Raw genomic sequence first — 57671 nt, forward strand, 5'->3', positions numbered from 1 at the left:
CCGGCCGCAAGTTCTTCGCCGCCACCGACGCCGGCCGCGACCACCTGCAGCGCCGGGCAGCCGCCTGGCACACGTTCACCGAGCGGGCCGCCGGCCTGTTCCCGAGCCCGAGGAGCACCCGATGAGCAACGACCCCACGCCCACCGTCACCGACTACGGCCAGTCCCTGGTGCTGCACCTGCGCCTGCAGGAGGTCCCGCCGGACCGGATCGGGGAGATCGTCGCCGAGGTCGAGAGCCACGTCGCCGACACCGGGGAGGACCCCGTCGAGGCCTTCGGCACGCCGCGGGAGTACGCGGCCAGCCTCACCGACGAGCACCGCAAGCCGCCGTGGTGGTGGACGACGACCACCCTGGTGCTGGCCGCCGCGGCCGGCTGGCTGATCGGCCAGGGGGCCTTCGCCGTCCTGCTCGACGAGCCGTACCTGGGCCGTTCGGGCTGGCTGTGGCTGGCGACCGGTCTCGTCGTCGGCATCCCGCCGGCCTACATGGTCAGCCGCCGGGCCCGCGAGGTGCGCGACCCGCGCACCGGCCGACCCCTGGTGCGGACCCCCCGCTGGGCCACCCTGGTCTTCTATGCGATCCCGCTCCTCATCGTGCTGATCGGCTGGGTGGCCATCGAGCTCGCCACCTGACCCCCCGCCCCCGCTTCCTGCCCCCGCTCTTCGATCAGGTGGGACGACCACCGTGCGTCCTCCTCCACCGACGCCGGTGGAGGAGGACGCACGTCCCTCGTCGGAGCTGATCGACGCCGCGGGCGGGGCGGGTCAGCCGACGAGCAGGGTGCGGGCGCTGACCTGCGGGGCGGCGGTGCGGACGCCGAGGGACACCAGCACGACGGCGGCGGCACCGAGCGCGGCGACGGTGACCGGCAGCGGCCCCCCGGCGGCGGCGATCGCCACGGTGCCCCAGACCACGGCGGCGGCGAACGGGCCGGCGGCGACCCGGGAGGCCAGCACGACGAAGGCCCCGATGGCGGCGACGGCGACCATCGCGATCACGGCCCACACCTGGGACGACGTGGTGTCGGGGTCGATGCCCAGCGCGACGCCGGTGTTGCCCACGTTGGCGACCGGGGCGACGGTCACCCAGCCCAGGAGGAGGCCGGCCGTCGCCGCGGGCAGCACCCGGGCCAGACCGGCGACCTCGCCGCGGGCGTCGAGGTCCTGCAGTCGGGCGAACCCGACGGCGGCCGCGGCGGTGATCCCGAAGATCACCACCTGGGCGACGTACTGCCACGCCCCGCCGAGCGGGTAGACGGTCTCCCAGACCGCGTTGCCGGCGAACGCCGCAGCCAGCGGCCACCCGGTGCGGCGGTGGACCGACCGGGTGCGCTGGGCGGGCAGGGCCTGGTACACCGCCCAGGCCAGCGAGCCCAGGAAGATCAGCCCCCAGATCGAGAACGCCCAGCCGGCCGGGGTGACCAGCGAGCGGGCCCCGTCGCTGACGTCCCCGACGCTCCGGCCGGAGATCGCCGTCCCCAACGGGCTGCCGACGATCTGGGCCACGGCGGCCACGACCACCGCGACGACCCTGGTGCTGTCCTTCATGCTGCTCCTCGGACGTTCCTTCGACGACGAGATGTCTCTACCGTGGAAGTACCTGACCCAAACCGAGGGGTGACGATGGACGCACGCCGGCGCGAGGTGGTCCTGCTGCTCCGCTCGGTGTCGGTGGAGAGCAACCGCACCGCCGCGGTCTTCGGCGAGACCCACGATCTGCACCGCACCGACCTCGACGCCCTCGCCGTCGTCGTGGGCGCCTCGATGGCCGGGCGGGAGATGACCCCCGGTCTGCTGGCGACCGAGCTGCGCCTGTCCTCCCCGGCCACCACGGCCCTGGTCGACCGGCTCGCCCGGTCGGGCCACCTCGTGCGCGAGCGGAGCACCACCGACCGGCGCAAGGTCGTGCTCCGGGTGCAGGACCGGGCCCGTGACCTGGCCCGGGAGTTCTTCACCCCGATGGCCGCCGGGGTGGGCGCGGTGCTCGACGGGATGAGCGCGGACGACGTCGAGGTGGTCGCCCGCTTCCTCACCGCCGCCGTGGACGCCCTGCGAGACGCGTCACAGGAGTAGTTGCGCGTTACACGATCTCGCCCCGGGGGCATCCGGACCTCGTGGACGACGTGCTCGGAGCTCTCGCAGCGACCCCCCGCGGGGTCGGACTGGCCCTGATCGCCGTCGTCCTCGTCGCCGAGTCCGGGTTCCTCGCCGGGATGCTGCTGCCCGGGAGCACTGCCGTGCTCGCCGCCGGCTGGCTGGCCGTGAACCGCGGGTTGCCGCTCCCGGTGGTCATCGGCGTCGTGACCGCCGCGACCGTGCTGGGTGCCCACCTGTCGTGGTGGCGGGGTCGGGACGGCGACCTCGTCGCGAAGGCCCCCGGCCGCGCCCGCGCACTGGTGAGCAGGGTCTTCGCCGGGCTGCGGCGGCACCCGCTCGTCGTCGTCGCCGTCGCCCAGTGCGTCGCCGGCACCCGCACGCTCACCCCGCGGGCCGCCGCGGCGGCCGGGGTCTCCTACCGCCGCTTCACCGTGGCCCAGTTCGTCGGTGCCCTGGCCTGGGCGACCACCCTGGTGGTCAGCGGGACGACGGCGGCGAACCTGATGCCGCCGCTGGACGCGGACGTCTACGTGCTCGTGCCGCTGGCGGTCACGGTCCTGGTCGCGGTCCTGGTGGCCCGCCGGGTGCTGCGGCGCCGTCGGGAGCACGCTGCGGTGCCGGTCCCCGCCTGACCGTCAGCACGGGGGGCTCGACCCGACCGGTCACGTCAGCGGACCGGGCCCAGCGGGCGAGCTCCACGCCGTCCACCCCCAGCCGGGCCGCGGTGCCGGCAGCCGCCTGCACGTGCCCGGCACCCCGGTCGAGCAGGGTGCGCGCTCCGGTCGCGTTGCCGCGGGCGGCGTGGGTGAGCCCGACCGCCAGCTGGGCCAGCCCGCGCCAGAGCTCGCGTTCGTCGTCCGGACCGGTCTTCCACGCGTCCTCGAGCACCTCGTGGGCGTGGAAGGGCCGGCCTGCGTCGAGCAGGCGCTGGGCCTCGACGAGCGTGTCCCCGGCGGTGCGGACGACGCCCTCCGGGGCCCGCTCCACCCCCGGCGACCCGTGCGGCAGTGGCCGCCCCAGGCCGTCCCGGGGTCGGGCGTTGCGGGCCCGTCCCTCGGCGTCCCGGTCCCGGGCCACCGTCAGTCCAGGCTGGTGGTCAGCCGGATGGAGACACCGTCGCCCTCGGGGGTGATGTCCACGTGGTCGCAGAGCTGGCGGGCCAGCCACAGCCCCATCCCGCCGCGCGAGAGGTCCTCGCCGTGCGCGGGTCCGTAGCCGATGAACGGGTCGTCCAGGCCGCTGCCGTGGTCGGTGACCCGGCAGACCAGCCGGTCGGCGGTCGCCCACAGCCGCAGGTCGACCGGGGGCCGGCCGTGCCGCAGCGCGTTGGTGGTCATCTCGTCGACGGCCAGCAAGAAGTCCTCGACGGTGGTCTCGTGGCCTGCCAGCAGCCCGTTCTCCGAGGTGCGCACCGACAGGTCGTGACGCAGCCCGCGCAGGTCGCGCACCGAGTCCGCGGAGACCAGCGGCGCCTCGCCCTCCAGCGGCTCGGCGGGCACCGGGAGGGCGGTGAGGAAGGCAGCCGGGTCCTGGTGGTCGGCGTTGGCGACCTCGCCCTCGGCCTGCAGCAGCACCGGGTGGGTGGCCCGGGCGGTGTCGACCAGCTGGGCGGGCTGCCGACGGGTGTCGTGCACGCAGGCCACGCACAGCGGCTCGCTGCCGGCGACGTGGTCGAGCACGGCCTCGAAGCGCTGCCACTCCCGCCACGCGTCGGGGTCGGTGCCGGCCCAGGGCTCGATGAGCAGCCGGACGACGCCGTCCTCCCCCACGCGGTGCCGGGCGGCGAGCCGGCGCAGCGCGGTCACCGCGGCGGGAGCGCCCCCGGCGAACACCTCGGACCAGTCGGCCCAGACCACGGTGCCGTCGGTGGTGCCCGGCGCGAGCGCGGCGGCGACGTCCGGGGTGAGCACGGCGACGACGGGCTGGCCGAGCTCGTGGCCGGCCCGCACCCAGCTCGCCCCGGCGGCCGTGAGGTCGGCGTCGGCGGAGACCAGCAACGCGCTGTGTCGCGCGCAGTCCCGGTCGGCACCCACGTCGTCCCACCGCCCCTCGTTCGTCGACGCCGGACGGCGCTCACCCGCGGACTACCCGGGTGGGGACGAGGCTAGGCGTCCGCGCCTGCCCGATTCTCCCCGGTCGAGGCAGTGGCAGCGGCGTGGCACCCTGGTGGACGAGGACGGCCCGCCACGGCAGGCCGCCCCCGCACCGACCCGCGGTCGTACGTGACCGGTCCGGACCTGGAGGGGGTGGCTGTGGCCACGGCGTTTCCCAGCACAGACAGCACGCTCACCGACGCCCGTCCGTTGGACGGCGTTCCGAGTGCCCACGAGCACGTCGTGGCCGCGGCGCTGCACCCGGGCGCGCCCGGCCCGGTGGGGCTCGAGCTCGAGGCGCACCTGGTCGACCTGCGCGATCCCGCGGTCCGGGTGCCCTGGGCCCGGATCACCGGGCTGGTCGACCGGCTGGGCCCACTGCCCGGACGCAGCGCGGTCACCCTGGAGCCCGGTGGCCAGGTCGAGCTGTCCGGCCCGCCGCACCCCGACGTGACCGCCGCCGTGGCAGCCCTCCGGTCCGACGCGGCCGTGCTCCGCAGCGCGCTTGCCGGGGACGGACTGGGGCTGGCCCCGCTGGGCGCCGACCCGCTCCGCCCGGCGGCCCGGGTGAGCCCCGGGCCCCGCTACCGGGCGATGGAGGACCACTTCGCCGCCGTCGGCTGCACCCGGGCCGGCGCGGCGATGATGACGTCGACGGCGTCCCTGCAGGTCAACCTGGAGGCCGGGGCGCCGGCACAGTGGCGCGAGCGGGTCGCGCTGGCCCACGCGCTGGGCCCGGTGCTGGTGGCCGTCTCGGCGTCGTCCCCGCTGCTGGTGGGGCAGGAGACGGACTGGGTGTCGACCCGGCAGCAGGTGTGGGGTGATCTGGACCAGGCCCGCTGCGGGCCGCTGCTCGGGCGGGGCGACCCGGCCGACGAGTGGGCCGACTACGCGTTGGCCGCGCCGGTGATGCTGGTGCGGCTGACCGACGCCGGCGGCGCCGAGCCGGTCACCGGCCGGGTCCCGTTCGCCGACTGGGCGTCCGGGGAGACCCTGCTGGGCGGACGACGACCCACGCCGGCCGACCTCGACTACCACCTGACCACGCTGTTCCCCCCGGTCCGGCTGCGCGGGTTCCTCGAGGTCCGCTACCTCGACGCCGCCCCCGACCCCTGGTGGCCGGCCCTGGCCGCGGTCACCACCACGCTGCTCGACGACCCGGTGGCCGCCGATGCCGCGGCCGCCGCCTGCGAGCCGGTCGCCGGCCGGTGGTCCGATGCCGCCCGGCTCGGGCTGGCCGATCCCGCGCTGCACGCCGCCGCCCGGGGATGCCTGGCCGCGGCACTGGACCGGTCGCCGACCGGGCTGCGGGCCGAGGTCGAGGCCCTCGCCGCGCTCGTCGACGCCGGTCGGAGCCCGGCCGACGACGTGCTGGACACCGCCCGCAGCTCGGGTCCTGCCGCCGCCCTGCTCGCCGCCTGTGCCGACCCGACCCCGATGGAGGAGACCTCGTGACCACCGCCCCCCAGCAGCCGACCGCCGAGACCGTCGTCCGGGACCTCACCGCGGCCCGGGACCGCACGCTGCACCTGACCGACCTCGACGAGCCCGAGCTGCTCCGCCAGCACGACCCGCTGATGAGCCCGATGGTCTGGGACCTCGCGCACATCGGGCAGCAGGAGGACCTCTGGCTGCTGCGCGGCGGCGAGGCCGGGCGCCCCGGGGTGCTGCCGGTGGACGTCGAGGCGCTCTACGACGCCTTCACCCACCCCCGCGCCGTGCGCGCCGGGCTGCCGTTGCTGCCGCCGGTGGAGGCACGCGGGTTCGTCGCCGACGTCCGGGCCCGGGTGCTGGACGGCATCGAGGCCGCCGGCCGGTCCGACGACCCGGGCACCGCGCTGTTCCCGGCCGCGATGGTGGTCAGCCACGAGCAGCAGCACGGGGAGACCATGCTGCAGACCCTGCAGCTGCGCTCGGGCCCCGCGGTGCTCGGTGCCGGCACGGCGCTGCCCCCCGGGCGGCCCGGGGTGGCCGGCACCTCGGTGCTGGTGCCCGCGGGCCCGTGCCAGCTCGGGGTGGACGGCGTCGAGGAGCCCTTCAGCCTGGACAACGAGCGCCCGGCACACACCGTGGACGTCCCGGCCTTCCGGATCGGCCGGGTGCCGGTCACCAACGCCGAGTACGCCCGGTTCGTCGCCGACGAGGGCTACCGCACCCCGCGGTGGTGGTCCGAGCGCGGCTGGGCGCACGTGGCCGAGGCCGGGCTGGAGCGGCCGATGACCTGGCACGCCGACGGCACCCGGACCCGCTTCGGGACCGTCGAGGAGGTGCCCGGTGACGAACCGGTCCAGCACGTCACCTTCTTCGAGGCCGAGGCCTACGCGGCCTGGGCCGGCGCCCGGCTGCCCACCGAGGTCGAGTGGGAGAAGGCGGCGAGCTGGGACCCGGCCACCGGCACGCGGCGCCGCTTCCCGTGGGGGGCGTCCGAGCCGAGCGCGCAGCTGGCCAACCTGGACGGCGTCGCCCTGCGGCCCGCCCCGGTCGGCGCCTACCCGGCCGGGGCCTCGGCGTACGGCGTGGAACAGCTGCTCGGCGACGTGTGGGAGTGGACCAGCTCGGCGTTCACCGCCTGGCCCGGGTTCACCCCGATGCTCTACGCCCAGTACTCCGAGCCCTTCTTCGGCGGGGACTACCGGGTGCTCCGCGGGGGCTCCTGGGCGGTCGGTGCCTCCACGCTGCGGCCCAGCTTCCGCAACTGGGACCACCCGCAGCGCCGCCAGGTGTTCAGCGGGATCCGGCTGGCCTGGGATGTGTAGGCACCTCGCGTGGCTGGGGCGGCCCCGCACGCTCGCCTCACTGGTGCTCGACCCGCCGTCGGCGCTCGTCGTGCAGTCCTACGCACCCCGTCGGCAGGCGCACGGCACGGTGAACGCCGACGGCTGGGGCGTCGGCTGGTGGGCCGAGGGACGCGCCGAACCCGCCCGGTGGCGTGCGGCGACCCCGCTGTGGGGCTCGGCGTCCTTCGCCTCGGTCGCCCCCGCGGTCGCCGCCTCCTGCGTGGTCGCCGCGGTGCGCTCGGCCACCGTCGGCATGCCGATCGACGAGTCCGCGGCCGCCCCGTTCACCGACGGCCGGTGGCTGCTGTCGCACAACGGCCGGGTCGACCGCGCGGTGCTGCCGGCGTCCCCGGGCGCCGAGTCGGTCTGTGACAGCGCGCAGCTGGCCGCGCTGGTGTTCCACCGCGGCGTCGACCACCTCGGCGACGTCGTCCGGGAGGTGGGGGCCGCGGACCGCGCCGCCCGGCTGAACCTGCTGGCCGCCGACGGCACCCGGCTGCTGGCCACCACCTGGGGCGACACGCTCTCGGTGCTCACCACCGACGCCGGCACGGTGCTGGCGAGCGAGCCCTTCGACGACGACCCGCGCTGGGTCGACGTCCCCGACCGGCACCTGGTGTCGGTCACCCCCGACGGCATCTCCCTGGAGGACCTGCAGTGACGTTCACCCTCACCGACCACCTCGGCCCGGTCGACGCCGGCGCCGCGCTGCGCGCCGACGTCGCCGCCGGTCTCACCGCGACCCCGAAGACGCTGCCGCCGACCTGGTTCTACGACGAGCGGGGCAGCGACCTGTTCGACCAGATCACCCGGCTGCCGGAGTACTACCCGTTCCGCGCCGAGCGGTCGATCCTGGTCGAGCACGCCGACGAGATCGCCGTCCTCTCCGGCGCCGACACCCTGGTGGAGCTGGGCAGCGGGACGTCGGAGAAGACCCGCCTGCTGCTCACCGCCCTGCAGACCGCCGGCACGCTGACCCGGTTCGTGCCCTTCGACGTCGACCCGTCGGTGCTGCGGCTGGCCGGCGCCCAGCTGGCCGCGGAGTTCCCCGACCTCGCCGTGGACGCCGCGGTCGGCGACTTCACCGCGCACCTGGGCGAGCTCCCCCGCGAGGGACGCCGGCTCGTCGCCTTCCTGGGCTCGACCATCGGCAACCTGGAGCCCGGCCCGCGCGCGGCGTTCCTGGCCGCCGTCGGCGCGATGCTCGACCCGGACGACTGGTTCCTGCTGGGCACCGACCTGGTGAAGGACACCGGCCGGCTGGTCGCCGCCTACGACGACACCGCCGGGGTGACCGCGGCGTTCAACAAGAACGTGCTGGCCGTGGTCGACCGGGAGCTCAAGGCCGACTTCGACCTCGACGCCTTCGACCACGTGGCCCGCTGGAACGCCCCGGACTCCCGGATCGAGATGGTGCTGCGCTCGACCCGCGACCAGGTCGTGCGGATCAACGGCCTGGACCTGGAGGTGCCCTTCGCGGCCGGGGAGGACCTGCGGACCGAGGTGTCCACCAAGTTCACCGTCGAGGCCGTCGCCGAGGAGCTGGCCGCCGCCGGGCTGCGGGTCGCCGAGTGCTGGACCGACGACGACGGGGACTTCGCGCTCACCCTGGCCACCCCCGTCTAGCCTCGGCCCGGTGAGCGCCCTGCCCCACCCCGAGCTCGGCGCCTCCTGGCGCGCCGCCCGCCCACGCCCGGCCGCGGTGCACCTGGACTCCGCGGCCTGCAGCCGGCAGTCGGTGAAGGTGCTCGACGCGGTCGCCCACCACGCGCGGCACGAGGCCGAGGTCGGTGGCTACCAGGCCGAGGAGTCCGCGGCCCCGCTGCTGCAGCAGGGCCGGTCGGTGCTCGCCGGGCTGGTCGGGCTGGCCGCGGCCGACGTCGCGTTCTGCGAGAGCGCGTCCTCGGCGGTGCGCATCCTCTTCTCGTCCTGGCAGCTGCCCGCGGGCTCCCGGGTGGCCGTGCTGCCCGGGGAGTACCACGGCAACCTCGCCGCGATCCGGTACGCCGGCCTGCAGCCGCAGGTGCTCGCGGCCGACGACCTGGGCCGGGTGGACCTGGAGGCGCTGGCCCGGTCGCTGCGCGCCGACCCCCCGGCCGCGGTGCACCTGACCGTGGTGGCCAGCCACCGGGCCGTCGTCCAGCCGCTGGTCGAGGTGTCCCGGATCTGCCGGGCGACCGGGGTGCCGCTGGTCGTCGACGTCGCGCAGGCGCTGGGCCAGGTGGACTGCGACGTCCCCGCCGACGCCGTCTACGGCACCTCGCGCAAGTGGCTCGCCGGTCCGCGCGGGGTCGGCTTCCTGGTGCTGCGGCCCTCGTTCCGGGCCCGGCTCACCCCGGTGCAGGGCGACCCGGCCGAGGCCACGTCCTTCGAGACCCACGACGCGCACGTGGCCGGCCGGGTGGGCCTGACCCTGGCGATCGGCGAGCACCTCGCCGCCGGCCCCGTCGCCGTCCGACAGCGGCTGGCCGGGATCGGCCGGGCGACCCGTGAACGGCTGGAGGGCGTGGCCGGCTGGCGGGTCGTCGAGCCGGTCGACGAGCCGACGCCGGCGACCACGCTCGCCGCTCCGGACGGGGTCGACGTCACCGAGACCCACACCCGGCTGCGGGTCGAGCACGGCATCGTCACCACGCTGTGCCTGCCCTCCCGGGCGCCGGGTGAGCTGGCCGCCCCGGTGCTGCGGGTGTCCCCGCACCTGGACGTCACCGAGGCGGAGCTGGACCAGCTGGCATCGGTGCTCTGAGGGTCGGGCCGCAGCTGCCCCTCGACCCACTCGCTCAGCGCGCCGGCGAACCGGCTCCCGGAGGCGCCCGACCCCTCGCACGGGACGCCCCCGTGATCCACGTGGAACACGGGCGACCGGACCGGGGACCCTGCTTCCGGCCCGGTCGCCGACGTGCCTCAGCGCGGGGTGTCGGCCACCTGGGCGTCGAACATCGCGGTGTCGCCGTCGACCGAGGTCGTGGTGACGGTGACGTCGTACACGCCGTCCTCGCCGTCGACCTCCAGGGCGCAGGTGATCGTCGCGTCGACCTCGGCGGGGAGGTCCTCCTCGCACTCGACGTCCGGGCGGACGCCGACCTGCTGCTCGAGCTGGTCCTCGACCTGCGACTCGACGCTGTCGGAGTCGACCGAGCCGGCGCCGCAGGCGCTCAGCGACAGGGCGAGGACGGGGGCGGCGGCGACCCCCAGGGCGGCGCGGCGGAAGGCTGAGCGGGTGATGGCTGTCTCCTCGGTCGGGCGCACCTGGGTGTTCCCTGTGCGTTCCCCGGCAAGGTAGCGACCCTGGCGGGTGTCGGCTCGGTGAGCGTCACCCACGCGGGTGGCGGTCGGCGCGAGGCGTCGGCGCCCACGACCTCGCCGTCGGTGTCGGTCCGCACGTCGGAGCCGGTGCAGCAAGGCGGTCCGTCGGCCGGGGAGCTCCGCCCGCTGTACGGCCCGGTCAGCCCGCCCCGAACCGGCGGTCCAGCTCGGCCCGGCCACCCGCGGTCGGCCGCCCCCAGAGCCGCAACCGGGCCATCCCGCCGTCGGGGAAGACGTCCAGCCGGACGTCGGTGACCCCGGGCGCGTCGGTCAGCAGGAACCGGTGCCGGGTGTCCGGCTGCAGCGGGGTGCGGGCCAGCAGCTCGACCTCGGTGCCGTCGGCGGTGATGCCGGTGAGGGAGGCCGCACCGGGGGCGTTGCCCAGGAAGTACGACGTGTCCAGCTCGGCCAGGGTGACCGTGCCCTCGCAGGCCAGCCGGACGGCCAGCCAGTCGTTGCCGTCGTCCCGGCGGCGGGCGTTCTCCCAGCCCTCGCCCATCGAGCGGGCGTCGCCCCGGCCGAGCACCTGGTGCGGGCTGCCGTAGAAGTCGTTGCTGACCGCGGTCACCCGCCCGCCGTTCTCCAGCGCGGCCAGGTCGCACGGGCCGGCGTCCAGGAACCGCGGGTCGGGCACGACGGTGCCGTGCACCCGGAAGCGGGCCACGCCGCCGTCGGGGTGGATGGTCAGCCGCACGTGGGTCACCCGCCGGTCGCTGACCACGGCGAACGCGTTGGCGGTGTCCCCGGCCAGGTCCACCCGGCCCAGCAGCGGCTGCCAGTCGGCGCCGGCCAGCTCATCGACCGAGGGGTGGCCCTCGACCGCGACCCCGTCGACGGAGGCCTGCGGCGGGTAGTTGCCGGTGAAGAACGCGGTGTCGACGACGACCCCGGACACCACGCCGGGCGCCCCGAGCCGGACGACGGCCCAGTCCTCGCCCGGGGTGCGGCGGCGGCGGGTCTCCCAGCCGTCGTACTCCTTGCCCTTGTGACCGAAGTCGTCCCGCCGCACGGCCGGCCAGGGCAGCACCAGGTTCTCCCGGGCGGCGAAGAACTCGTCGTTGGCCGCGACCACGGCACCGCCCAGGGTGCGGCTGGCGAGGTCGGGCAGCTGGGTCCAGGGGGCGCGGACGTCGGTCATCGTTCTCCTGACTCGGGGTGACGTCCCACCCTCTCAGGCCACCGATCAGCGCCGGAGGGTGCACAGTGGGTGGTTCCGGTCCCACCAACAGGAGGAGCACCCATGAGCACCCCGACCCCCAAGGACCTGGCAGAACGCGCGAAGAAGGCGATGCAGGAGCTGCCCGCCGAGACCGCGCTGGGCAACGCCGACCCCGCCGGTGGCGTGGCCACCGACCCGAAGCCGATCGACGAGGCGGCTGCCGCCAAGCCGCAGCAGTAGCCCCGGTTCACCGGTCCCCGCGGCGCAGCAACCTGCCCGCGGGGGCCCCGCCGGTGCGCTCCCCGCGCAGCCACACCGCCCGCACGACTCCGGTCAGCTCCCGCCCCGCGTAGGGGGTCACCGGGTTCTTGTGCTCGAGGCGGCCCACCACCGCGGTGGCGTCGGGGGCGAAGGCGACCAGGTCGGCGTCCTTCCCGACCTCGATGCCGCCCTTGCCGGGCAGCCCGGCCAGCGCCGCCGGCGCCGCCGACATCAGCTCCACCACCCGGGCCAGGGGCACCCCTCGCGCCCGGGCGCCGGTCCACACCGCGGGCAGCGCCACCTGCAGGCCGGCGATGCCACCCCAGGCCAGCCCGAAGTCGCCCACGTCGAGCCGCTTGAGCTCCGGGGTGCACGGGGAGTGGTCGCTGACCACCAGGTCGATCTCGCCGTCGACCAGCGCCTGCCACAGCGCCTCCCGGTGGGAGGCCTCCCGGATCGGCGGGCAGCACTTGAAGGCGGTGTCCCCGTCGGGCACCTCGTCCGCGGCGAAGGTGAGGTAGTGCGGGCAGGTCTCCACCGTCACCCGGACACCGTCCGCCCGGGCCCGTCGCAGCAGCGGCAGGGCGTGCGCATCGGCCAGGTGCACCACGTGCACCCGTGCCCCCGTCTCGGCGGCCACGGCCAACAGGGTGCCGATCGCGGTCTCCTCGGCAGCACCGGGCCGGGAGGCGAGGAACGCGGTGTAGCTGGTGCCGTCGGGGTCGGGGGCGGCGTCGATGGTCGGGCCGTCCTCGCAGTGCGCGATGAGCAGACCGTCGACGGCCGCCAGCTCGGTGAGCGCGGCCCGCAGGCCGTCGGTGGAGAGCGGCGGGAACTCGGGGACGCCGCTGTCGAGCAGGAAGCACTTGAAGCCCACCACCCCCTCGGCCAGCATCGGGGCGAACTCGTCGGCGTTGTCCGGCACGGCGCCGCCCCAGAACGCCACGTCCACGCTGACCTGGCCCGCAGCCACCGCCCGCTTGACCTCCAGCGCACCCACCGAGGTCGTGGGCGGGATCGAGTTCAGCGGCATGTCCACCACCGTGGTGACCCCACCGGCTGCCGCGGCCCGGGCCGCGCTGGCGAACCCCTCCCAGGCCGTGCGGCCGGGTTCGTTGACGTGCACGTGGCTGTCCACCAGGCCGGGGATCAGCACCTCGTCCTCCGCCAGCGTCGTGGCACCGGCGGGGGCGTCCTCGAACGCCGTGACGGCTGCGATGCGACCGTCACGCACGTGCACGGCCGCAGGACGCTCGCCGTCAGGCAATACGACCCGACGGGCCCGGACCACCAGGTCCGCCGGCAGGTCCTCGGTCATCGGGCCTCGCTCCTCGTCGTGGGGGTGTCCTCCAGCGCGCCCAGCCGGGCCAGGGTGGGGGTCAGCCGGTCACCCCAGGCCGTGGCCACCCACCCGCCGGGCAACGGCAGCCGCACTGCGTTGTCGCCCACGGCACGGCCGCCCTGCGTGCCCAGGTGAGTGGTGCTCGCGTACGCCCGGGGGGCGACCGGGGGCAGCCACGCCGCTGCGCCCGGGCCGAGGCCGACGGTGGTGTGCAGCACCGGCACACCCGACCGCTCGACACGGGTGGTGCCCGTCCAGTGCCCGGGCTCCTCCCCGGTGCGGCCCAGCTGGACCTGTTCGATGGCGGTCAGCCGGGCCCCGTCGTCCAGCACGGCGTGCAGCAGCGCGTGGTGGTGGGCCCGGGCGGTCACCACGGTGGGTTCGGGCTGCAGGTCCAGCTCTCCGGCGACCTCGGCCAGCACCCGCTGGACCGAGGGCGGGGACCCCGATCCGTCGCTGGACCGCGCCGGCAGCACCACCGCGGCGGCCACCGTGCAGACCGAGAGGCGGGCGCCGGCCTCGACGACCAGCCTGATCTGCGCGTCGTCCCCGCCCAGCGGGCCGAAGGCGGTGGCCACCAGGTGCACCGTGGTCGGCCCGGTGCGTCGGACGGCGAGTTGGCCGCTGGCCCGCACCACGGGCAGCACGGTGCGCCCGCCCGGACCCGCCCGCGCGACCACCTCCACCACCGTCCGCACCGGTGCCTCAGGCGTGCTGCACGGCGCGGGCGCGCACCTGCTCGCGCACCCACTCGGCGACCTGGGTGGCCGCCGGGTCCTCGCGCAGCGAGATGAGGAAGGTGGGCTTGCCGTCGCGCACGGCGTCGGAGTCCCGGCGCATCACACCGAGGTCGGCACCCACCATCGGCGCGAGGTCGGTCTTGTTGACCACCAGCAGGTCGGCGCTGGTCACCCCCGGCCCGCCCTTGCGCGGCACCTTGTCCCCGCCCGCCACGTCGACGACGAAGACCTGCACGTCGACCAGGCCGTAGCTGAACGAGGCGGTCAGGTTGTCCCCACCGGACTCCACGAACACCAGCTCCAACCCCGGGTGCCGGGACTCCAGCAGTTCGACGGCGTCCAGGTTGGCGGTGATGTCGTCGCGGATCGCGGTGTGCGGGCAGCACCCGGTCTGCACCGCCTCGATCCGGTCGTCGGGCAGCACGGCGTTGCGGCGCAGGAAGTCGGCGTCCTCGGTCGTGTAGATGTCGTTGGTGACGACGGCCAGGTCGTACTCGGCGCCGAGCGTGCGGCACAGCGCAGCCGCCAGCGCCGTCTTGCCCGATCCGACCGGACCGCCCAGGCCCACCCGGAGCGGGCCGTGCCGGTGGCCCCGGTTCGCGGGATCGGCGTAGGGGTCCACGTAGTCGTCGAGGTTGTGGTCAGGAGGCAAAGAACCGGTCCTTCCGGGAGGCGTGCACCTCGGCCAGCAGGTCGAGGAGGGGATCGGTGTCGGCGGGCAGCCACGGGTCCGGCTGGGCCGTGCTGGCCACCACGTCCACGTCGGGGCTCAGCCGGGCCGTGACCGTGGCGACGGTGATCGGGTCCATGGCCAGCAGTCGCTGGGCAGCGGTGGCCGGACCCGTGATGGACAGGTAGGCGGCCGCTGCCGCTGCATCCCGTGCGGTGAGGCCGCCGGCGGCGGCCGCGACCCCGAGCACCACGGGGTGGTGCGGCCGGTCCGGGAGCGCGTCCCACGCCGGGTGCGGCCAGGCGCGACGCCCGACCCGCACCAGCCCGCGGCCCTGCTGGCGGGAGGCCTGCTGCAGCGCCGGGGACGGTGTGCGCGCCTCCGCTTCGGCGTCCCACGTCGTCAGGGTCGACTCGTCCCCGGTCAGCACCGCGCGGCAGGACGCTGCCGCGAGACCGGCGGCCACCCGGCCCGCCGTGGAGAGCCGTCGTCGCAGGAACGTCTCGAGCGTGCGCGGGTCGTGCACCACCTCGGCGGTGATCGCCTGTTCCACCCCACCGGAATGGGTGTGGCCGCCGGCCGGGAGGCGGGAGTCGGCGAGCGCGAGCAGGGCAGCGGTCACGTCAGAACAGGAAGTAGCGCTGGGCCATGGGCAGCTCGGCGACCGGCTCGGGGTCCCAGACCTCCCCGTCGACGGACACGGTGAAGGTGTCCGGGTCGACGCGGATGTCGGGGAGGGCGGTGTTCTCCGGCATGTCCGCCTTGCCCAGCCGGCTGGTGTCGGAGACAGCGACCAGTCGCCGGTCCACCGCCAACCGGTCGGCCAGACCGTCGTCGAGGGCGGCCTGGGCGACGAAGTGCATCGACGTCATCGCCGGCACCTTGCCGTAGGCGCCGAACATCGGGCGCGGGTAGACCGGCTGCGGCGTGGGGATCGAGGCGTTCGCGTCCCCCATCTGGCCCCAGGCGATCATGCCGCCCTTGAGCACCACGTGCGGCCGGACGCCGAAGGTCTTCGGGTCCCACAGCACCAGGTCGGCCAGCTTGCCCGGCTCCACCGAGCCGACCTCGCCGTCGATGCCGTGCGCCACGGCGGGGCAGATCGTGTACTTGGCGACGTACCGGCGGGCGCGGGCGTTGTCGGCGGCACCGTCCCCGGCCAGCGAGCCGCGGCGGCGCTTCATCACGTGCGCGGTCTGCCAGGTGCGCATGACGACCTCACCGACCCGACCCATGGCCTGGGCGTCCGAGCCGATCATCGAGATGGCCCCCAGGTCGTGCAGCAGGTCCTCGGCGGCGATGGTGGTGGGTCGGATCCGACTCTCGGCGAAGGCGAGGTCCTCGGGCACGGAGCTGTCCAGGTGGTGGCAGACCATGAGCATGTCGAGGTGCTCGTCGAGGGTGTTGACGGTGTGCGGCCGGGTCGGGTTCGTGCTGCTGGGCAGCACGTTCGGGTGCCCGGCGACGGTGATGATGTCCGGCGCGTGACCTCCTCCGGCCCCCTCGGTGTGGTACGCGTGGATGCTCCGGCCACCGATGGCCGCCAGGGTGTCCTCCACGAAACCGGCTTCGTTCAGGGTGTCCGAGTGCAGGGCGACCGGGACCCCGTGCCGTCCCGCGACGGTGAGGGCGGCGTCGATGGCTGCGGGCGTGGACCCCCAGTCCTCGTGCAGCTTGAAGCCGCTCGCCCCGGCCCGGAGCTGCTCCTCCAGCGAGGCGTGCGAGACGGTGTTGCCCTTGCCCAGCAGGGCCACGTTGACCGGCCAGACGTCCATCGACTCGAGCATCCGGGCCAGGTACCAGTCGCCGGGTGTGATCGTGGTGGCCTTGGAGCCCTCCGCCGGTCCGGTACCGCCACCGATGAGCGTGGTGACCCCGGAACCCAGCGCGGTCGGCACGATCTGCGGGCAGATGAAGTGCACGTGGCAGTCGATGCCGCCGGCGGTGAGGATCTTCCCGTTCCCGGACAACACCTCGGTCGCCGGTCCGATCACCAGGTCCGGGTGGACCCCGTCCATGGTGTCGGGGTTGCCGGCCTTGCCCAACGCCACGATGCGCCCGTCCCGGATGCCGACGTCGGCCTTGACCACGCCCCAGTGGTCCAGCACGACCGCCCCGGTGATCACCAGGTCGGGGGCACCCTCGGCGCGGGTGGCGCGGCCCTGCCCCATGGACTCCCGGATCACCTTGCCGCCGCCGAACACGGCCTCCTCGCCGGCCAGCCCGGGCCCGCCCGACCGGTCCTCGGTCACCTCGATGAGGAGGTCGGTGTCGGCCAGCCGGATGCGGTCACCCGTGGTGGGGCCGTACAGCTGGGCGTAACGCTCACGGGACAGCCGGACCATCAGCCCAGACCCCCTTCTGCGGTGAGCCCCGGCACGACGCGAGCGCCGGCCAGGGGGACGAGGACGACGGTCTTCTCGATGCCCGGCTCGAAGCGGACGGCGGTACCCGCGGCGATGTCGAGCCGGTGCCCGCGCGCAGCACCCCGGTCGAAGACCAGCGCGGCATTGGCCTGGGCGAAGTGGAAGTGCGATCCCACCTGGACGGGTCGATCGCCGCTGTTGTGCACCTCGAGCTCCACCCGCGGCACCCCCGGGAGCGTCTCGATGGACCCCTCTGCCGGGATGACCTCGCCCGGGATCACGGGATGGGGTGGTGGACGGTCACCAGCTTCGTCCCGTCCGGGAAGGTCGCCTCCACCTGCACCTCCTCCAGCATCTCGGGCACGCCGTCCATGACGTCGTCCCGGGTGAGGACGGTGCGGCCGGTCTGCATCAACTCCGTGACCAGGACGCCGTCGCGGGCTCCCTCGAGGACGTGGTCGCTGACCAGGGCCGTGGCCTCGGGGAGGTTCAGCTTCAGCCCGCGGGCCTGCCGGCGGCGGGCCAGCTCGGCGGCGTAGCTGAGCAGCAGCCGTTCCTGCTCGTGCGGGGACAGGTGCACCGGTCGACCTCCTCGTCGGGTTCGGTGGACGCTAACCCGGGGGTGTGACAGTCCTGTTGCGCAGACCCCAGGACCAGCCACCATAACCGTCACACCACAAGCCCCCAGACGACGAGAAGCGCCTTTCTCGCCAGGAGTCCTGACGAGAAAGGCGCTTCTTGCACTACAGGGGGTGTCACCAGAACGCCGAAACGGGGCCACAGCCGTAGCTGTGACCCCGTTTCGGGAATGATGGTACCATCGGCGCTGAGAGGCTTAGCTTCCGGGTTCGGAATGAGACCGGGCGTTTCCCTCTCGCCATGACCGCCGTAACGCTGTGAAAGTCTCCACCCACACCCATCCGGTCAAGACAGGGGGGTRGTGGAACGATGGGTTCCGCACTTTCAGAACCGCACAGTGGACGCGAGACAGYAGATCAATCAATGCAAGGTGTGTTGGTCAAGCCCTCGGCCTATTAGTACCGGTCAGCTCCACACATTGCTGTGCTTCCACTTCCGGCCTATCAACCCGCTGGTCTGNTCAATGCAAGGTGTGTTGGTCAAGCCCTCGGCCTATTAGTACCGGTCAGCTCCACACATTGCTGTGCTTCCACTTCCGGCCTATCAACCCGCTGGTCTGGGCGGGGGCCTTACCCGGTTGACCCGGTGAGAGACCTCATCTCGAAGCGAGCTTCCCGCTTAGATGCTTTCAGCGGTTATCCCTGCCGAACGTAGCCAACCAGCAGTGCTCCTGGCGGAACAACTGGCACACCAGAGGTTCGTCCGTCCCGGTCCTCTCGTACTAGGGACAGCTCTTCTCAAGTCTCTTACGCGCACGGCGGATAGGGACCGAACTGTCTCACGACGTTCTAAACCCAGCTCGCGTGCCGCTTTAATGGGCGAACAGCCCAACCCTTGGGACCTACTCCAGCCCCAGGATGCGACGAGCCGACATCGAGGTGCCAAACCATCCCGTCGATATGGACTCTTGGGGAAGATCAGCCTGTTATCCCCGGGGTACCTTTTATCCGTTGAGCGACACCGCTTCCACATGCCGGTGCCGGGTCACTAGTCCCAGCTTTCGCTCCTGCTCGACCCGTCGGTCTCACAGTCAAGCTCCCTTGTGCACTTGCACTCAACACCTGATTGCCAACCAGGCTGAGGGAACCTTTGGGCGCCTCCGTTACATTTTGGGAGGCAACCGCCCCAGTTAAACTACCCACCTGACACTGTCCCTGATCCGGATCACGGACCGAGGTTAGACATCCAATTCGACCAGAGTGGTATTTCAACGACGACTCCACGAACACTGGCGTGCCCGCTTCACAGTCTCCCACCTATCCTACACAAACCGAACCGAACACCAATATCAAGCTGTAGTGAAGGTCCCGGGGTCTTTCCGTCCTGCCGCGCGTAACGAGCATCTTTACTCGTAGTGCAATTTCGCCGAGCCTGTGGTTGAGACAGCTGAGAAGTCGTTACGCCATTCGTGCAGGTCGGAACTTACCCGACAAGGAATTTCGCTACCTTAGGATGGTTATAGTTACCACCGCCGTTTACTGGCGCTTGAGTTCTGAGCTTCGCCGTAAAGCTAACCCGTCCCCTTAACGTTCCAGCACCGGGCAGGCGTCAGTCCGTATACATCGTCTTTCGACTTCGCACGGACCTGTGTTTTTAGTAAACAGTCGCTTCTCACTGGTCTCTGCGGCCACCATCTGCTGCCCCGAGCTAGTCGGTTCACAGACAATGGCCCCCCTTCTCCCGAAGTTACGGGGGCATTTTGCCGAGTTCCTTAACCACAGTTCGCTCGATCGCCTTGGTATTCTCTACCTGACCACCTGAGTTGGTTTGGGGTACGGGCCGCTCAGAGCTCGCTAGAGGCTTTTCTCGGCAGCATAGGATCATCCAATTCGCCTCATTCGGCTATGCGTCAGGTCTCACCCTGTGTGTTCGACGGATTTGCCTATCGAACGGGCCACACCCTTGCACCGGTACTACCACTCACCGGTAGGACTACCTTCCTGCGTCACCCCATCGCTTGCCTACTACCAGTCCGGGTCCCACGTTCCACCCACACGCGACTCCCCCGAAGGGAAGCCATCACGGGGCTTCAGGTGGTTAGCATCGCTGAGCTCAGCATGGACGCTCTTTCGCGGGTACGGGAATATCAACCCGTTGTCCATCGACTACGCCTGTCGGCCTCGCCTTAGGTCCCGACTCACCCTGGGCGGATTAGCCTGGCCCAGGAACCCTTGGTCATCCGGCGGGGGAGTTTCTCACTCCCCTTTCGCTACTCATGCCTGCATTCTCACTCGTGTGGCGTCCACGGCTGGATCACTCCGCCGCTTCCACCGCCACACGACGCTCCCCTACCCATCCACACACCTGGCCCAACGACCTTGATCGAAAGGCAGGCTATTGCATGAATGCCAAAGCTTCGGCGGTGTGCTTGAGCCCCGCTACATTGTCGGCGCGGAATCACTTGACCAGTGAGCTATTACGCACTCTTTCAAGGGTGGCTGCTTCTAAGCCAACCTCCTGGTTGTCTCTGCGACTCCACATCCTTTTCCACTTAGCACACGCTTAGGGGCCTTAGCTGTTGATCTGGGCTGTTTCCCTCTCGACTACGAACCTTATCGCCCGCAGTCTCACTGCCACGCTCTCACTTACCGGCATTCGGAGTTTGGTTGATTTCAGTAACCTTGTGGGGCCCCTAGACCATCCAGTGCTCTACCTCCGGCAAGAAACACGTGACGCTGCACCTAAATGCATTTCGGGGAGAACCAGCTATCACCGAGTTTGATTGGCCTTTCACCCCTACCCACAGCTCATCCCCTCCATTTTCAACTGAAGTGGGTTCGGTCCTCCACGCGGTCTTACCCGCGCTTCAACCTGGCCATGGGTAGATCACTCGGCTTCGGGTCTAGAGCACGCGACTCAMACGCCCTGTTCGGACTCGCTTTCGCTACGGCTACCCCACACGGGTTAACCTCGCCACGTACCGCTAACTCGCAGGCTCATTCTTCAAAAGGCACGCAGTCACCCCCACGTCCGAAAACGCATAAGGCTCCCACGGCTTGTAGGCACACGGTTTCAGGTACTATTTCACTCCCCTCCCGGGGTACTTTTCACCTTTCCCTCACGGTACTTGTCCGCTATCGGTCACCAGGGAGTATTTAGGCTTAGCGGGTGGTCCCGCCAGATTCACACCGGATTTCACGGGCCCGGTGCTACTTGGGATGAGCTCAAGAGAGAGTGCGCGTTTTCGTGTACGGGGCTCTCACCCTCTATGGCGACCCCTTCCAGAGGCCTTCCACTAACAACACACTTTTCTGACTCTCCAGACCTTCGGCAGAAGATCTAAGAACGTCCCACGACCCCAACCACACAACGCCTGCCGGCTGTCACATGTGACTGGTTTAGCCTCATCCGCTTTCGCTCGCCACTACTCACGGAATCACGGTTGTTTTCTCTTCCTGTGGGTACTGAGATGTTTCACTTCCCCACGTTCCCTCCACTCGCCCTATGTGTTCAGGCGAGGGTCACACCACATGACTGGTGCGGGGTTCCCCCATTCGGAAATCCTCGGATCAACGCTCGGTTGACAGCTCCCCGAGGCTTATCGCAGCCTCCTACGTCCTTCATCGGCTCCTGGTGCCAAGGCATCCACCGTGTGCCCTTACTAACTTGAACACACACAAACCCACACCCCRGCCATCCACACSAACCCACCCCTAGAGGCGAACGAGTGCTTCACGGTCACGGTGCAGGAGTCATTRTTTCCTACAAGATGCTCGCGTCCACTGTGCAGTTCTCAAAGTACGGAGAGTCGACCAACCCCATGCCGCCACCAGACCCGCATTAMTGCGGCGGTGTGACGGACGGYTGGTCCCCCACGAGATCGCCTCCCCCGCGCCTACCGGCGCAGGGTCCGCTCCCTCAGGACCCAACAGCGTGCCTACGGCCTCCGACCGCCACCATCCCCGTTCCCACCACCCGAAGGCAGCTGTACTAGGGGCCGATGACCATCATCAACCGAACTGGTCAGTGTTCCACCCTTGAGCTCCGTCACGAACACCAGGACCCCCACAGRATGYGGRGACCTCACGGCCCGTGCACGGCTCTGGACCACCACAACGAGTGTGGCGGCCAGTGCTCCTTAGAAAGGAGGTGATCCAGCCGCACCTTCCGGTACGGCTACCTTGTTACGACTTCGTCCCAATCGCCGATCCCGCCTTCGACGGCTCCCTCCCACAAGGGGTTGGGCCACCGGCTTCGGGCGTTACCGACTTTCGTGACGTGACGGGCGGTGTGTACAAGGCCCGGGAACGTATTCACCGCAGCGTTGCTGATCTGCGATTACTAGCGACTCCAACTTCATGGGGTCGAGTTGCAGACCCCAATCCGAACTGAGACCGGCTTTTTGGGATTCGCTCCACCTCGCGGTATCGCAGCCCTTTGTACCGGCCATTGTAGCATGTTTGCAGCCCTAGACATAAGGGGCATGATGATTTGACGTCATCCCCACCTTCCTCCGAGTTGACCCCGGCAGTCTCCCATGAGTCCCCGGCATTATCCGCTGGCAACATGGAACGAGGGTTGCGCTCGTTGCGGGACTTAACCCAACATCTCACGACACGAGCTGACGACAACCATGCACCACCTGTGTGCGACCCTTACGGACCCACCATCTCTGGAGRATTTCCGCACATGTCAAGCCTAGGTAAGGTTCTTCGCGTTGCATCGAATTAAGCAACATGCTCCGCCGCTTGTGCGGGCCCCCGTCAATTCCTTTGAGTTTTAGCCTTGCGGCCGTACTCCCCAGGCGGGGCGCTTAATGCGTTAGCTGCGGCACGGAGACCGTGGAATGGCCCCCACACCTAGCGCCCAACGTTTACGGCGTGGACTACCAGGGTATCTAATCCTGTTCGCTCCCCACGCTTTCGCTCCTCAGCGTCAGTTGTTGCCCAGAGACCCGCCTTCGCCACCGGTGTTCCTCCTGATATCTGCGCATTTCACCGCTACACCAGGAATTCCAGTCTCCCCTGCAACACTCAAGTCTGCCCGTATCGACTGCAGACCCGGAGTTGAGCTCCGGGCTTTCACAGCCGACGCGACAAACCGCCTACGAGCTCTTTACGCCCAATAATTCCGGACAACGCTTGCACCCTACGTATTACCGCGGCTGCTGGCACGTAGTTGGCCGGTGCTTCTTCTGCAGGTACCGTCACTTTCGCTTCGTCCCTGCTGAAAGAGGTTTACAACCCGAAGGCCGTCATCCCTCACGCGGCGTCGCTGCGTCAGGCTTCCGCCCATTGCGCAATATTCCCCACTGCTGCCTCCCGTAGGAGTCTGGGCCGTGTCTCAGTCCCAGTGTGGCCGGTCACCCTCTCAGGCCGGCTACCCGTCGTCGCCTTGGTGGGCCATCACCCCACCAACAAGCTGATAGGCCGCGGGCCCATCCTCAGCCGATAAATCTTTCCACCACCAGACCATGCGGCCAGTAGTCATATCCGGTATTAGCACCAATTTCTTGGAGTTATCCCAGAGCTGAGGGCAGGTTGCCCACGTGTTACTCACCCGTTCGCCGCTAGGGCACCACCCCGAAAGATGGGCCTCGCTCGACTTGCATGTGTTAAGCACGCCGCCAGGTTCGTCCTGAGCCAGGATCAAACTCTCCGTAGATGATTTGATCACGGCTGAGAACCAAGAGTTGGCACTCTCGATGTCAATCAACCAAAGGAACCCACCCCGACAAACCCAAAGGCCTCGAGGCTGGGGTAAAACATATGGCACTGACTTTCAGCACGCTGTTGAGTTCTCAAGGAGCGGACACTCAGGAACGCCAGCCCTTGCGGGCTTCGTCTTCCTGGTGGCTGCTACACGCTACTCCACGCTCCGAGCTCGTCAACCCCGGGGGGCTGGCTCGGGGGCTGGACTCTCGTCCCGCCCCGGTGTTTCGCGGTGCATGGAGAACCATACACGCCTTCTGAGGGCCCTCGCAGGGGGGTCCCCAGAGGGGGGTCCAGGGCCCTCCGACACCACCCCTCACATCGGCCCTGAGCAGGCAGGACGGCCCGTGTCAGGCGACGCCGCGGGGGCGGAACTGGACGCTGACCCGCGGTCCGACGGGTGCCGCGGTCTTGGGGACCGCGTGCTCCCAGGTGCGTTGGCAGGAACCACCCATCACCACCAGGTCCCCGTGGCCGAGGGGGAACCGCAGCGACTCCCCGCCGCCGACGGGGCGCAGCGCCAGGACGCGAGGCGACCCGAAGGACACGATCGCGACCATCGTGTCGGTCGAGCGACCCCGGCCGATCGTGTCGCCGTGCCAGGCGACGGAGTCCCGACCGTCCCGGTACAGACACAGGCCGGCGGAGACGAAGGGCTCGCCGAGTTCGGCCGCGTAGTGCTGGTCGAGTGCGCCGCGGGCAGCGTCGAGCAGCGGGTGGGGCAGCTCCTCGCCGCCGGCGTACCAGCGGAGGAGCCGGGGCACAGCCACCTCGCGGTCGTACATCTGCCGCCGGTCGGAACGCCAGCCGATGTCCCCGAGCAGGACCTCGAGCACCTCGTCGGAACCGAGCACCCAACCGGGCAGGTGGTCGAGCCACGCCCCACGACTCAGGTGGTGCCGGGTGACCCGGTCCCCGAGCGGGCCCAGCGAGGCGGACTCGGCGACGTCCCACATGGACAGCTGGTGAGCCACAGGCATGTCCACAGGCTAACGGAGTTTCGAACAGGTGTGCGAAACCCTGTGGACGGAGGGGTCAGGCGGAGAGGGCGAGCACGAACGGGAGCACCCCACTGGCCCCGGCCCGGCGCAGCTCGCGGCCGGCGACGGTCGTCGTCCAGCGCGAGTCGGCGAGGTCGTCGACCAGCAGCACGGGTCCGGACAGCTCGGCCAGGCGGCCGCGGAGCTCGTCACCGACCACGATCCGCTGCCACACCCCGGCCAGCCGGAAGGCGGAGTTGCCCCCGGGTCCGCCGGTCGGCCCGCCGTGGGCGAGCTCGAGCTCCCCCAGGTAGGGGAGCCGACCCAGCCGGGACAGCCCCAGGGCCACCCCGGACACCAGAGCCGGGCGCCGCCGGGACGGGATCGAGACGACCGCGACCGGACGGTCGGCCCAGTCCCAGGCGCCGAGGACCCGGGCGCAGGCGCTCATCAGCTGGTCGGTGGGCGGCGCGTCGGAGGCGACCCCGGGTCGGATCACCCGGTGCGCGACGTCGAGGGCGGCATCCGGGTCCTCCTCCAGGGGAGGCGCCTCGAGGTCCTCGGCCAGGGTGGCGACCCCGCCCACGCCGTCGTCCCCCAAGAGGGTGCGCAGCCGCTGACCCCAGCCCAGGTCGGTGAGCCGGGCGACGGCGCGGCCGGGCAGCACCTGGTCGCCGGGCGCGATCTTGCCCTTGACCTCGACGCCGAGTCGGTCGGCACCGGTCGGCCACTGGGCCCGTGGCGGCAGCTCGACACCGGGCCGGTCGAGCCGCGCGGTGGCCGCCTCGGACGCCCCGGCCGGGATGTCGGTGGCGTACCAGGGGCCGGCGCAGACGTCGCACCGTCCACAGGGGGCGGCCGTCGGGTCGTCCAGGGCGGTCTGCAGGAACGCCATCCGGCACTCCGCCTCCCCGACCGGTCGGGCGTAGGCGATCATCGACCGCTGCTCGGCCTCCCGGGTGCGGGTGACCCGGGCGTACCGGTCGGCGTCGTAGACCCACGGGACCCCGGTCGAGCGCCAGCCGCCCTGGACCCGCTCCACGGCCCCGTCGACGGAGAGCACCTTCAGGAGCAGTTCCAGCCGGGACCGGCGGACGTCGGCGACGGTCTCCAGACGGGCCACCGACCAGGCCTTCCCGTCGGCCATGGCCGAGAGCACGGAGGCGGCGTGGTCCTCCCGGGGCATGGAGGACGTGGCGAACCACTGCCAGATCGCGATGTCCTCGGGCCCGGGGAGCAGCAGCACGTCGGCGTGCTCCACGGCACGGCCGGCACGACCGACCTGCTGGTAGTAACTGACCGGGGACGACGGCGCCCCCAGGTGGACCACGAAGCCCAGGTCCGGCTTGTCGAAGCCCATGCCCAGCGCGGAGGTGGCCACCAGCGCCTTCACCCGGTTCTCCCGCAGGGCCTCCTCGGCGTCCTTGCGGTCGGCGTCGTCGAGCCGCCCGGTGTAGGAGCGCACCTCGTGGCCGGCGTCGCGGAGCAGCGCGGCGGTCTCCTCGGCCGCGGCCACGGTGAGGGTGTAGACGATGCCACTGCCCGGGAGGTCCTCCAGGTGGGCGGACAGCCAGGCCAGCCGGGCCCGGTCGGTGTCCAGCCGGAGCACGCCCAGCCGCAGGGAGTCCCGGGCCAGGGGCCCCCGGACGGTGGTCACGTCGACGCCGCCGGAACCCAGCTGCTCGGCGACGTCGGCGACCACGCGCTCGTTGGCCGTCGCCGTCGTGGCCAGCACCGGGGTGCCGGCGGGCAGTCGGCCCAGCAGCTCGCGGATGCGCCGGTAGTCCGGCCGGAAGTCGTGGCCCCAGTCGGACACGCAGTGCGCCTCGTCCACCACCAGCAGGCCGCACCGGTCGACCAGGTCGGGCAGCTGTTCGTCGCGGAACCGCGGGTTGGTCAACCGCTCCGGGGAGACCAGCAGGACGTCGACGTCGTCGGCGGCCAGCCGCGCGGCGACGTCGTCCCACTCGGTGGCGTTGGCGCTGGAGATCTCCACCGCCTTGATCCCGGCCCGCGCGGCGGCGGCCACCTGGTCGCGCATCAGGGCCAGCAGGGGCGACACCAGCAGCGTGGGGCCGGCGCCGCGACGGCGGAGCAGCGCGGTGGACACGAAGTAGACCGCCGACTTGCCCCAGCCCGTGCGCTGCACGACCAGGGCGCGCTGGTGCCGCTCCACCAGGGCGGAGACCGCGGCGTCCTGGCCCTCGCGGAAGACCGCGTCGGCCCGCCCGGTGAGCTCACGGAGGACCGCGAGGGCCTCGTCGGCGATCTCGGTGGGTGCCACGGCGGTGCTCATGGGTCCGACACTAGGCACCCGGTGTGACAGTCCCCGCCCGACGAGGCGGACCTGTGGACGACGGGGGAGGATGCACCTCGATGCTTCCTCCCGACAACCACGTGCACACCGAGTTCTCGTGGGACACCGGGCCCTGGGCCTCGATGGTGGAGACCTGCGAGCAGGCCGTCCGGATCGGACTGCCCGCGGTCGCGTTCACCGAGCACCTGGACTTCACCGTCTGGGCCGCCGAGGACCGGGCCAGCCGGGACGGCCTGGTGGACCGGCACCCGGCCAACCAGCGCCCCATCGACGTCGAGGCCTACGCCGCGTCCATCGCCGAGTGCCGGGACCGGTTCCCCGAGCTGCGGGTGGTCTCCGGGGTCGAGGCAGGCGAGCCGCACCTGTTCGCGGCCAGCGTCGCGAAGCACCTGGCCGCGGCGCCGGTGGACCGGGTCCTGGGCTCCCTGCACTCCCTCACCCAGGGCGAACGGCTGATCGGGGTCAACCGGATGCTCACCCGCTCCGGTGCCGACGCCACGATGCGCCGCTACCTCACCGAGATGGCCGCGATGGTGCGGGCCAGCGACGTGTTCCAGGTGCTCGCCCACGTGGACTACCCGCGCCGCTACTGGCCCGGCGGCCGCGACAGGTACGCCGAGCTCCCCTTCGAGGCCGAGTACCGCGAGGTGTTCCGGGCGCTGGCCGAGACCGGGCGGGCGCTGGAGGTCAACACGACCAGCCCGCTCGCCTCGGTGGAGCTGGTGCGCTGGTTCCGGGACGAGGGCGGCGAGGCAGTCAGCTTCGGCAGCGACGCGCACACCCCCACCGCCGTCGGCCAGCGGTTCGACCTCGCCGTCGACGTGGTCGAGGCGGCCGGGTTCTCCCCCGGCCGCGACCGGTTCGACTTCTGGCGGCGCTGACCCCGCCCGAACCCCCGAGGGTGAACTACTTCACCGCTAAGAGAAATCCCGCTAGGGTCCGTCCATGACCTCACCCCGCACCGTCGTGATCGCCCTGGGCGGCAACGCGATGACCGGGGCGGACGGGTCGGCGACACCCGGCGCCCAGCGAGCGGCCATCGCCGTCGCCTCCGGGCACGTGGCCGACGTCGTCGCCACCGGGGTCCAGGTCGTGCTGACCCACGGCAACGGCCCCCAGGTGGGGAACCTGCTGGTCAAGAACGAACTGGCCGCGCACGAGGTCCCCCCGGTCCCGCTGGACTGGAACGTCGCCCAGACCCAGGCCACGATCGGCTTCACCGTCGTCGACGAGCTGGACGCCGCCCTCGCCGCCCGGGGACTGACCCAGCGCACCGCCGCCCTGGTCACCCGCACGCTCGTGGACGCCGGAGACCCCGGATTCACCGAGCCCACCAAGCCCGTCGGCCGCTTCCTGCCCCGCGACCAGGCGCAGCGGTTCATCGACCTGGGCCAGACCTGGGAGGACCGCGGGGCCAAGGGCTGGCGCCGCGTCGTCGCCTCGCCGGCTCCGCTGTCGGTGCTCGACTCCCCCGCCGTCCGCACCCTGGCCGGTGCCGGGTACGTCGTCGTCTGCGCCGGCGGCGGCGGGATCCCGGTCGTCGACGACGGCCGGGACGGCGCCGCGCTGCGCGGGGTCGAAGCCGTCATCGACAAGGACCTGACCGCGGCGTTGATGGCCGCCGAGCTCGGCGCCGACACCCTGGTCATCGCCACCGACGTCGACAACGTCATGGTCGACTTCGGCACCCCGGACGCCCGGCCGCTGGGTCGGGTCACCGTCGCCGAGCTGCGCGAGCACGCCGCGGCCGGCCAGTTCGCGCGCGGCAGCATGGGCCCGAAGGTCGACGCCGCGCTGCGGTTCGTCGCCGGCGGGACCGGCCGTCGCGCCGTCATCACCTCTCTCGAACACATCGCAGAAGCCGTCGCCGACGACGCCGTCGGCACCGTCATCAACCAGGAGGAGTCCTGATGCCCGCACCGATCGAGGTCCGCAAGGTCCCGCTGCACAACGTGAGTGACGCCTCGGAGCTCGCCAAGCTCATCGACGAGGGCGTCATGGACGCCGACCGCGTCGTCGCCGTCATCGGCAAGACCGAGGGCAACGGCGGGGTCAACGACTACACCCGGATCATCGCCGACCGGGCCTTCCGCGAGGTGCTGATGGCCAAGGGCACCCGCAGCGAGGCCGAGGTCAAGCAGATCCCGATCGTGTGGTCCGGTGGCACCGACGGCGTCATCAGCCCGCACGCCACGATCTTCGCCACGCTGCCCGAGGACTCGGTCGAGAAGACCGACGAGCCCCGGCTGACCGTCGGCTTCGCGATGAGCGAGGTGCTGCTGCCCGAGGACATCGGCCGGATCACCATGGTCGAGAAGGTCGCCGAGGGCGTCCGCCGGGCGATGGCCGAGGCCGGGATCACCGACCCCGCCGACGTGCACTACGTGCAGACCAAGACCCCGCTGCTGACGATCGAGACGATCCGCGAGGCCAAGTCGCGCGGCCAGGAGACCTACTACGACGAGCCGCACGGCTCGATGGACCTCTCCAACGGCACCACGGCGCTGGGCATCGCGCTGGCCCTCGGCGAGATCGAGCTGCCCGAGCAGAAGCAGGTCATGCGGGACTTCTCGCTGTTCTCGTCCGTCGCGTCCTGCTCCTCGGGCGTGGAGCTCGACCAGGCGCAGATCGTCGTCGTCGGCAACGCCCGCGGGCACGGCGGGGCCTACCGCATCGGCCACTCGGTCATGAAGGACGCCCTGGACACCGACGGCATCTGGGACGCCATCCGCGAGGCCGGTCTCGAGCTGCCCGAGCGCCCCCGCACCTCCGACCTGGGCGACGACCTGGTCAACGTCTTCCTCAAGTGCGAGGCCGACCCGACCGGCTACGTCCGTGGCCGTCGCAACGCGATGCTCGACGACTCCGACGTGTTCTGGCACCGCCAGATCAAGGCCACCGTGGGCGGCGTCGCCGCCTCGGTGACCGGCGACCCGGCGGTCTTCGTCTCCGTCGCCGCCGTGCACCAGGGCCCCTCGGGCGGCGGCCCCGTCGCCGCCATCGTCAAGGCCTGACGACGACGCGAGCGGCCCGCACCCACCGGGGTGCGGGCCGCTCGTGCGTTCAGGCCTCGAACTGGACGCGGGCGATCTCGGCGCACAACGGCCCGAACAGCTCCGCCCGGATCCGGTTGTGCTCGGCGTCCAGGTCGTAGACCCGGTAGGCCTCGGCGTCCACCCAGTCGCTGGTGATCGCGAAGCCCCAGGCGCCGTCCCGGAGCCCGGCGTCGCGCCCCACCCGGACGTCCAGACAGCCCTGCACGGGCAACGCGACGATCGCGTCGAGCGCGGTCTGGACGGCGGCCGGGTCGGCCCCGGTCAGCAGCCGTCCGACGACGACGTTGCGGATCACGCGACCGTGGTCTCGAGGGTGACCGGGATGTTGCCGCGGGTCGCGTTGGAGTACGGGCACACCTGGTGCGCGGCCTCGACGAGCGCCTCGGCGGCGGCCTGGTCCAGCCCGCCGCCCAGTTCCACGTGCAACACGACCTCCAGGCCGAAGCCGCCGGCGTCGTTCGGGCCGATGCCGACCTCGGCGGTGACCGCGGAGTCGGCCAGGGTGGTGCCCTCGCGCTTGGCGACGACCTTGAGCGCGGAGTGGAAGCAGGCCGCGTAGCCGGCGGCGAACAGCTGCTCGGGGTTGGTCGCCCCGCCGGCGCCGCCCATCTCGGCCGGCGTCGCGAGGTCGACGTCGATGAGCCCGTCGGAGGACCGGGCGTGGCCGTTGCGGCCCTCCCCGGTCGCGGTGGCGATGGCGGTGTAGACGACGGGCACGGTGGTCCTCCAGGTGGTCGGGGTGGTCACCTGGGCCAAGACACGGTGCCGCCCGGGGATTCCCTCAGCTGCGGGCGGCGAGCACCCGGGCGGCCTCCCGCTCGGCGGCGGTGTTGACCACGCCCGCCCGCGAGCCGCGGAGCTTGGCCGCGACGTGCTCCCCGACCGTCACCGGCAGGTAGCGCGGCACCTCCCCCGGGTCCAGGCAGCTGGGCAGGGTGGAGATGACGGCGTCGACGTCCCCGTCGTGGAAGAACGCGGCCGACCGGCGCCGGCGGATGGCGCCGTCCACGATCGGCGGCTTGACCCGGTGCAGGGTCGAGGACCAGCGCTCGTTGGTCAGCCGCGCGGTCACGTCCCCCAGGTTGACCAGCAGCGCGCCGTCGACCGGGGAGACGTCGTGCCAGCTGCCGTCGGCGGCGAGCACCTGCAGGCCCGGCACCTGGTCGGCCCAGAGCACGGTGACGATCCCGTAGTCGGTGTGCTCGCCCATGCCGGTCAGCTCGCCGTCGAGGTCCACGGTGCCCGGGGGCAGCGCGTAGTTGTTCATCCGCAGCACGTCCAGGGAGTGCCCGGTGATGCGGTCGAAGAAGTCCGCGGGCAGGTCGAGGGCGTCGGCGAAGACCCGGGTGAGGGTGCGGGCGACCCGGGCCGCCTCGGCGAACCACACGTCCACCGCGGCCTGGAAGCCCGCGACGTCCGGCCAGGTGTTGGGCGCGTAGTCCGGCACCGGCAGGTCGGGCACCGCCGGGTAGGTGTCCTGGGAGGCGCCGACGTTGAAGGCCTCGAAGAAGTCGTTCATCCGGGCCGCGGACTCCACGCCCAGCGACAGCGACAGCGACTCGCTCCTCGGCGGGCTGTAGCCGCGGTTGACCTCCGGCGGGGTCCGGACGGCGAGCTTCGCCTCGGTCGGCTGCCCGAAGAAGGCGTCCATCGCGGCGGCGAGCCCGTCGGCCGCGGCCGACGGGACACCGTGCCCGACCACCTGGACGAAGCCGACGGAACGGCAGGCGGCGTCCATGGCCGCGGCGGTCGCAGCCCGGTCACCGACCCCGGTGACGTAGGGGGAGATGTCGACGACGGGGACCTCGAAGCTCACCGGCCCAGGCTGGCGCAGCCGTGTTGCGCCGGTGTCACGGCGGTGTCGCCTCCGGGTCGGGCCAGGCCGGCGCCGAGGACGTCGAAGCCGCGGGCGACCAGCTCGACGAACACGGCCGGGTCGTCGTCGGGGTCCCAGGTGGTGAACGCGGTGATGAGCACGGCGGCGACGGCCTCGGCGACCAGGGCGGCCCGGTGCGGGTCGCCGGGCAGCCGGTCCCGCGTCCACGTCTCGACGGCGTGACCGACGTGCCGGTGGGCGGTGCGGTGGTAGACGTCCAGCTCGGCGTCCTCGGCCACCAACCGGCGCCGGACCGGGAGCACGGCCGCGAAGCCACCGACGAACTCCACGAGGACCGAACGCAGCGCGGCCCACAGCCCTCCGGTGGTGTCGACGTCGGCCAGGAGGCGGGCCAGACGGTCGGCGTCGTCGGGGTGCGGGTCGAAGAGCGCGGCGGCCTTGGTGGGAAAGTGGTTGAAGAAGGTCCGGCGGGAGACCCCGGCGGCCGTGGCGACGTCGTCCACCGTGACGGCGGTGAACCCCTGCCGGGCCACCAGGTCCAGGGCCGCGGCCTGCAGGGCCGACCAGCTGTCCCGGCGCTGCTGCTCGCGCACCGGGAGGGACACGGTTCCCACGCTAGCCCGGGCGCGCTACGGTGACCGCGCTCACGTTGCACTGAGTGCAACCAAACTCGTGTGGAGGTCAGCTGTGGCAGGTCGGATGACGGGCAAGGTCGCGTTCGTGACGGGGGCCGCCCGCGGTCAGGGCCGAAGCCACGCCCTGCGGCTGGCCCAGGAGGGCGCCGACGTCATCGCCGTCGACGTCTGCGCCGACATCGCGACCAACCACTACCCGCTGGCGACCGAGGCCGATCTGGCCGAGACCGCCCGCCAGATCGAGGCGCTGGACCGCCGGGTGGTCACGAGGGTCGCCGACGTGCGCGACCGCGCCCAGCTGGCCGCGGCCGTCGAGGCCGGCATCGCCGAGCTCGGGCGCCTGGACGTCGTCGTGGCCAACGCCGGCATCTGCCCGCTGGGCGCCGACGTCCCGGTCCAGGGCTGGTTCGACGTCGTCGCGGTGAACCTGACCGGCGTGCTGAACGCCGTCGAGGTCGCCCTGCCGCACCTGGGCGCCGGTGCCTCGATCGTCTGCACCGGCTCTGTCGCCGGGCTGCTGTCCGGCGGCACGGACAACCCGCAGAACGGCCCCGGCGGGTCCGGTTACAGCTTCGCCAAGCAGAACGTCGCCCGCTTCGTGCACGAGCTGGCCAAGCAGCTGGCCCCGCAGTCGATCCGGGTCAACGCGGTGCACCCGACCAACGTCGACACCCCGATGTTGCAGAGCGAGCCCATGTACAAGGTCTTCCGGCCCGACCTGGAGAACCCGACCCGGGAGGACGCCATGCTCGCCTTCCCGGCCATGCAGCCGATGCCCATCCCCTTCGTCGACCCCGTCGACATCAGCAACGCCGTGCTGTTCCTGGCCTCCGACGAGGCCCGGTACGTCACCGGCCTGCAGCTCAAGGTGGACGCCGGCGCCCTGCTGGCGACCACGACCTCCGGCGCCCCCGCCTGACCCCGAGGAGATCCCCATGACCACCGCCACCCGCCGCTTCGAGGGCAAGGTCGCCTTCGTCACCGGTGCCGCCCGCGGCCAGGGCCGCGCGCACGCCGTCCGACTGGCCAGCGAGGGCGCCGACGTCATCGCCATCGACGTCTGCGCGCAGCCCGCCACCACGCACTACGCCGGGGCCACCCCGGAGGACCTCGCCGAGACCGTCCGCCAGGTGGAGGCGCTGGACCGCCGCATCGTGGCCCGGCAGGCCGACGTCCGGGACTTCACCGCCGTGCAGGCCGCGGTGACCGAGGGCGTCGCCGAGCTCGGGCGCCTGGACGTCGTCGTCGCCAACGCCGGGATCTGCTCGGCCGGCAACAGCTGGGAGATCACCCTCGAGCAGTGGAACGAGACCGTCGCGGTCAACCTCACCGGGGTCTTCCACACCGCCAAGGCGACCATCCCGACGCTGCTCGAGCAGGGCACCGGCGGCTCGATCGTCATCACCAGCTCGGTGGCCGGGCTGCGCGGGCTGCCGTTCCTGTCGGCCTACGCGGCGACCAAGCACGGGGTCGTGGGCTACGCGAAGTCGCTGGCCAACGAGCTGGCCCAGCACTCGATCCGGGTCAACACCGTGCACCCGCACGGCGTGGCGACCGGGATGACCGTGGACGACCTGGGCCCGCTGATCGCCGCCAACGCGCAGACCCTGGCGCCGATCTTCATGCAGGCGCTGCCCGACCAGTTCTCCCAGCCCGAGGACATCGCGAACGCCGTCGCGTTCCTGGCCAGCGACGAGGCCCGACACGTCACCGGGATCCAGCTGCCGGTGGACCTGGGGACGCTGATCCGCTGACATCGGCCCCAGGCAGGGGAAGCCCTGCACACACCGTCGGGGCTCCCGGGTGTGTGCAGGGCTTCCCCTGCCGAGGGTGGGGCGCGGGGGTCAGGCGAGGGCGGTGCGGGACTCCTCGGCCAGCGCAGCGACGGCCTGCTCGAAGCAGGCGGCGGGGGGCTGGACCAGGCCGGCGCCGACCTGCCCGGTGCCAGCGACCCGGCCCGCCATCCCGGTGTTGATCTGCGGCAGCCAACCGGTGCGGGCGACCGAGACGACGTCGATGCCGGTCGGGGCACCGCGGAAGCCGAGCACCGGCACCTGCATCGCCGGGTTCTCGGTCATCGTGATCTGGTACATCCGCTCGGTGGTGGCCAGCGCGTCGGGCACCGTGCCACCGACGAAGCGGACGATCGCCGGGGCGGCGGCCATGCAGAAGCCGCCGACGCCGTAGGTCTCCATGATCGCGGAGTCGCCGATGTCGGGGTTGGCGTCCTCCGGGCCGTAGTCGCCGAGGAACAGCCCGACCGGGGTGTTGGCCGGCGCGGTGAACCAGCGGTCGCCGGTGCCGGCGGTCTGCACGCCGAACTCGGTGCCGTTGCGGGCGAGCACGGTCACCAGCGTGGAGCCGGGGACGTCGCGGGCGGCGTCCATCGCGAGCTTGGCCGTCGGCATGCCCAGGTTGAGGAAGAAGTGCTCGTTGCCGCCGATGAACCTGAGGACGGCGGCGATGTCGGAGGACGGGGCGTCCACCTCGACGATCGCCGGGGACAGGTCGCGCAGGGTCATCAGCGAGCCGGCCCGGTTGCGGTTGTGCCCCTCGTCGCCCATCTGCAGCATCTGGGCGAGCACGGCCTTGACGTCCAGCGGGTCCGCGGACCGGCTGCGGACGGCGGCCTGGAGCACCGGGCCCAGCGTGCGGGTCATCCAGTGCAGCCGCTCGACCACCTCGGGGCCGTAGGCGCCCATCCGGAGGACCTTGCCCAGGCCCTCGTTGAGGTTGGAGAACGCCTGCCGACCGTCGGTGGGGTCGGTGAGGCACCACATCCACATCGACGGGCTGGTCACCCCGGCCATCGGGCCGACGGCGCGGTGGTGGTGGCAGGGGTCCAGCGCGATGCCGCCCGAGGCCAGCAGCGCCTCGGCGTCCTCGGGGGTCTCGGCCCAGCCCTCGTAGAGGCACGCACCCATGAGCGCGCCGCGCATCGGGCCCGACGCCGTCTCCCAGGTCAGCGGCGGTCCGCTGTGCAGGAGGGTGCGGTCGGGCAGACCCAGCACGTCGCGGGCGGGCAGGACGTCGGTGAGCACCGAGCCCGCGGCCAGCACACGCTCGACGGCGGCCCGGTTGGCGGCGGCCCGGCGCGGGTCCAGCGCGAGCTGGGTGAGGTCCTCGGCCGAGCCGATCGTCGGCGGACGCCACTCGACGTCGGTCACCGCGGCGCCCTGGGCGCGCAGCGCGTCGGAGAAGACGTCGACCCCGGCGGCGACGACGGCGGGCGGGCCGGACAGCAGGCTGGTCACTTCGATGCCCCGATCAGGTCGAGTGCGTGCCGGGTGGCCGCGGAGTTGGAGGCGAAGACGGCGGCGCCGGCAGCGGCGAGGGCGTCGGCCTGGGCCGACCAGCCCTGCGGGTCGCCCTCGGTGCCGACGAGTGCGACCACGACCGGGACCTGCAGGTCGCGCAGGGCCGGGGCGAGCGCACCCGCCGGGTCGGGGTCGGCACCGTGGCCGAGGACGACGTCCAGCAGCAGGACGGCCGGCTCACCGCTGGCGGCCAGCGTCGCGATCGCCTCCAGCCGCAGCGTGGGGTCGATCATCGGGTGCGCTCGGCCGACCGTGAGCGCGTCGTCCCCGAAGTCGACGACCACGTGCCCGCGGGCGGCGAAGTCCGCGCCCAGGTCGAGCTCGGGGCGCAGCGGGGTGTTCGAGCGGACGTCGCCGAGGGCCGGGGCGGCCACCAGCATCGCCTCGTCGGCGAGCGTGCCGCCGGAGTAGAAGCCCTTGAGCACGGCACCGGCGGGCACGGCCCGGTCGGCCCCGGGCCGGGTCGGCCAGGTGGGGACGGCGACGCCCATGTCGCGCAGCAGCGCCTCGACCGCGGCGGTCAGGTCGGGGCTGTCGGCCGAGAGCGCGGCGCTGGACACCGGGGTGGACAGCCCCGCCGACGCGGCGGAGACGCGCTCGGCGACCTCGGGGGCCGGGGGCTTGGAGACCAGCAGCACCCGCTCGGTGGCGGGGTCCTCCTCGAGCATCCGGAGCGCGTCGAGGGTGGCCAGGCCGCCGACGGCGGCGGAGAGGTCGCGGCCGCCGACACCCAGGACGTGGCTGACGCCGACGCCGGCGGTGTCGAGCAGGCAGCTGACCTGCTGGGCGCCGGTGCCGGAGGCGGCGACCAGGCCGACGGGCCCGGGCCGGACGACGTTGGCGAAGCCCAGGAAGACCCCGGCGACGATCGCGGTCCCGCAGTCGGGGCCCATCACCAGCACGCCGGCGTCGTGTGCGGCCTGCTTGAGGGCGATCTCGTGCTCCACCGGGACGCCGTCGCTGAACACCAGCACGCTGCGGCCGGCGGCGATCGCGTCCATCGCCTCGGCGACGGCGTACGGACCGGGCACGCTGACGATCGCCAGCGGGGTCTCGGGCTCCTCGTCCAGGGCCGCGCCGACCGTGCGGGAGGGGATCGCCTGCGCCGAGCCGCGGTCCTCGCGGGCGGTCAGCGCGGCCTCGACCGCGGCGACCGCGGAGGTGAGCTCGGCGTCGTCGGTCGCGGTCAACGCGATGAGGAGCTGGTCGGGCTTGGCCCCGGGGTCGGGCGAGAGGCCCATTCCGGCGGCCAGCTCGAGGTTGAGCGGCGTGGCCATCGCGACCAGCACGGCGGTGACGCCCTCGCGGGCGCCGATCGCCTTGCTGACCTGCATCAACTTGACCGAGTCGGCGTAGACGCCGCTGCGCAGGGAGACGTGCCGGGGCACCTGCTGGAGGTCGCCGGCCGCTGCTGTGGGGGCACTCACCGTCCGGACGCTACAGGCGGAAGTGTCTCAGCGGTGAGGGAAATCCGGATGCAATGATCCCGGCACGAAGATTTAGCGCTGAGGTACTTCCGGACTGTCGGTGGTCGGTGTCACAGTGACCGCTCCCGGTGGGATCGAGCCCGCCGGCTGCGGCGAGTTGCCGTCACGAGCAGGAGGAACCATGGCGTTCGGGTGGAAGCTGTACGGCGACGGGAAGACCCCGCCGCCCGGTCAGGCCGTGGCCCCCGACGAGCGGCTGTCGTGGCCGCTGACGGTCGGGATCGGCGCGCAGCACGTCGTCGCCATGTTCGGTGCGACCTTCGTCTTCCCGCTGATCATGGGCCTGGACGCCAACCTCGCGATCATGATGAGCGGGATCGCGACGATCGTCTTCCTGCTGATCGTGCAGGGGAAGGTGCCCTCGTACCTGGGCACCTCGGCGGCGTTCGTCGGCGGCGTGGCCGCGGTACGGGCCGGCGGCGGTGACAGCGGCGACGTGGTCGGCGCGATCCTGGTCTCCGGCGTCGTCCTGATGATCGTCGGCCTGGTGATCCAGCAGGCCGGTCCGGTCGTGGTCAACAAGGTGCTCCCCCCCGCCGTCACCGGCGCCGTGGTGCTCCTGATCGGCTTCAACCTGGCCCCGGTCGCGGCCCAGACGTACTGGCCCCAGGACCAGTGGGTCGCCTTCGCCACCATGGCCTTCGTCGTCGTGGTGTCCCTGGCGCTGCGCGGCTTCTGGTCGCGCATCTCCATCCTGCTCGGCCTGGTCTTCGGCTACGTGCTCTCCCTGGTGCTCGACGCGAGCATCGGCCAGATCACCGCCCCCGACGGCGCCGGCGTGGTCAGCGCGCACGACCGGGTCAACCTCGACGGGATCGGCCAGGCCGACTGGTTCGGGCTGCCCACCTTCACCGCCCCCAGCTTCTCGGTGAACTTCTCCCTGCTGGTGCTGCCCGCGGTCATCGCGCTCGTCGCCGAGAACGCCGGGCACGTCAAGGCCGTCGGTGAGATGACCAAGCGCAACCTCGACCCGGTCATGGGCCGCGCGGTCTTCGCCGACGGCGTCGGCACCGTGCTCGCCAGCTCCGTCGGTGGCTCCCCCACGACCACCTACGCCGAGAACATCGGCGTCATGGCCGCCACCCGGGTCTACTCCACGGCCGCCTACTACGTGGCCGCGATCGTGGCCATCGTGCTCGGCCTGGTACCCAAGTTCGGCGCCGTGGTCAACGCGACCCCGGGTGCCGTGCTCGGCGGCATCACCGTCGTCCTCTACGGGATGATCGGTCTGCTGGGCGCCAAGATCTGGAAGGAGAACCGGGTCGACTTCGCCAACCCGATCAACCTCGTGCCGCTCGCGGCCGGGATCATCATCGGCATCGGCAACGTCAACCTCCAGGTCACCGACAACTTCTCGCTGTCGGGCATCTCGCTGGGCACCATCGTCGCCGTCGGCGGCTGGCACCTGGCCCGGGCCCTCGCGCCCCGGGAGATGAAGGACTCGCTGGACGCCGAGGACGGCTTCCGGCACGGCACCGGCCCCGCCCTGGGCGCGACCGGTGCGCACACGACCGACGGCGCCGCCGACCCCTCGTCGCTGGATGCACAGACAGGCACCGTGAAGGAGACCCGCACGCAGTGAAGCCCGCACCCTTCGGCTACGCCGACCCCACCTCGCTCGGCGAGGCGCTGTCCGTCCTCCAGAGCGAGGGCGAGGGCGCCAAGGTGATGGCCGGAGGGCAGTCACTGCTCCCCCTGTTGTCCATGCGGTTGGCCTCGCCGACCACGCTCGTGGACATCAACCGGGTGCCCGACCTGGACGCCGTCGTCGTGAGCGACGACGGCGTCCGGGTCGGGGCCCTGGTGCGGCACGTGGACCTGCTGCACCACGCCGGTGCCGCCGCGGTCCAGCCGTTGCTGGCCCGCGCCACCGCGAACGTCGCCCACCCGGCGATCCGCAACCGCGGCACCACCGTCGGCTCGATCGCGCACGCCGACCCCTCCGGGGAGATGACCTCGGTGCTGGCGCTGACCGGTGGCTCGGTCACCGTCGCCACGCCGGCCGGGTCCTCCGTCGTGGACTGGGCGGACTTCTTCGTCGGCCCGCTGGAGACCTCGGTGCACGGCCCGGCCGTCGTCACCGACGCCTTCTTCCCCGCCCTGCCCGCCCGCACCGGCACCGCGTTCGAGGAGATCTCCCGCCGCAAGGGCGACTACGCCGTCTGCGGCGCCGGCGTGACGGTCACCCTCGACCACGACTCGAGGGTCACCTCCGCCCGGGCGTCCTACATCTCCGTCGGGCTGGTGCCCGAGGTGCACGACCTCACCGAGGCCGTCGCCGGCCAGTCCGCCGACACCGCCGACTGGGCCGCCGCCGGCGCCCTGGCCCGCACCCTCGTCGACCCCGACGGCGACCTGCACGCCAGCGCGGACTACCGCCGGCTGCTGGTCGGCGTCCTCACCGAACGCACCCTCGCCCGCGCCGCCCAGGAGGCACAGAACCGATGAGCGTCTCCACCGAGCGCACCATCTCCGTCACCGTCAACGGTGTGCCACGTGAAACGACGGTCCCGGTCCGCCGGCTGCTGTCCGACGCGCTGCGCCACGACCTCGAGCTGACCGGCACCCACGTGGGTTGCGAGCACGGCGTCTGCGGCGCGTGCACGGTGCTGGTCGACGGGCAGCCGATGCGCTCCTGCCTGGTGCTCGCCGTGCAGGTGGACGGCAAGGCCGTCACCACCGTCGAGGGCCTGGCCCGGGACGACGGCCGGGGCGGCGAGGTGCTGCACCCGGTGCAGACCGCCTTCCGCGAGTGCCACGCCCTGCAGTGCGGGTTCTGCACCCCCGGCTTCCTGATGACCATGGCCGCCGGGCTCGAGGCCCGCGACCAGAGCACCGACATCACCGAGGACGAGGTCGACGAGATCGTCGGCGGCAACCTCTGCCGGTGCACCGGCTACGCCAACATCAAGAAGGCCTGCCGGCACGCCGCAGGCCTCATGAAGGAGGCCGCGCAGTGACCACGAAGCTGATGGGCGAGCCGGTCCGCCGGCGGGAGGACCTGCGGCTGATCACCGGCCGCGGGCGCTACACCGACGACATCGGGCACGGCGCGCTCGCCGCCGCCTTCGTGCGCAGCCCCTACGCGCACGCCCGGATCACCGGCATCGAGGTCGACGGCGCCCTGGACGTCGAGGGCGTCGTCGCGGTCTACACCTACGAGGACCTGTTCGGCCCGATGGCCGAGCCGCTCCCCGTGCTCATCCCGCACCCCCAGCTCACCGCCCCGCGCACCGGCTTCCCGCTGGCCCGCGATGTCGTCCAGCACGTGGGTGAGGCCGTCGTGATGGTGGTGGCCACCGACCGGTACGTCGCCGAGGACGTCTGCGACCGGATCGTCGTCACCTACGAGGAGCTGCCGGTCGTCGTGGGCGTCGACGCCTCCCGGGCCGCCGTGCACGCGGTGCACGAGGACGTCCCGGACAACGTGGCCGCGCGGCACCACCAGGAGACCGGCGACGTGGAGGCCGCGCTGGCCGCCTCGACGCACACGCTGTCCTTCACCCAGTACATCGAGCGCAGCGCCTGCATGCCGATGGAGGGCAAGGGCGTGCACGCGGTGTGGAACCACGACGACTCCTCGCTGCGGGTGCACACCTCGACCCAGGCCTCCACCTCGGTGCGGGCCGCGATCGCCGCCAAGCTGCAGCTGTCGTTGGAGAAGGTCGAGGTCGTCGCGCCCGACGTCGGCGGCGGGTTCGGCGTCAAGATCGTGCACCCGTGGCCCGAGGAACTGCTGGTCCCGATGGCCGCCATCGCGCTCGGCCAGCCCGTGCACTGGGCCGAGGACCGTCGCGAGCACTTCATCTCCTCCGCGCACGAGCGCGAACAGCGCCAGGAGATCACCGTCGGCTACGACGACGAGGGCCGGGTGACCGCGCTGGACGTCCGCGCCTGGCACGACAACGGCGCGTACACGCCCTACGGGATCATCGTGCCGATCGTGACGGCCACCCAGCTGGTGGGCCCGTACGCCGTCCCGGTCTACCGGGTGCGGATCGACAGCGTCTACACCAACACCGTCATCGTCACGCCCTACCGAGGCGCCGGTCGCCCCCAGGGCTGCTACGCGATGGAACGCACGATGGACCGGATCGCCCAGCACCTCGGGCTCGACCGGGCCGAGGTGCGCCGCCGCAACCTGATCGGCAAGGACCAGTTCCCCTACGACCACCACCTGACGTTCCAGGACGGTCGCCCGGTCATCTACGACTCCGGTGACTACGAGGGCCTGCTGGACAAGCTGGTCGCCCTGGTCGGCTGGGACCGCGCCGAGGAGCGCCGGGCCGAGGCCGCCTCCCGCGGCAAGCAGCTGGGCATCGGGATGGCCATGTACGTCGAGGGCACCGGCCCCGGCCCCTACGAGGGCGGCCACGTGCAGGTGCTGGGCTCGGGCAAGGTGCTGGTCTCCACCGGGCTGACCAGCCAGGGCCAGGGTCACGAGACGGCGTTCGCGCAGATCGTGGCGCACGAGCTGGGCGTCCCGATCGAGGACGTCGAGGTCACCACCGGCGACACCCGGCGCTTCGGTTACGCCGTGGGCACCTTCGCCTCCCGCGCGGCGGTGATGAGCGGCAACGCCATCGCCCTGGCCGCCCGCGGGGTGCGCGCCAAGGCGCTGCGGATCGCCGCGGAGATCCTCGAGGCCGACGTCGACGACCTCGAGATCGACGAGGGCGTGGTGCAGGTCAAGGGCACGCCCGGGACGGCGATCCCGCTGCGCACCGTGGCCGTGCTGTCGAACCCGCTGCGGTACGCCTTCGACGAGGCCGCCCGGCAGGCCACCCAGTTCGCCGGCCCCGGCGACGACAGCAAGCCCCCGGTCGCCGTCGGCGACGCCCCCGGCCTGGAGCACGTCGACTACTACTCCCCGATCCGGTCGACCTTCGCCTCGGGCGCGCACGCCGCGGTGGTGGAGATCGACCCGACCACCTGGGAGATCGACGTCGTCGACTACGCCGTCGTGCACGACTGCGGGAACATCGTGAACCCGATGATCGTCGAGGGCCAGGTGCACGGCGGGGTCGCCCAGGGCGTGGGCGGGGCGCTCTACGAGCGGATGGCCTACGACAGCGACGGCCAGCTGCAGAACGCCTCGTTCATGGACTTCCTGATGCCCTACGCCAGCGAGGTCCCCGACGTGGTCATCGACCACCAGGAGACCCCGTCCCCGCTGAACCCGCTGGGCCTCAAGGGCGCCGGTGAGGCCGGCGTCATCCCGGGCACCGCCTGCATCGCCTCGGCCATCGAGGACGCGGTCGGTCTCCGGATCGCCGCGATGCCGATCAGCCCCACCGAGCTCTACGACCTCGTCCGCTCCCCCGACGCCGAGCGCGTCCCCGCCGCCATCCCTGGAGTCCCCGCGTGAAGCTCGACGGCACCGCCACCCTGTCCGCTCCCCCCGCCGCCGTCTGGGCCGCGATCACCGACCCCGCGGTGCTGGCCCGCACCATCCCCGGCTGCCAGGGCCTGGAGCGCACCGGCGAGGACGAGTACGCGATGACCGTCTCGGTCGGCGTCGGCGCGATCCGCGGCGTCTACGCCGGTGAGGTGAAGCTGACCGACAAGACCGAGCCCACCCGCTACGTCATGCACGCCTCGGGCTCCGGCGGGCCCGGTTCGGTGCGGGCCACCGTGCCGATCACCCTGGAGGAGGTCGAGGGCGGCACCAGGCTGACCTACGACGCGGACGCCGTGGTCGGTGGCGCCGTGGCCGGGGTCGGCCAGCGGATGATCACCGGGGTGGCCAAGCGGCTGGCCGGGCAGTTCTTCTCCGCCATCGACGCCGAGCTCACCGGCACCGCCCCGGCGCCGGCGGCCCCGGCGAACGCGAACGTGACGCCCTCGGCCGCCGCGGTCAGCGACACCGCCGCACAGACCGGATCGGCCGCACCTGCCGCTGCGGCTGCCCCGGCCACCCGGTTCGCCGCCCCCGCAGCCACCGCCGCCGGCGGGTCGGCCCCGGCCGAGCTGGCCCTGGCCGCCGTCGGTGGCGGGGTGCTCACGCTGCTCGGTGTCCTCGTGGGGTACCTGCTGGGCCGCCGGGCCTGACCCGGCCGGGCTGACGAGAAGCGCCCTTCTCGTCCGGGGGCAACGGAACGGTTCCGCATCAGATGATCACTGCGGGGTTGCCGGAGTCGATCACGGGGCAGTGAGCCCCGACGACGCCGCACCCGCGGCGCACCTCACCGACGGAGGCATGCGCCCATGGGCGACTCTTTCCGGAACGCACTCGACAACGTCGTGGCGTTCCTCCCCGCACTGCTCTTGTTCATCATCATCCTGGCCATCGGCTACTTCATCGCCAAGGCGCTGGAGAAGGTGCTGGTCAAGGTGCTCGAGAAGGTCGGCTTCGACCGGGCGGTCGAGCGCGGCGGCATCAAGAAGGCCCTGCAGAACTCGCAGTACGACGCCTCGCAGATCCTCGCGAAGATCGTCTTCTACGCGGTCATGCTGTTCGTGCTGTCCACGGCGTTCGGCGTTTTCGGCCAGAACCCGATCAGCGACTACCTGTCGGCGATCATCGGCTACCTGCCCAAGGTCTTCGTCGCGATCCTGATCCTGGTCATCGCCGCTGCAATCGCTGCCGGCGTCAAGCTCCTGGTGCAGAACACCCTGGGCTCGCTGTCCTACGGCAAGATCCTGGCCAACGTCGCCTCCACGGTGATCCTGGCCCTGGGTGTCATCGCCGCGCTGAACCAGCTCGAGATCGCCCAGAACGTGGTCAACGCCGTCCTCTACGCCACGCTCGCCGCGCTCGTCGGCGTCGTCGTCGTGGCCGTCGGTGGTGGTGGCATCGTGCCGATGCGCCAGCGCTGGGAGAACGCGCTGTCCAAGGTCGAGGCCGAGGCCCCGAACATGAAGCGCGAGGCGGCCAACGCCAGCTCCCCGCGGGACGCCATCCGCCAGGAGGCCCAGCAGTACCGCCCCGACGACCAGCAGGGCCAGCAGCAGTACGCGAGCCAGCAGGGTCAGCAGTACTCCGGCCAGCAGCAGTACGGCCAGCCGCAGACCGGCCAGCAGTACGGCGCCAGCGCCTACGGCCAGCAGCCCTACGACCAGCAGCAGGGCGGCGACCCCAGCCAGGCCTACGGCGACCAGGGCCAGCGCTACGGCCAGGGCACGACCGAGCAGTACGGCGCCGAGGGCCAGCGCTACGGCCAGCCCGAGGGCCAGCAGCAGCAGTACGGCCAGCCGCAGGGGTACTCCACCGAGGCCGTCCCGGTCCCGGACCCCTCGCAGGCCTACGCCCAGCCCCCGGTCCAGCAGGAGGACCCGGGCACCCAGCAGCTCCCCCGGGCCACCGGCTACGAGCGGCTCGAGGGCGACCAGGGTCAGGGCGGCCAGCAGCGCTGACCCACCCCGCACCTGCGAGCGCCCCTCCCGACCACGGTCGGGAGGGGCGCTCGTGCGTTCAGCCCGCGGACAGCCCCAGCACGAGCGTGTCGGCGTAGGTCCGGGCGATCTCGGCGGCGGTGAAGGTCGACGTCCCGGGGTCGAACCAGCGGTTGGTCCAGGACACCATCCCGATCACCCCGGCCGCGACGACGTACGGGTCACCACGGACGGCGAAGGTCCCGTCGTCGGCCCCGGCCGCCACGATGGCCACGACGGCGTTCTCGTAGCGCTTGTTGACCCGCCGCATGTGCTGAGCCCACTCCGAGCGGTCCGGGGTGACGGCGCGCAGGTCCTCCTGCAGGTAGACGTAGAGGAACGGGTGGCTGCGGGCGTAGCTGGCCATCATCTCGGTGACCAGCTCACGCAGCTTGTCCGCAGGCGTCCCCGGGCCGGCCGCGATCGCCTCGGCGCGCTCGGCGTTGCGCTCCACCGTCTCGCCGACGACGTCCTGGAAGAGCTCCTGCTTGCTGCCCACGTAGTGGTAGAGCGAGGCCCGGTCCATGCCGAGCTCGGCGGCGACGTCGGCCAGCGTCGTCCGGGCGTAGCCGCGGCCCGAGAAGACCCGGGCCGCGGCCGTGACGATCTCGGCCCGGCGCTCGGCGAACGCGGGCTTGCCGGAGTCCCGCCGGGCGGCCCGGCGCCGACCGAGGTCGCTGGAGGGCTCGGGGGAGCTCACCTCACTCCCGGGACGCGCGCTCCGCCGCGCGACCGGCCTGGTAGGCCTCCCAGTAGGTGCGGTGGTGGCTGAACGGCTCGTCCCGGTCCTCGACCGCGGCCCGGACGCCGTCGGCCCGCTGGATGCGCTCGAAGTCCGCCATCGCGGGCCCGGCGATCGCCATCGCGTCGGCGTCGTTGGCCGCGGCGATCGCGGAGGCGATGCCCATCGCGTCCCACCAGCGGTTGGTGGCCTCCTTGTGGCTGTAGAGCATCTCCAGCGGCACGTGGCTGATCCGCTCGGCGTAGGTGCGGGCCACCGCCATCACCTCGTCGGCGGGGACGGCCTTGTTCACCAGGCCGTACTGCTCGGCCTCGGTGCCGGTCATCGAGTCGCCGGTGAACAGCCACTCCTTGGTCTTGCGCATGCCCAGGTGCACCGGCCACATGCCGAAGGTGTGGATCTCGCCCATGGTGCGGGCCTCGGGCTGGCCGAAGGTCGCGTCGTCGGCGGCGAACACCACGTCGAGGACGCCGGCCAGGTCCAGCCCACCGGCCACGCAGGCTCCGCGGACGACGCCGACGGTGGCCTGCCGGATGCGCCACAGCCGCATCCAGCGCTCGCGGGACTCGTGGAACTCGCGGCGGCTGAAGATGGGGGCGCGGCGGTGCGGGCGGCTGTCCTCGGGCCGCGAGGGCTCACCGGTGCCCCAGAGGTAGCCCCACTCGGACAGGTCGTAGCCGGTGCAGAAGTTCTTGCCGTTGCTGGCGACGATGAGCACCCGGGTGTCGTCGTCGCTGTCCAGGTCGTCGAGGACGTCGTCCATCTCGTCGCGCAGCTGCCGGCACAGCGCGTTGCCCCGGTCGGGCCGGTTCAGCGTCATGGTGGCGATCCGGCCCTCCTTCTCGTAGGTGAGCATCGATGGTGTCGGCACCCTGCGGCCCATGTCGGTTCCTCCGTCGTCGTCCCGGCTGTCGTCAACGCCAACGTAGGTGTTGACAGCCCGACGTGTCCAGGGCCACAGTCGCCCCATGACCGACGTCGACGTCGTGGTGGTGGGAGCCGGCTTCGCCGGTCTGCGCGCGTTGCACACGCTGCGCGAGCGCGGGCACAGCGTGGCCGTGCTGGAGGCCGGGGACGGGATCGGTGGCGTGTGGCACTGGAACCGCTACCCCGGGGCGCGCTGCGACGTCCGCAGCCACGACTACTCCTACGGCTTCGACCCCGACCTGGAGCAGGAGTGGCGCTGGACCGAGCGCTACGCGACCCAGCCGGAGATCCTGCGCTACGTCGACCACGTGGTGGAGCGCTTCGACCTGGCCCGCGACGTGCACCTGCACACCCGGGTGACCCGGATGGTGTTCGGTGACGGCGGGTGGGACGTGGAGACCACGGCCGGCGCCTGGCGGGCCCGCTTCGTGGTCATGGCCACCGGCCAGCTGAGCGTGCCCAAGGACCCCGAGCTGCCCGGGCAGGACGACTTCACCGGCACCGTGCTGCACACCGCCCGGTGGCCGAAGGAGGGCGTCGACCTCAGCGGGAAGCGGGTCGGCGTCATCGGGACCGGGTCGTCGGGCACCCAGCTCATCCCCGTCGTCGCCGAGCAGGCCGCGCACCTCACCGTCTTCCAGCGCACCCCGAACTTCTCCATCCCGGCCACCAACGCCCCCGTGGACGACGCCGAGGACGCCGCGGTCAAGGCCGTCTACCGGGAGCGACGGGAGGCCGCGCGCACCTCGCCGACCGGGCTGAGCTTCCCGGTCAGCCGGGAGTCCGCCCTCGAGGTCGACCCCGAGGAGCGCCGTCGGCACTACGAGGAGCAGTGGCCGACCACCGGCTTCGGGTTCCTGCTGGCCTACCGCGACCTGATGCTCGACGAGGCGGCCAACGCCACCGTCGCGGACTTCGTCCGGGCCAAGATCACCGAGAAGGTGACCAAGCCCGAGCTGCTGCCGCACCTGCTGCCCGAGGGCTACCCGTTCGGGGCCAAGCGGCCGCCGGTGGACTCGGGGTACTTCGAGACCTTCAACCGGGACGACGTCGACCTGGTCGACGTGCGGGACACCCCGGTCACCGGCTTCACCCCGCGCGGGCTGCAGACCACCGAGCGGGAGGTCGAGCTCGACGTCGTCGTCTTCGCCACCGGGTTCGACGCGATGACCGGGGCGCTGCTGAAGCCCGAGATCGTCGGCCGGGACGGGCTCACGCTGCGCGAGGCGTGGTCGGGCGGGCCGCGCACCTACCTGGGCGTCCAGGTGGCCGGGTTCCCCAACCTGTTCGTCATCGCCGGTCCGGGCAGCCCCTCGCTGCTCTCGAACGTCCTGCTGAGCATCGAGCAGCACGTCGACTGGGTGGCCGACCTGCTCGAGGCCGCCGGGGAACGCGGCGCGGACGTGATCGAGGCCGATGCCGCCGCCCAGGACCGGTGGGTCGACCACGTCAACGAACGGGCCGAGGCCACGCTCTACCCGCAGGCCCGCAGCTACTACATGGGGGACGACGTGCCCGGCAAGCCACGGGTGTTCACGCCCTACGTCGGCGGGGTGCGTGGCTACACCCGGGTCCTGGACAAGGTCGTGGCCGACGGCTACGACGGGTTCCACCTCACGGCGGCCGCCCGGTGACCGCGCACCCGCTCTCCCCCGCCCGGCGGCGCGAGCTGCTGGAGGAGCGCTTCCCGACGTGGACGCCGCGGACGCTGTCCGGCGCGCTCGACCACGCCTGCACCGAGTTCGCCGACCGGCCGTTCGTGCTCACCGACCGGGTGCGGTGGACGTACGCCGAGGTCGCCGAGCGCTCCCGCCGGCTGGCGGCCGGACTGGCCGGGCTGGGGGTGCGGGCCGGGGACCACGTGGGGGTGGTGCTGGCCAACTACGCGGAGTTCCCGGTGGTCACCCACGCGCTGAGCCGGCTGGGGGTCACCGCCGTCCCGATCAACTTCCTGAACCGGACCGCGGAGCTCGGCTTCGTGCTGCGCCGCTCGCACGCCGTCGCACTGGTGGTCATGGACTCCTTCCGGGGCACCGACCACCTGGCGATGCTCGACGAGCTGGCCCCGGGCTGGGAGACCGCCGGGGGCGGGGAGACACTGCCCGAGCTGCGGCACGTCGTCGTCGTGGAGACCGGGCAGGCCCTGCCCCGCAAGGGCACGACGACGCTGGCCGCGCTCTCCGAGACCGCGCCGATCCAGGACTCCACCGGGGACCCGGACGACGCCGCGGTGCTGCTGTTCACCTCCGGCACGACCGGCGAGCCCAAGGGCGTGCCGCTCACCCACGACATGCTGCTGCGGGCGGCGTTCTCCTCGGTCTTCGGCCGGGCCTTCGCCGACGGCCACCGGCTGACGTTCTCGCTGCCGATGTACCACGTGTACGGCTTCGTCGAGGGCCTGCTGACGGTGCCGTTCGTGGGCGGCTCGCTGGTCGCGCAGCTGTCCTTCGACGCGGCGAACACCGTGGCCGCGATCGAGGAGCACCGCTGTGACGACGCGCTCCTCATCCCCACGATGACGCTGGCGGTGCTGGCCGAGCTGCGGGAGAACGTGCACGACGTGTCGTCGCTGACCCACCTGTTCTCCTCGGGCGGGGTGTCCCCCGCGGGCATCTGGGACGCCATCGACGAGGTGTTCGGCGACGTCGAGGTGGTCACCGGCTACGGGCAGAGCGAGACGACGGCCTCCACCACGTGCACCCGCCCGGAAGACCCGCCGGACCGACGGCGCACCACGAACGGCCGGGTGCGGGACGCCGGCGTCGCCGGGGACCCCGCGCTGGACCGGCGGCTGGTCGTGTACCGCACCGCGGACCCGGTGACCGGGGAGCCGCTGGAGCCCGGCGCGGTCGGCGAGCTGCTGGCCCGCGGCCCCGGCGTGATCACCGGCTACTTCGAGAACCCGGCCGCCGACGCCGCGACCTTCACCGCCGACGGGTGGCTGCGCACCGGTGACCTGGGCTCGGTGGACGCCGACGGGTGGCTGCGGCTGGCCGGCCGGGTCAAGGACTGCTATCGCTGCGGCGGGGAGCAGGTGGTGCCCGGGGACGTCGAGGTGGTCCTGGCCGAGCACCCCGGGATCACCACGGCGCTGGTCGTCCCGCTGCCCGACGAGCGGATGGGCGAGGTCGGCGTCGCCTGGGTGGTGCTGGCCCCGGGCGCCGAGCTGGACGCCGCCGAGGTGCTGGCCTTCGCCGCGCAGCGGCTGGCCCGGTACAAGGTGCCCCGGCACGTGCTGGCCATCGCACCGGACCAGATCCCGCTGACGCCGTCCGGTCGGCCCCGCAAGTTCCTGCTGGCCGAGCGGGCGAAGCAGACCCTGGCGTGAGCACCTTCCCGCGCGCGTCGGACGCCGTCCGGGAGCGGTGGACCGCCGCCGGCGCGTACGACGGCACGCTGCTCGACTCCTGGGTCTCCGGTGCCGACCCCGACCGGCTCGCCCTGGTCGACGGCGACGTCCGGCTGACCTACGCCGAGCTCGACGACCGGGTGGTGCGGACGACCGCGGGGCTGCGCCGGCTCGGCGTCGGGCCCGGGGACGTCGTGGCCCAGCAGCTGCCCAACTGGTGGGAGGCGCTCGTCGTCCACCTCGCCGCGATCCGGCTCGGCGCGGTGAGCAACCCGCTGATGCCGATCCTGCGGGACTCGGAGATGCGGTTCGCGCTGCGCTCGGGCGGGGCGCGGGTGCTCGTCGTCCCCGGGGTGTTCCGCGGGTACGACCACACCGCGATGGCGCAGCGGCTGCGGGCGGACTGCCCGGCCCTCGAGCACGTGGTGACCGCCCGCGCGCCCGGCTTCGACGAGCTGCTCTCCACCACCGAGGGCGGGCACGCCGAGCCGGGGCGCACCAGCGGCGACCCGGTGTGCCTGCTCTACACCTCGGGCACCGAGTCCGACCCCAAGGGCGCCGTGCACAGCCACGACACCCTCGGCCACGAGGACCGCAGCATGGTCGCCCACCTGCAGCTCACCGGGGACGACGTCGTGCTCGCGGCCTCGCCGGTCGCGCACGTGACCGGGGTGCTCTACGGCTTCCACCTGGCGTCGCTGCTGGGCACCGCGGTCGTGTTCTGCGACGTCTGGTCCCCGGAGCGCGGCTGGGCGCTGGTCGAGGCCGAGGGCTGCAGCGTCACGGTCGCAGCCACCCCGTTCCTGCACGGGCTGACGCACTCCCCGGCCCGGCCGGCGTCGTCGTCCCTGCAGGTGTTCGGGTGCGGCGGGGCCGACGTGCCGCCCGAGCTGGTGCGGGAGGCCGCCCGCGACCTGGACTGCACGGTGGTGCGGGTCTACGGCTCCACCGAGATCCCCACCGTCACCGCCGGGCACGCCGACGACCAGGCCGACCTGCGCGCGGACACCGACGGCCGGGTGGTCGGCCTCGGCGAGCTGCGGGTGGTGGACGACGAGGAGCGCGAGGTGCCGGCCGGCACGGTCGGCCACCTGCGGGCCCGGGCCCCGGAGATGTTCCTGGGCTACCACGGCCTCGACCGGCAGGTGGTGGACGCCGACGGCTGGTTCGTCACCGGGGACCTGGGCCGGGTCGACGGGGCCGGGTTCCTCACCGTCACCGGCCGCAGCAAGGACCTGATCCTGCGCGGCGGGGAGAACATCAGCGCCAAGGAGGTCGAGGACCTGCTGTACCGGCACCCCGACGTCGCCGACGTCGCGGTGGTGGCCGTGCCGGACCCGGTGCTGACCGAGCGGGGCTGCGCCGTCGTCGTCCCCCGGGCCGGGGCGACGGTGACCCTGGCGTCGCTCACCACGTTCCTCGACGGGCTCGGCATCGCCCGGCAGAAGTACCCGGAGTCGCTGGTGCTGGTCCAGGAGCTGCCTCGCACCCCCACCGGGAAGATCCAGAAGAACGTGCTGCGGGCGTCGGTACGGAACAGTCCGGCCGGTTGATGCGCTGGGCCTGACATGCCCAAGACCTGGTTCATCACCGGGGCCTCCCGCGGTTTCGGTCGCGAGTGGTCCATCGCCGCCCTCGAGCGCGGGGACGCAGTCGCCGCCACCGCGCGGGACACCGCCTCCCTGGACGACCTCGCCGCCCGCTTCGGCGACCGGCTGCTCCCGATCCGGCTCGACGTGGACGACCGGGCCGCGGTGTTCGCGGCCGTCGAGCAGGCCCACGCGCACTTCGGCCGGCTCGACGTCGTGGTCAACAACGCCGGCTACGGCCAGTTCGGGATGATCGAGGAGGCCTCCGAGGCCGAGGTCCGCGCCCAGTTCGAGACCAACGTGTTCGGCGCCTTCTGGGTCACCCAGGCCGCGCTGCCCTTCCTGCGCGCACAGGGCTCGGGCCACGTGCTGCAGGTCTCGAGCATTGGCGGGATCTCCGCGTTCCCGAACATCGGGGTCTACAACGCCTCCAAGTGGGCCCTGGAGGGCTTCTCCCAGGCCCTGGCTGCCGAGGTCGCCGACTTCGGCGTGCACGTGACGCTCATCGAGCCCGGCGGGTTCGACACCGACTGGGGCGGCGCCTCGGCCAAGCACGCCACGCCGAACCCGGCCTACGACACGTTCCGGGAGAAGGCCGCCGAGCAGCGCAAGGCCCGGGTCTCCTCCCCCGGCGACCCGGCCGCCTCCGCCGCCGCGGTGCTCCAGGTCGTGGACGCCGAGAACCCGCCGCTGCGGGTCTTCTTCGGCTCGGCCCCGCTGGGCATCGCCACCGCCGACTACGAGAAGCGCCTGGCCGGCTGGCAGGAGTGGCAGCACGTGGCCGAGCTGGCCCAGGGCTGAGTCCCTGCGCTGCCCCCGGCGCTACCGCCGGCCGATGAGGCCGGCGGCGGCGTCGGCCAGCAGGGAGTCCACGGTCTCCTCGGCGTCGGCGCGGTTGGCACCGATGCCGCCCGAGGGCCCGCGCTTGGCCCAGCCGACGACGTAGGTGCCGGTGGGTCCGCCGGTCACCCGACCGGCCTGGTGCGGCACCCGGCCGAGCTCCTCGTCGAAGGGCAGTCCCGGCAGCTCCGTGCCGCGGTGGCCGATCGCCCGCACCACCAGCTCGGTGGGGACGGTCGTGCTCCCCTCGCTGCCGGTCAGGGTGATGCCCTCGACCCGCTCGCTCCCGACCAGCTCGGTGGTGGCCCGGTCGAAGGCGAACACGATCCGGCGGCCGGGCCCGGGGGCGGCCGACAGGTCGTCGTCGAACCGGTCGAGCCCGGCGAACAGCTCGCCCAGGCTGCCGGGGGCCGCGCCGTCGGGGGCCTCCCCGGCGAGCACGGTGCGGACGCCGGCCAGGTGGGTCAGCGCGCGCAGCTCCGACCGGCTGCAGGCGGCGTCCTCGGCACCGCGACGGCCGACCACCACCACCTCGCGCAACGCGCTCGTGTGCAGCGCCTCGAGCGCGGCCGGGGAGGTGTCGGTGCCGGCCAGCCGGCCGGCGTCCCCGGCGAGCATCCGGGCCACGTCGAGCGCGACGTTCCCGGTGCCGACGACGACGACCCGTTGCACCCGGGTCAGGTCGACCGGCGCGGCCTCGGGGTGGCCGGTGTACCAGTTGACGACCTCGCGGGCCGAGACGCTGCCGGCCAGCTCCTGACCCGGCACGTCCAGTGCCCGGTCCCCGGCGGCACCGGTGGCGTAGAGGACGGCGTCGTAGCGGGCGGCGAGCTCGGCCGGGGTGACGTCCCGCCCGACCTCGACGCCGGTGCGCAGGGTGACCCGGGGGTGCCGGAGCACCGCGGTGGTGTGCTCGAGCACCCGCCGGGTGCCCGGGTGGTCCGGGGCCACGCCCCAGCGGGCCAGTCCGCCCGGCGTCCCGAGCCGCTCGAGGAAGGTCACCCGGGCCTCGGTGGCCCGCAGGATCGACTGGGCCGCGTAGACGGCGGCCGGCCCGGTGCCGACGACGGCGACCTCCAGCCTGCCCACCTTCGACAGGTCCACGGTCGGGAAGCGCGGGGCATCCCACACCGGGGCCGCCGGTGCGTCGGGCCGGGTGAACCAGTCGGCGTTGACCTGGGCGAACACCTGCTGGTCGGGCCGGAGCACCCAGGTGGGGGCGATGGCGTCCACCGGGCAGGCGTCGGCGCAGGCGCCGCAGTCGATGCAGGTGGCCGGGTCGACGTACAGCGTCTCGGTGTGGCCGAACTCCGGCTCGTCGGGCGTGGGGTGGATGCAGTTGACCGGGCAGACCGAGACGCAGGAGGCGTCCGAGCAGCAGTTCTGGGTGATCGCGAACGCCATGTCGTCGTCGTCCTCAGAGCATGTGCAGGCGGCGGTAGACAACCACCGCGGGACCGGTGAGCAGGCCGCACTCGCCCAGGAAGGCCATCAGGTGCCGGCTGCTGGTGCGCATCATCGCGTGGTGGTGCTTGTTGCCGGCGGCCTCGCGCTCGGCCCGGTCGGCGTCCAGCCCGGCAGCGGTGTAGACGTCGCGGTGCACCAGGTTCGTCACCACCACCGACGTCACGATGGCGATCAGCAGGGCCGAGGCGCGCAGCCGGGGCTTCGAGGCCCCGACGAGCGACTCCCGCATCTCCTGCCGGGCGTAGGTCATGTGCCGGGACTCCTCGACCACGTGGATCCGGCTGGTCGTGCGGATCATCGGCAGGACGTCCTCGCCCCGCATCCAGTCGCGCTGCATGACGTCGAGGACCTCCTCGGCGACCAGGGCGGCCCCGAAGGCCCGCTCGGCGCCGGCGACGGTCTTGAAGAACCGACCCAGCTCGATGCCGCTGCGCTTGGGCGCGTAGCCGGTGGCGCCGAGCTTCTCGCAGGCCCGGGCGAACATGATCGAGTGCCGGCACTCGTCGGCGATCTCGGTGAGCGCGAACTGGAAGTCCTTGCGGGTGGCGTCCCCGGCGTAGTGCTCCCGCAGCAGCATCTGCTGCAGGATCATCTCGAACCAGATGCCGGTGCTCATGATCGAGGCGACCTCGTGCCGGGTGAGCGTGACCCGCTGCTCCTCGGTCATCTCGTCCCACAGGGGCGTGCCGTAGAGGGTGCTCCACTCCGGGTTCAGCCCGTGCAGACCCTCGCCCAGCGGCTCGTCCCAGTCGACCTCGGTGCTCGGGTCGTAGGAGAGCTGGGCGGCGGAGTCCAGCAGCCGGCGCGCGACCTCCTCGCCGTCCCGGGCCCCGGCGTGGAAGACGCCGGTGAGCTCGTCGGTGGTGGCGTTCGGCAGGGTGCTGGTCATCGCTGGGTCCTCCGCTGTCCGGGAACAGTGCGTGTGACCGTTGGTCACAGGTAAGAGGATGCCGGTCGGCGGCGGTACGTGCAACCCCAGGACACACGCGTCATCCCGTCGAGCACCTTCCGCTCCGGGTCTCTCATCGCTAAGGTAAATCCATGACGAGCAGGCGCGTACGCATCGGCATCGACACCGGCGGCACCTTCACCGACGTGGTGGCGGTGGACGAGGAGACCGGCGCGACGACGACGACGAAGACGCCCTCCACCCCGGGCAACCCGGCCGACGGGTTCCTCGCCGGCGTCCAGAAGGTCCTGGACATGCTGGGCATCACCGACGCCGCCGCGGCGATCGAGGCGGTCAGCCACGGCACGACGGTGGCGACCAACCAGCTGCTCGAGGGCAAGCTCGACCGGATCGGGTTCATCACCACCGAGGGCTACGCCTCGGTGCTGGAGATCGCCCGCCAGTCAGTGCCCGACGGCTACGGCAACAGCTACTTCTGGGTCAAGCCGCCGCGGATCGTGCCGGCCGACCTGGTCAAGACCGTCGGCGGGCGGCTGGACCACACCGGCACCGAGGTGCGCCCCTTCGACCGCGAGCAGGCCGTCGCGGCCGCCCGGTTCTTCAAGGACGCCGGGATCACCACCGTCGGGGTCTGCTTCCTGCACGCCTACGCCAACGACACCCACGAGCGCGCCATGCTCGACGTGCTCCACGTGGAACACCCCGACTGCGTCGTCTCCATCTCCTCCGGCGTGCTGCGGGAGTACCGCGAGTACGAGCGCTCGGTGACCACGCTGGTCGACGCCGCGGTGAAGCCGAAGGTGGCCGCCTACGTCACCAACATCCGCCGGCGCCTGGACGAGCTGGCCCCTGACGTGCCCTTCTACGTGATGAAGAGCAACGGCGGCGTGCTGTCGGCCGAAGAGGTCGTGCACCAGCCGATCACCACGATGCTCTCCGGCCCGGCCGCCGGCGCCCTGGGTGCCGCGCTCATCGCCGGCACCGCCGGGTTCGACCGGATCCTGACCTGCGACGGCGGCGGCACGTCCACCGACGTCACCGTGGTCATCGACGGCGAGCCCGCGCTCACCACCGAGGGCACCGTGGGCGACTACCCGTCCAAGATCCCGATGATCGACGTCGTCACCGTGGGCGCCGGCGGCGGCTCCATCGCCTGGCTGTCGCCGGAGGGCACGCTCAAGGTCGGCCCCCGCTCGGCCGGCGCCGACCCGGGCCCGATGTGCTACCCCAGCCGCGGCCCCGAGCCCACCGTCACCGACGCGCACGTCGTCCTCGGCCGGATCCCCCCGCACCTGCTGGGCGGGGAGATCCCGCTGTCGGTCGAAGCGGCCCGCGGCGGCCTCGAGAAGCTGGGCGGGGAGCTCGACCTGTCCCTGGAGCGCGCGGCCACCGGCATCCTGGAGATCTCGGCCTGGAACCAGGCCAACGCGCTGCGCCAGGTGACCGTGGCCCGCGGTCTCGACGTCCGCGACTTCACCCTGACCACCTTCGGCGGCTCGGGCTCGCTGCTGGCCTGCCGGCTGATGGACGTGCTGGGCCTGCCGCGCACCCTGGTGCCGCCGAACCCGGGCAACGTCAGCGCGTTCGGGCTGCTCACCGTGGACGTGCGCAACGACTACGTGCAGACGATGGTCACCCGGCACACCGCGCTGGACCCGGCCGCGGTCGGCGCCGCGTTCGCCGCGCTCGAGGCCCAGGCCGCGACCGCACTGGACGGCGAGGGCTTCACCCGCGACGAGCAGAAGATGCAGCGGACGGCGGACCTGCGCTACGTCGGCCAGGCCTTCGAGGTGCGGGTGCCCGTGCACGGCGAGGACCTCGACGAGGTCGCCGCGGCCTTCCACGCCGCGCACCGCCAGCTCTACGGCTACGACTTCGCCGCCGACCCCCGCCAGGCCGTGGAGTGGGTGAACCTGCGGGTCAGCGGGATCGGCCCGATCCGTCGTCCGGCCATGGTCCCGGCCCCCGAGCGGACGTCGGGGTCGGTCGCCGACGCCGTCTCCGGCTCGCGCCGGGTCTTCTTCGACACCGAGTGGGTCGACACCCCCACCTACACCCGCACCGAGCTCCAGCCCGGCGACGTCGTCGCCGGCCCGGCGATCGTGGAGGAGTTCGGCTCCACCGTCCCGGTGCACCCCGGCTTCCGCGCGACCGTCGACCCGTTCGCCAACCTGCTGCTCACCAAGGAGTCCTGATGACCGCCGTTGCCGCCGACCCGGTGCTCGTCGAGATCGTCGCGGGCACGCTGGCCGCGATCGAGATGGAGGTCGAGACCGCCATCGGCCGCACCTCGCGCTCACCGATGATCCGCGACGCGCACGACTTCCGGGCCGGGATCCACGACCGCAAGCTGCGCAAGCTCACCGGTCGCTCCTACTCCGCGCTGGTGCAGCCCGTCGTCCGGGACTACCCGATCGACCAGATGAACGTGGGAGACGTCTTCTTCCACAACGACGTCTACCTCTCCGAGGGCGGGATCGGCCACCTGCCCGACCTCTGCGTGACCGTGCCGGTGTTCGCCGGCGGCGCGGTGGTCGCGTTCGTGCAGGCCTTCGGCCACCACGACGACATCGGCGGCGCCGTCCCGGGCTCGATGCCCTCGGCGGCCACCAGCATGTTCGAGGAGGGCCTGATGGTCCCCCCGATCAAGCTGTGGGACCGCGGCGTCCCGAACGAGAGCGCGCTCAAGATCATGACGCGCAACTCCCGGATGCCCGACTCGCTGGCCGCCGACCTCGACGCCGAGTGCTCGGCCTGCCTGTCCGGTGCCCGCCGGCTCGGTGAGCTGTTCGAGCGGTACGGGGTGGAGGCCGTGGAGGCGTGCTTCGACGCGATCCTGTCGAACTCGACCGAGGTCTACCGCACCGAGATCCTCAGCCAGATCCCCGACGGCACCTACGTCTGGGAGGACTACGCCGAGCACGACGGCGTGGACGAGCCGATGCTGCACCGCCAGCGGATCACGCTGACGATGGACAGCACCGCCGAGGTGCCGCTGGTCATCGACTTCACCGGCACCGGCCCCCAGGCCAAGGGCCCGATCAACCACTGCGGCGACTACTCCGACGGCAACTTCCTCAAGAAGTGGCTGGCCCCGGTGCTGCGCAACCTGGCGGCCACCCCGGAGCGGATGGCCGAGCTCGACGTCAACGAGGGCGTCGTCCCGCTGATCGAGATGCGCTTCCCGGAGAAGGGCACGCTGCTCACCCCGGTGTTCCCCGCACCCACCAACGCCCGCACGTTCGTGATCCTGCGGCTGCTGGGCGTGCTGGCCGGCGTGCTGGCCAAGGCCACCGGCGGCCGGATGCCCGCCGACCAGGAGACGATCCGCTACACCGGCGTCTACGGCACCGACGCCAACGGGGAGTCCTACCTGATGCGCGAGGTGCTCGGCGGCGGCTCGGGCGGGCGCTACTACGCCGACGGCGAGGACACCATCCACGTCGTCCCGGACTCCCGGAACCTGCCCACCGAGTTCACCGAGGGCCGCTTCCCGCTGCGCATCGAGGCCCTGGGCCTGGCGCTGGACTCCGGCGGCGCCGGCCGGTACCGCGGTGGCTGCGGCTACGAGAAGCACATCCGGGTGCTCCGCGACGCGCACTTCATGTCCATCGCGGACCGCTCGATCCTGGCCTGCTGGGGCGTCAAGGGCGGCAAGGCCGGCCAGCCGTTCCAGATCACCGTCGACCCCGGCGGCCCCGACGAGCACGAGGTCGACGCCCTCGCCGACGCCGAGCCGCTG

51 protein-coding genes and 3 rRNA genes (2 of these 54 cut by a window edge) are annotated in these 57671 nt (G+C 72.4%); 27 read left to right on the forward strand and 27 right to left on the reverse strand.

Going from position 1 to position 57671, the window contains the following annotated elements:
- Window positions 1–125, forward strand: partial view of a PadR family transcriptional regulator gene (locus ASG36_RS08365; RefSeq protein WP_055761829.1) — the final stretch only. Its footprint begins 220 nt before the window's first position; the window shows 125 of its 345 coding nt (coding positions 221–345); its start codon lies off the left edge, out of view; the stop codon is at window positions 123–125.
- Complete coding sequence (locus tag ASG36_RS08370) at window positions 122–634, forward strand: hypothetical protein (protein ID WP_055761833.1); 513 nt, start codon at window positions 122–124, stop codon at window positions 632–634. Before ASG36_RS08365 ends, ASG36_RS08370 begins: the two co-directional genes overlap by 4 nt.
- Window positions 635–766: 132 nt before the next feature.
- Here ASG36_RS08370 and ASG36_RS08375 read toward each other — a convergent pair whose 3' ends face one another.
- Window positions 767–1549 (reverse strand): hypothetical protein, encoded by a 783-nt coding sequence (locus ASG36_RS08375; RefSeq protein WP_055761836.1) that lies wholly within the window; start codon window positions 1547–1549, stop codon window positions 767–769.
- A gap of 75 nt (window positions 1550–1624) precedes the next feature.
- On the opposite strand from ASG36_RS08375, the gene ASG36_RS08380 reads away from it, so the two are divergent.
- Both ASG36_RS08380 and ASG36_RS08385 read left to right on the forward strand, forming a co-directional pair.
- Window positions 1625–2074: a MarR family winged helix-turn-helix transcriptional regulator gene (locus ASG36_RS08380; RefSeq protein WP_055762771.1), complete on the forward strand. Its 450-nt coding sequence runs from the start codon at window positions 1625–1627 to the stop codon at window positions 2072–2074.
- Between the two features lie 41 nt (window positions 2075–2115).
- Entirely contained in the window at window positions 2116–2730 is a 615-nt protein-coding gene (locus tag ASG36_RS08385; RefSeq protein ID WP_055761839.1) for a DedA family protein, read from the forward strand.
- Here ASG36_RS08385 and ASG36_RS08390 read toward each other — a convergent pair.
- Both ASG36_RS08390 and ASG36_RS08395 read right to left on the reverse strand, forming a co-directional pair.
- Complete coding sequence (locus ASG36_RS08390) at window positions 2648–3175, reverse strand: DUF309 domain-containing protein (RefSeq protein ID WP_235494721.1); 528 nt, start codon at window positions 3173–3175, stop codon at window positions 2648–2650. The two genes, ASG36_RS08385 and ASG36_RS08390, sit on opposite strands and share 83 nt — an antisense overlap.
- Window positions 3176–3177: 2 nt before the next feature.
- Entirely contained in the window at window positions 3178–4131 is a 954-nt protein-coding gene (locus ASG36_RS08395) for an anti-sigma factor RsbA family regulatory protein (RefSeq protein WP_055761842.1), read from the reverse strand.
- Between the two features lie 219 nt (window positions 4132–4350).
- Between ASG36_RS08395 and egtA the strand changes: the two genes are divergently transcribed.
- The 5 genes from egtA to egtE are packed head-to-tail and all read left to right on the forward strand — an operon-like array spanning window position 4351 to window position 9714.
- Complete coding sequence (egtA, locus tag ASG36_RS08400; protein WP_055762774.1) at window positions 4351–5646, forward strand: ergothioneine biosynthesis glutamate--cysteine ligase EgtA; 1296 nt, start codon at window positions 4351–4353, stop codon at window positions 5644–5646.
- Window positions 5643–6947: an ergothioneine biosynthesis protein EgtB gene (gene egtB, locus ASG36_RS08405; protein ID WP_055761845.1), complete on the forward strand. Its 1305-nt coding sequence runs from the start codon at window positions 5643–5645 to the stop codon at window positions 6945–6947. The genes egtA and egtB overlap by 4 nt, the downstream gene beginning before the upstream one ends.
- Before the next feature lie 43 nt (window positions 6948–6990).
- On the forward strand, window positions 6991–7629 hold the full coding sequence (egtC, locus tag ASG36_RS08410) for an ergothioneine biosynthesis protein EgtC (RefSeq protein ID WP_235494723.1): 639 nt from the start codon (window positions 6991–6993) through the stop codon (window positions 7627–7629).
- On the forward strand, window positions 7626–8594 hold the full coding sequence (egtD, locus tag ASG36_RS08415) for an L-histidine N(alpha)-methyltransferase (RefSeq protein ID WP_055761851.1): 969 nt from the start codon (window positions 7626–7628) through the stop codon (window positions 8592–8594). Before egtC ends, egtD begins: the two co-directional genes overlap by 4 nt.
- 10 nt (window positions 8595–8604) lie before the next feature.
- Window positions 8605–9714: an ergothioneine biosynthesis PLP-dependent enzyme EgtE gene (gene egtE / locus ASG36_RS08420; protein WP_082522868.1), complete on the forward strand. Its 1110-nt coding sequence runs from the start codon at window positions 8605–8607 to the stop codon at window positions 9712–9714.
- A 158-nt stretch (window positions 9715–9872) separates the two neighbouring features.
- Here the strand turns inward: egtE and ASG36_RS08425 are convergent, their stop codons facing one another.
- Complete coding sequence (locus ASG36_RS08425; protein ID WP_082522869.1) at window positions 9873–10217, reverse strand: DUF4333 domain-containing protein; 345 nt, start codon at window positions 10215–10217, stop codon at window positions 9873–9875.
- Window positions 10218–10413: 196 nt separating this feature from the next.
- Window positions 10414–11412: an allantoicase gene (gene alc, locus ASG36_RS08430; protein WP_055761855.1), complete on the reverse strand. Its 999-nt coding sequence runs from the start codon at window positions 11410–11412 to the stop codon at window positions 10414–10416.
- A gap of 102 nt (window positions 11413–11514) precedes the next feature.
- On the opposite strand from alc, the gene ASG36_RS21865 reads away from it, so the two are divergent.
- Window positions 11515–11673, forward strand: coding sequence for a hypothetical protein (locus ASG36_RS21865; RefSeq protein WP_157498661.1), 159 nt, complete (start codon window positions 11515–11517; stop codon window positions 11671–11673).
- Between the two features lie 7 nt (window positions 11674–11680).
- Here ASG36_RS21865 and allB read toward each other — a convergent pair whose 3' ends face one another.
- The 12 genes from allB to ASG36_RS08490 form a co-directional block, all read right to left on the reverse strand.
- On the reverse strand, window positions 11681–13012 hold the full coding sequence (gene allB / locus ASG36_RS08435; protein ID WP_055761858.1) for an allantoinase AllB: 1332 nt from the start codon (window positions 13010–13012) through the stop codon (window positions 11681–11683).
- Window positions 13009–13716 (reverse strand): urease accessory protein UreD, encoded by a 708-nt coding sequence (locus tag ASG36_RS08440; protein WP_235494726.1) that lies wholly within the window; start codon window positions 13714–13716, stop codon window positions 13009–13011. The genes allB and ASG36_RS08440 overlap by 4 nt, the downstream gene beginning before the upstream one ends.
- A 25-nt stretch (window positions 13717–13741) precedes the next feature.
- The gene (gene ureG, locus ASG36_RS08445) at window positions 13742–14428 is read right to left on the reverse strand and encodes an urease accessory protein UreG (RefSeq protein ID WP_055761864.1); all 687 of its coding nucleotides are present in this window, start codon (window positions 14426–14428) and stop codon (window positions 13742–13744) included.
- Window positions 14418–15068: an urease accessory protein UreF gene (locus ASG36_RS08450; RefSeq protein ID WP_055761867.1), complete on the reverse strand. Its 651-nt coding sequence runs from the start codon at window positions 15066–15068 to the stop codon at window positions 14418–14420. The genes ureG and ASG36_RS08450 overlap by 11 nt, the downstream gene beginning before the upstream one ends.
- Before the next feature lies 1 nt (window position 15069).
- Window positions 15070–16791 (reverse strand): urease subunit alpha, encoded by a 1722-nt coding sequence (locus tag ASG36_RS08455; RefSeq protein ID WP_055761868.1) that lies wholly within the window; start codon window positions 16789–16791, stop codon window positions 15070–15072.
- The gene (locus tag ASG36_RS08460) at window positions 16791–17093 is read right to left on the reverse strand and encodes an urease subunit beta (protein ID WP_055761871.1); all 303 of its coding nucleotides are present in this window, start codon (window positions 17091–17093) and stop codon (window positions 16791–16793) included. The genes ASG36_RS08455 and ASG36_RS08460 overlap by 1 nt, the downstream gene beginning before the upstream one ends.
- Window positions 17090–17392: an urease subunit gamma gene (locus ASG36_RS08465; RefSeq protein WP_055761874.1), complete on the reverse strand. Its 303-nt coding sequence runs from the start codon at window positions 17390–17392 to the stop codon at window positions 17090–17092. The genes ASG36_RS08460 and ASG36_RS08465 overlap by 4 nt, the downstream gene beginning before the upstream one ends.
- Before the next feature lie 197 nt (window positions 17393–17589).
- Window positions 17590–17703 (reverse strand): 5S ribosomal RNA (rrf, locus tag ASG36_RS08470).
- A gap of 223 nt (window positions 17704–17926) precedes the next feature.
- Window positions 17927–21063 (reverse strand): 23S ribosomal RNA (locus tag ASG36_RS08475).
- Window positions 21064–21533: 470 nt separating this feature from the next.
- A 16S ribosomal RNA gene (locus ASG36_RS08480) occupies window positions 21534–23055 on the reverse strand.
- The 16S, 23S and 5S rRNA genes sit together here, the layout of an rRNA operon.
- 397 nt (window positions 23056–23452) lie before the next feature.
- Window positions 23453–24082, reverse strand: coding sequence for an alpha-ketoglutarate-dependent dioxygenase AlkB (locus tag ASG36_RS08485; protein ID WP_055761877.1), 630 nt, complete (start codon window positions 24080–24082; stop codon window positions 23453–23455).
- A gap of 55 nt (window positions 24083–24137) precedes the next feature.
- Window positions 24138–26378 (reverse strand): ATP-dependent DNA helicase RecQ, encoded by a 2241-nt coding sequence (locus ASG36_RS08490; RefSeq protein WP_055761880.1) that lies wholly within the window; start codon window positions 26376–26378, stop codon window positions 24138–24140.
- An 80-nt stretch (window positions 26379–26458) separates the two neighbouring features.
- Between ASG36_RS08490 and ASG36_RS08495 the strand changes: the two genes are divergently transcribed.
- From ASG36_RS08495 to ASG36_RS08505, 3 genes are all read left to right on the forward strand, one after another.
- Window positions 26459–27280 carry a PHP domain-containing protein gene (locus ASG36_RS08495; RefSeq protein WP_055761883.1) on the forward strand — a complete coding sequence of 274 codons (822 nt, stop codon included), beginning with the start codon at window positions 26459–26461 and terminating at the stop codon, window positions 27278–27280.
- Between the two features lie 64 nt (window positions 27281–27344).
- Window positions 27345–28310, forward strand: a complete 966-nt coding sequence (locus tag ASG36_RS08500) for a carbamate kinase (RefSeq protein ID WP_055761886.1) — start codon at window positions 27345–27347, stop codon at window positions 28308–28310.
- The gene (locus ASG36_RS08505) at window positions 28310–29413 is read left to right on the forward strand and encodes a ring-opening amidohydrolase (protein ID WP_055761889.1); all 1104 of its coding nucleotides are present in this window, start codon (window positions 28310–28312) and stop codon (window positions 29411–29413) included. The genes ASG36_RS08500 and ASG36_RS08505 overlap by 1 nt, the downstream gene beginning before the upstream one ends.
- 49 nt (window positions 29414–29462) lie before the next feature.
- On the opposite strand, the gene ASG36_RS08510 is transcribed toward ASG36_RS08505, so the two are convergent.
- The 4 genes from ASG36_RS08510 to ASG36_RS08525 all read right to left on the reverse strand — a co-directional run bounded on the left by ASG36_RS08510 (window position 29463) and on the right by ASG36_RS08525 (window position 31897).
- Entirely contained in the window at window positions 29463–29750 is a 288-nt protein-coding gene (locus ASG36_RS08510) for a Dabb family protein (protein ID WP_055761892.1), read from the reverse strand.
- Window positions 29747–30172, reverse strand: a complete 426-nt coding sequence (locus ASG36_RS08515) for an organic hydroperoxide resistance protein (RefSeq protein ID WP_055761895.1) — start codon at window positions 30170–30172, stop codon at window positions 29747–29749. The genes ASG36_RS08510 and ASG36_RS08515 overlap by 4 nt, the downstream gene beginning before the upstream one ends.
- Window positions 30173–30236: 64 nt before the next feature.
- Entirely contained in the window at window positions 30237–31271 is a 1035-nt protein-coding gene (locus tag ASG36_RS08520; RefSeq protein ID WP_200944367.1) for an isopenicillin N synthase family oxygenase, read from the reverse strand.
- A complete protein-coding gene (locus ASG36_RS08525) occupies window positions 31268–31897 on the reverse strand; it encodes a TetR/AcrR family transcriptional regulator (protein ID WP_055761898.1) in 630 nt (209 codons plus the stop codon). The genes ASG36_RS08520 and ASG36_RS08525 overlap by 4 nt, the downstream gene beginning before the upstream one ends.
- Window positions 31898–31991: 94 nt before the next feature.
- Here ASG36_RS08525 and ASG36_RS08530 point away from each other — a divergent pair, with 94 nt between their 5' ends.
- Window positions 31992–32846, forward strand: a complete 855-nt coding sequence (locus ASG36_RS08530) for a mycofactocin-coupled SDR family oxidoreductase (RefSeq protein ID WP_055761901.1) — start codon at window positions 31992–31994, stop codon at window positions 32844–32846.
- Window positions 32847–32862: 16 nt separating this feature from the next.
- Window positions 32863–33681: a mycofactocin-coupled SDR family oxidoreductase gene (locus ASG36_RS08535; RefSeq protein WP_055761903.1), complete on the forward strand. Its 819-nt coding sequence runs from the start codon at window positions 32863–32865 to the stop codon at window positions 33679–33681.
- A gap of 90 nt (window positions 33682–33771) precedes the next feature.
- On the opposite strand, the gene ASG36_RS08540 is transcribed toward ASG36_RS08535, so the two are convergent.
- Window positions 33772–35181 carry a DUF1116 domain-containing protein gene (locus ASG36_RS08540; RefSeq protein WP_157498663.1) on the reverse strand — a complete coding sequence of 470 codons (1410 nt, stop codon included), beginning with the start codon at window positions 35179–35181 and terminating at the stop codon, window positions 33772–33774.
- Window positions 35178–36671, reverse strand: a complete 1494-nt coding sequence (locus ASG36_RS08545) for an FdrA family protein (protein ID WP_055761906.1) — start codon at window positions 36669–36671, stop codon at window positions 35178–35180. Before ASG36_RS08545 ends, ASG36_RS08540 begins: the two co-directional genes overlap by 4 nt.
- A gap of 181 nt (window positions 36672–36852) precedes the next feature.
- Here ASG36_RS08545 and ASG36_RS08550 point away from each other — a divergent pair, with 181 nt between their 5' ends.
- The 6 genes from ASG36_RS08550 (at window position 36853) to ASG36_RS22990 (ending at window position 44087) form a co-directional block, all read left to right on the forward strand.
- The gene (locus ASG36_RS08550) at window positions 36853–38313 is read left to right on the forward strand and encodes a uracil-xanthine permease family protein (RefSeq protein ID WP_055761909.1); all 1461 of its coding nucleotides are present in this window, start codon (window positions 36853–36855) and stop codon (window positions 38311–38313) included.
- Window positions 38310–39179, forward strand: a complete 870-nt coding sequence (locus ASG36_RS08555) for a xanthine dehydrogenase family protein subunit M (RefSeq protein WP_055761912.1) — start codon at window positions 38310–38312, stop codon at window positions 39177–39179. Before ASG36_RS08550 ends, ASG36_RS08555 begins: the two co-directional genes overlap by 4 nt.
- Window positions 39176–39691 (forward strand): (2Fe-2S)-binding protein, encoded by a 516-nt coding sequence (locus ASG36_RS08560; RefSeq protein ID WP_055761914.1) that lies wholly within the window; start codon window positions 39176–39178, stop codon window positions 39689–39691. The genes ASG36_RS08555 and ASG36_RS08560 overlap by 4 nt, the downstream gene beginning before the upstream one ends.
- Window positions 39688–42099 (forward strand): aerobic carbon-monoxide dehydrogenase large subunit, encoded by a 2412-nt coding sequence (gene cutA, locus ASG36_RS08565; RefSeq protein ID WP_055761915.1) that lies wholly within the window; start codon window positions 39688–39690, stop codon window positions 42097–42099. Before ASG36_RS08560 ends, cutA begins: the two co-directional genes overlap by 4 nt.
- A complete protein-coding gene (locus tag ASG36_RS08570; RefSeq protein ID WP_055761916.1) occupies window positions 42096–42782 on the forward strand; it encodes a carbon monoxide dehydrogenase subunit G in 687 nt (228 codons plus the stop codon). The genes cutA and ASG36_RS08570 overlap by 4 nt, the downstream gene beginning before the upstream one ends.
- A 156-nt stretch (window positions 42783–42938) precedes the next feature.
- Window positions 42939–44087: a hypothetical protein gene (locus ASG36_RS22990; RefSeq protein ID WP_082522871.1), complete on the forward strand. Its 1149-nt coding sequence runs from the start codon at window positions 42939–42941 to the stop codon at window positions 44085–44087.
- A 58-nt stretch (window positions 44088–44145) separates the two neighbouring features.
- On the opposite strand, the gene ASG36_RS08580 is transcribed toward ASG36_RS22990, so the two are convergent.
- Window positions 44146–44805: a TetR/AcrR family transcriptional regulator gene (locus tag ASG36_RS08580; RefSeq protein ID WP_055761919.1), complete on the reverse strand. Its 660-nt coding sequence runs from the start codon at window positions 44803–44805 to the stop codon at window positions 44146–44148.
- Between the two features lies 1 nt (window position 44806).
- Complete coding sequence (locus ASG36_RS08585; RefSeq protein ID WP_162245179.1) at window positions 44807–45730, reverse strand: enoyl-CoA hydratase-related protein; 924 nt, start codon at window positions 45728–45730, stop codon at window positions 44807–44809.
- An 85-nt stretch (window positions 45731–45815) separates the two neighbouring features.
- On the opposite strand from ASG36_RS08585, the gene ASG36_RS08590 reads away from it, so the two are divergent.
- The 4 genes from ASG36_RS08590 to ASG36_RS08605 are packed head-to-tail and all read left to right on the forward strand — an operon-like array spanning window position 45816 to window position 51513.
- Complete coding sequence (locus tag ASG36_RS08590; protein WP_055761925.1) at window positions 45816–47408, forward strand: NAD(P)/FAD-dependent oxidoreductase; 1593 nt, start codon at window positions 45816–45818, stop codon at window positions 47406–47408.
- Window positions 47405–49102 carry a class I adenylate-forming enzyme family protein gene (locus ASG36_RS08595; RefSeq protein ID WP_055761928.1) on the forward strand — a complete coding sequence of 566 codons (1698 nt, stop codon included), beginning with the start codon at window positions 47405–47407 and terminating at the stop codon, window positions 49100–49102. The genes ASG36_RS08590 and ASG36_RS08595 overlap by 4 nt, the downstream gene beginning before the upstream one ends.
- Window positions 49099–50676, forward strand: a complete 1578-nt coding sequence (locus ASG36_RS08600) for an AMP-binding protein (RefSeq protein ID WP_055761932.1) — start codon at window positions 49099–49101, stop codon at window positions 50674–50676. Before ASG36_RS08595 ends, ASG36_RS08600 begins: the two co-directional genes overlap by 4 nt.
- 15 nt (window positions 50677–50691) lie before the next feature.
- Window positions 50692–51513, forward strand: coding sequence for an SDR family oxidoreductase (locus ASG36_RS08605; protein ID WP_055761935.1), 822 nt, complete (start codon window positions 50692–50694; stop codon window positions 51511–51513).
- Between the two features lie 21 nt (window positions 51514–51534).
- Here ASG36_RS08605 and ASG36_RS08610 read toward each other — a convergent pair whose 3' ends face one another.
- Both ASG36_RS08610 and ASG36_RS08615 read right to left on the reverse strand, forming a co-directional pair.
- Window positions 51535–52956, reverse strand: a complete 1422-nt coding sequence (locus ASG36_RS08610; protein ID WP_082522873.1) for an FAD-dependent oxidoreductase — start codon at window positions 52954–52956, stop codon at window positions 51535–51537.
- A gap of 13 nt (window positions 52957–52969) precedes the next feature.
- Window positions 52970–53908, reverse strand: a complete 939-nt coding sequence (locus ASG36_RS08615; RefSeq protein WP_055761938.1) for a diiron oxygenase — start codon at window positions 53906–53908, stop codon at window positions 52970–52972.
- A gap of 152 nt (window positions 53909–54060) precedes the next feature.
- On the opposite strand from ASG36_RS08615, the gene ASG36_RS08620 reads away from it, so the two are divergent.
- Together ASG36_RS08620 and ASG36_RS08625 are read left to right on the forward strand one after the other, a co-directional pair.
- Window positions 54061–56124, forward strand: coding sequence for a hydantoinase/oxoprolinase family protein (locus ASG36_RS08620; protein WP_055761942.1), 2064 nt, complete (start codon window positions 54061–54063; stop codon window positions 56122–56124).
- Window positions 56124–57671 carry the 5' portion of a hydantoinase B/oxoprolinase family protein gene (locus ASG36_RS08625; RefSeq protein ID WP_055761945.1) on the forward strand. The gene runs 300 nt beyond the window's last position, so only the first 1548 of its 1848 coding nucleotides appear in the window; the start codon lies at window positions 56124–56126; the stop codon falls past the right edge of the window. Before ASG36_RS08620 ends, ASG36_RS08625 begins: the two co-directional genes overlap by 1 nt.

The sequence above is a fragment of the Geodermatophilus sp. Leaf369 genome (assembly GCF_001424455.1).
In the GTDB taxonomy this organism is placed as follows: Bacteria; Actinomycetota; Actinomycetes; order Mycobacteriales; family Geodermatophilaceae; genus Klenkia.

Coding starts and splice junctions, on each gene's coding strand:
- ASG36_RS08455 (WP_055761868.1), bottom strand. CDS start 16,791: ATGGTCCGGCTGTCCCGTGAGCGTTACGCCCAGCTGTACGGCCCCACC.
- ASG36_RS08485 (WP_055761877.1), bottom strand. CDS start 24,082: ATGCCTGTGGCTCACCAGCTGTCCATGTGGGACGTCGCCGAGTCCGCC.
- ASG36_RS22990 (WP_082522871.1), top strand. CDS start 42,939: ATGGGCGACTCTTTCCGGAACGCACTCGACAACGTCGTGGCGTTCCTC.
- alc (WP_055761855.1), bottom strand. CDS start 11,412: ATGACCGACGTCCGCGCCCCCTGGACCCAGCTGCCCGACCTCGCCAGC.
- ASG36_RS08500 (WP_055761886.1), top strand. CDS start 27,345: ATGACCTCACCCCGCACCGTCGTGATCGCCCTGGGCGGCAACGCGATG.
- ASG36_RS08605 (WP_055761935.1), top strand. CDS start 50,692: ATGCCCAAGACCTGGTTCATCACCGGGGCCTCCCGCGGTTTCGGTCGC.
- ASG36_RS08505 (WP_055761889.1), top strand. CDS start 28,310: ATGCCCGCACCGATCGAGGTCCGCAAGGTCCCGCTGCACAACGTGAGT.
- ASG36_RS08620 (WP_055761942.1), top strand. CDS start 54,061: ATGACGAGCAGGCGCGTACGCATCGGCATCGACACCGGCGGCACCTTC.
- ASG36_RS08535 (WP_055761903.1), top strand. CDS start 32,863: ATGACCACCGCCACCCGCCGCTTCGAGGGCAAGGTCGCCTTCGTCACC.
- ASG36_RS08550 (WP_055761909.1), top strand. CDS start 36,853: ATGGCGTTCGGGTGGAAGCTGTACGGCGACGGGAAGACCCCGCCGCCC.
- ASG36_RS08560 (WP_055761914.1), top strand. CDS start 39,176: ATGAGCGTCTCCACCGAGCGCACCATCTCCGTCACCGTCAACGGTGTG.
- allB (WP_055761858.1), bottom strand. CDS start 13,012: ATGACCGAGGACCTGCCGGCGGACCTGGTGGTCCGGGCCCGTCGGGTC.
- ASG36_RS08610 (WP_082522873.1), bottom strand. CDS start 52,956: ATGGCGTTCGCGATCACCCAGAACTGCTGCTCGGACGCCTCCTGCGTC.
- ASG36_RS21865 (WP_157498661.1), top strand. CDS start 11,515: ATGAGCACCCCGACCCCCAAGGACCTGGCAGAACGCGCGAAGAAGGCG.
- ASG36_RS08615 (WP_055761938.1), bottom strand. CDS start 53,908: ATGACCAGCACCCTGCCGAACGCCACCACCGACGAGCTCACCGGCGTC.
- ASG36_RS08585 (WP_162245179.1), bottom strand. CDS start 45,730: ATGGGCCGCAGGGTGCCGACACCATCGATGCTCACCTACGAGAAGGAG.
- ASG36_RS08495 (WP_055761883.1), top strand. CDS start 26,459: ATGCTTCCTCCCGACAACCACGTGCACACCGAGTTCTCGTGGGACACC.
- ASG36_RS08490 (WP_055761880.1), bottom strand. CDS start 26,378: ATGAGCACCGCCGTGGCACCCACCGAGATCGCCGACGAGGCCCTCGCG.
- ASG36_RS08590 (WP_055761925.1), top strand. CDS start 45,816: ATGACCGACGTCGACGTCGTGGTGGTGGGAGCCGGCTTCGCCGGTCTG.
- ASG36_RS08530 (WP_055761901.1), top strand. CDS start 31,992: ATGACGGGCAAGGTCGCGTTCGTGACGGGGGCCGCCCGCGGTCAGGGC.
- ASG36_RS08375 (WP_055761836.1), bottom strand. CDS start 1,549: ATGAAGGACAGCACCAGGGTCGTCGCGGTGGTCGTGGCCGCCGTGGCC.
- ASG36_RS08370 (WP_055761833.1), top strand. CDS start 122: ATGAGCAACGACCCCACGCCCACCGTCACCGACTACGGCCAGTCCCTG.
- ASG36_RS08380 (WP_055762771.1), top strand. CDS start 1,625: ATGGACGCACGCCGGCGCGAGGTGGTCCTGCTGCTCCGCTCGGTGTCG.